Raw genomic sequence first — 53,239 nt, 5'->3', positions numbered from 1 at the left:
AGAAGAAGGTTTACCGCCTATGTGCCGAGCTCGATATCCTAAAGCCGCAGCGCCGGAAAAGACTTCACCATCCAAGACGATTGGCAAACAACAGAGAGGTCACTGGCTCAAACCAGCTCTGGGAAATGGACATTAAGTATGGCTACATTGCAGGCGAACATCGGTTCTTCTTCCTGATGAGTATTATTGATGTGTATGACCGCGCTATCGTTGACTATCACATCGGACTCTCTTGTGAAGGTCAGCATGCGGTACAAATACTACAACGTGCTTTGTGGAAGAGACAATTGTTTGAGAACTACCAAGCAGCATACGCGGCCGTGACAGAATACATTACGTTTTACAACCAGCGCCGAAATCACGGTAGCTTATATGATCTGTCACCGGAACAGTTCATGCGCGCAATTGCCAACAACGAAGTGCAGCCATTCGTCGTTAAGGTCTAAGCAATCCTACGAGCGAGTGAGATTAAGGGAGCAAGACTCTAATATTGAGGGGTTAAACCGATCTCATTTTCAGGAAGGTTCCGAAGTACAGCAGTAAGTCCATCCCATTGTGTCAAAAAATCCTGTATGGGAATTTGAACAATCCCAACAGCAGGATCACCAATCAGAATCTTACCCTTTACCAGGTCATATTCCCAAACCACAACGGCATGTGCCTGTTTTAAATAGGAAATAAATGGTATATATTGAGGCAGTTCTGACAGGTCAACCAGTCTCCCTAGTTGAACATGCAAGATGTCTCCTAAATTGCGCAAATTTTCAATAGCCGTACCATGTTGAGGGTTCGTAACTAGTATCTTACGTATATCTTTCAGATTAACCTGGACATGATAATAATCAGCCAAAGCCATAACACAAGCAGGAATACAATCGTGTACGGCACTCTGAAAATAAAATGGGTATTTATTGGACATCTCAATCATCCTACCAGAGTATAAAATTCAGTAAAGTAGATAATTCTATTTCCATTTCCTCCACTCATAAATGAACAAACACAATAATAAGATGAAGATACCTACGTATATAATTTCTAGGGGCAAGAGAAAAGGGGTATTAAAAATTGCGAAAGCACCACATAATGCAGAAAAAATATATAGGCTGAATAGTATCTTATAAGCTCTGCGCTTATATTTAGGTATAAGCGAATATTTCTTTACCATTAGTATGATCATTATAATTGACCACGCAACAATTACATAAGATATTATCCCAACCACCCCATAAGAAATAAAAGGGGGAGACCCCCCTTTTATTCAACTTTACAGACCTTTGACAATCAGACCTGTTGCGACTCCACCACCAATTCTGGTGATCCACGGAGAAGCCTCTGGGAATGCTGTGTCAAACGCTGCTGTTGCAACCCCAACAGCAATCCCCCCAAAATGTCCCAACTATTGAACCCAGCTACCATTGTTAACTCTTCATTACTGAGTTCAACCATATTATCCATTGAACATACTTCCATCATAGAAATATGAAGCCTATTCATACTACATGATTAAGTAAAAAATTCAATATTAAGTAATAAAATATTATTAAGTAAAAAACTATACAACGCGATTACTCAGCAAGATTGACCCAAAGTCGATACGAACTTAGACGGGGTAAGAAAAAGAAAATCTTGCTGGCTTTGTTATTAAGTCAATAGACCGCCATGCCGCTGGAGTGACACCGGCAGAAGGATGAAAATGGGTTTTTGTCGAATGACACCTTGATGGCAGGCGAGGGTAGGTAGTTCCATCCTGGTGCCATGAGCCCGCTCAATAGACTGACTACGAAGAACTGGTATATTATAGTATGTTGCTTCCTTTAGGGAAGCGCGCAGGATAGAATAATTTTTATGGTCGTTGCACCAGCCCTTCAATTATGTTATGAAAATTCATTTTAGACAGTTGTGCATATATAGATGCAATATGTGGTTGAACTCAATCTATACCACTTGACGGCACATTCACAATCAACGTTTTGTGGGTTGGTGACTAGTTTGTAAAATACAAAGTTACGATTTCGCTGTGTGAATTTAAAATGTACCATATAATGGGTTGCATACTATGTATTTAAATATTTAGGCTGTTCTCGTAAAGATTGTTGTTATTGACTGCACATAAGGGACTTACGAATCCCGCAACAGTTCAGGAAAGAAATCACGGTCCCTCAGTCGGGGGATTTAACACATGTTCCGCAAAGTCACTCGCCATGGGAACACCAGATTCAAGAATTTGTCTGGCGGCTTTCTGATAATCATATTTTGTTTCACGCAAATCCACTTCAGGACCAATCAACGCCCAACATGCTCCACGAGCCGCTATTTGAAGTCCAACACTTCCTGCATTGACTATTCGTTTCCCAAATACGGTACGATCAAACTGGATGTGCGTGTGACCGCAAACAATCACAGGTTCCCTAACAGATGAAATCATCGGTTCAATCTCATCTTGAGGCGTATCTTTTCGAATGGCTTCCTCATCACTTCTAGGCGAACCGTGAACGAATAAGACTTCACCTAATCCATCGATGCTTATTGTGACTTTTTCTTGTTGATTATTAAGAAAATCAATCTGTTGCTCCGTAAGTTGATCAGAACACCATTGATTTATCTCTGCGATCCAATTGTTAAGTCCTTGTTCAACTCCATAGCGTTCCCCAACCTCTCTGTCTGCGTTCCCCTTTATGAAATGGATATTCCCACTAAGGGACATTACCCGCTCCATAACCAACTTCGGTTGCGGTCCCCAAGCCAAGTCACCACCGAATACAATCGTATCGACACCACATTTTTCTGCATCCGACAATACAGCATCCAACGCTGAGGCATTACCATGAACGTCATAAATCGCCGCAACTCTCTTTGCCATGACCTAACCTCCTGCTCATCTTCAATTATGTCATTCGGAAATTCAGTTTTGGGCGCTATTGTAGAATTCTGCTTGTTTTGTTAGATAGATCCAGTCAACTTACACTGCTCGTAGGTATCCCACCGTAACGCCACATGCTCGCTTTGACATATTCCTCAATATGGACCGTTTCGCCTCGTATGGCGTTATTTCCTTGTACCGTTCTAAAAAACGGAACCAGAACAGATAGTTATCCAGATACTTGGTGGCAACGCCCTGAAACCGCTCTATCCACTTTTTTAGCCGTCTGTGGTAAGCGTTGACGTGCTGGACGTGGTAGATGCCCTTACGGACATACACACCTTTATGGACGGTAATGACTTCGTGGTGCAGTCCCATCATTTTTGCAAACGCCACATAATTCTTGGCTGAATCCTTACAAAGCAATGAACCTGGAGCAAGTCGTGTGCCCAACACGGCATCGATCTCCACGGCTGTAATGCGACCATTCCCTGCATTCTGCGAAACGATGTCTCCATTGCGATCCATTGCGACGAGTACACACACCTGTTCTTTGCTTATACCACGCTTCTTTGCCACGCCACCACGTTTCCTTGGTTTGCGAAAGGTCACACGCCTACGTCCTTTGTGAGACTCCAAAAAGAAGGTTTCGTCTGATTCTACGATGCCGTTCAGTGCGTCATGACCCAGCGAACGAAGGGCGTACAGCACCTTATGACGCCAGTAGAAAGCCGTGGAAACGTGGATATGAAGTCTGTTTGCAATTTTGGGCAACGTCATGCCGTCCAACATTTACTCTATGAACATGAGCCATTTGTCAGGATAATGAGTACCCGCCAGTGGGCTTGATGTCAGGTCATTAAAGGTCTTTCCGCAGTCTTTGCAGAGGTATCTTTGGCGAGAGCGGTATTTGCCGTTGCGTTTAACCGTCTTGCTTCCACAATGAAAACATGCCAATCCTGAACTGAATCGGCTGTCTCGAACTTCTTAGGAAACTTTGTCCACCTTGAGCCTCGGCTCAGGAAAAAGCGTATCCTTAATTGCTTCAAACAACTGTATTTTCTCGGCTTCGCTTAGGTCATCAAAGTCTTCGTAAACATGTAGCCAACTCACTCAAACCGCTCCTCGGGGCATTTTTCCAATATTATACACCGCGTCCCCAGAAGCAACAATTTATGCGAAAACAGCCAATATTTATAACTAAAAAAGGAACGAACAACATGGTTAGGTTAGTATATTTTTTAATGTTGTTACCCATTCCTGTCGCTGCCTTGGGATTATGGGGCATACATAGCGAGACGGCGGAAATCGATGGAGACTGGATGAGGTGAAGGAGTCCTAAATCGTATGAAAGGGTGAAGGGCTTATGCCGATACAAAAAAGTGGTTGGAACAGATTGCTTCTCGTTACCGGTTTCTTGATGTACCTCGGTGTCACATTGTGGCTATATCACGGCCTACTTCATACGCTTCTATTACCTACCGGAATGACGGAGATCAGCGTTCTATGGAATTATGCTGTGTTCGTCATACTGGTGAGCGTCCTGTTCCTCTTTCGTAACTTCATTCCCAATCGAGAAATACCGAAGTTACGAGCAACGTGGCAAAACTTTGGAATTTTGCTTGGGTCAATTGTTTTAACGTTCGGAGTGGCATACGTAGTATGGTTTCATATGGCGTCTTACATGGAATCCCTGATGCAGTCCAAGATTTTCCCTATGTTGTCCCTCGCTGCGAATGCGAGATTCATAAACGCTCTGCTCGGGATAGTCGTGGCGGCGATTTTTGTGAGTATTGCCGTATGGAAACTAAAGGGTTGGAGACTTCAATCCTTCTCTCTATCATGGGCCACTGGATTGTTGTCCTTGGTACTTGTGTTGGTCAGTACGCTCTTAGTTATCGTTCAAGATCGGTTGTTTTCAGTCAAAAACTTAGCGTTTCCGAATGGTAATCTTGTCGATGTGTTGGTTATTTTTGTGTCGCAGTTTTTTATCAATGGTTTGATGGAAGAAACTTATTTTAGAGGTTATATGTTTCCTCAACTGTTGGCGTGGGTTCGAAATCCATACTTGGCTGCATGGATCATGATAGGTTTCTTTGATGCTGCTCACATTCCTCAAAGCATCGTTGCTGGCCATGCCGTGCTTTCTTGGTGGCAATGGTTGTTATGTTGTATGTTTCCGTATATGCCTACTGGGTGGCTATTCTGGGCTATTTACTATCGTACGCGTTCTGTGCTGCCTGGGGCCTTGTTCCACACGTATATCACAAACTGGGCATTGGCTTTCCTGATAAACTGAAAATCGCTCTCGTTTGTCTACTTCTTTTGGCTCTCTGCGAAAAAAGCAAGTGCCTTTTTCAAAATATCATTTACCGCTTCCAGTTTCTATGTTTTCTTTTCTAACTCTTTTATTTCTGCAGTTTTTGGCTCCATACGTTGATATCCGCTACCTACAAATGCTAAGGACCCATGTTCGATGATTTGGCTTCTCCATGAGTGTGAACCTCGTAGCACAAATGGTCGCGCAGAAATAGCACTCGAAGACCAAGCGTTTATTCAGTGAGCGTCCAATAGCGTTACAGACAGAAAAACGAGGAGGGATAGTATGCACGACTTGTTTGTTGAGGACATTGGGAAAAAGCCGCACCTCCACTACTTTACCTTCATGGCGGTCCAGGAACTGGCTCATATGACTTCATTGTGTTTCAAAAGGAGTTATTGGCTGACAAGGTGCGGTTAATTGCAGTTGACCAACGAGGCGTCCTTCGTTCTCCTCAAATTAAGGACAACGATGAGTTTGGTTTGCATGACCTGGTGACTGATATTGAAGAAATCAGACAGTCGTTAGGAATTTCTAGTTGGTCAGTTCTTGGACATTCGTTTGGCGGATACTTGGGCGCATTGTACGCCAATCTTTATCCATCATCAGTAGACAAATTGATTTTTGAAAATGCGACATTCCATTTGGGACTGTCTGCAAGGTCTCTTTTACAAGGGGCAACCATGGAATACAGCAAGTTGGGGAAGCGAGACATGGCAAAAGCATGTTTGGATTTGGCATTTTCCTCCCCAAGCAAATCAGTTTCCGAATTATGGATTGAATTTACCGAGTTGACTAATGGACTAGATGAGCATAGGAACTCTCTATATGTTCATGCCATCGATAAGGATTTTTTTGAACAGCTTGTAGAGCAGTCTCCCTTATCGTCCGAAGAATGGAGCAAGGCAGGCACACATCAGCAAAAATTGTTTGAAGAAGGAAAAGTGTTTGATTCTCTTTTAGGGAGTATACCAACCCAATCCACGTTACTCCTTAAAGGCAGATTTGATTATGTCATGAGTTTGGACCAGATTCATGCTTACATAACAGGAAATCCAAAGACAGATGTCACCGTGTTCGACAATAGCGGGCATTTTCCACATGCAGAGGAACCACAAAAATTCGCTTCAGAAGTTATTCGTTACGTTCATGATGAGATGTAATTTCTTATTCACGAACGGGGCATTTACCGAAATGAGTGACTTTGGTAACAATTGGAGCATGGGATGTACCCAAACTGCGATCCTTTTATAAGAGATTGGGTTGGAAAGAAACCGATTGGAGTTCGGATAACTACTCAGTGTTCAAAAACGCGGGCTGTATGTTTTCAATTTGGTCGATTGACGAGTTGTCCAAGGACGCAGAAACAACGATTCCTAGTGACCCTGGGTTTTTCAGGGATGTTACATTGGTATAAACTTAAAAACACGTGAACAAGTGGATGTTGTGCTGTCAGAAGCGGAGGCAGCAGGAGCTCACGTTAATCGTCCTGCAAGCGATAGATTTTGGGGTGAAAGAAGTGGGTGTTTCGTAGATCCTGAGAACAACGCATGGGAAGTAGCGTATAATCCGAACGCTACATTTGACGAAAAGGGTGCAATGTTGAAATGAAGGGCTAAAGGAGGTGAATGGATTTGGAAAGTTCGTCTCCGAAATTGCCTCTAACGTATGAAGAAAAAGTCCATTTACGGGGATCAAGAACTAAATTAAAGGACATTGAACGAGCTTACCCAACAGAACTCGCCAATGTTTTGGGTTCGACTCTTGAAAGAGCCCAATTGCTTTGCCCTTGCATCATTTCAAACCAATCTAATTATTGGTCCGAGGGCTGGACAGTGGGTGCTGGACTTAGTGTACTATTCCTAGCAAATGATTTCCTTGCTGCGTTAAAGGGGCAAGGACTGAAGAAGTTGGATGCCACGGTTCTTGCATGAAAATTCATTACTGTTGGGGACCCGCAAGGTCACTATTGGTCAGATATACTGAACAGCGAATCTCATCAGCAAAATAGTATGATTTGTGGAATTAGTATGCCGTGTGTGTCGAGGAGGAATTGGGATCGAGAATTATGCATTACTGCATTGCGTACCTATTGGTGGACAAACTCCGCATCCAAAAACTGGACTATTCTTGGATGTGTTGTACCTGATATACATGGAATCATGGGGGTCCCCAAGGGTTTTACGCACTTTAAAGACCCGGACCCCATTGAGTAAGTCACATAAACTGCGTTCGGTTTTGCGATACGTATAGAGACTTCATGAAAGATCAGCCGTTTTACCTCGGTTATCGGAGCGGCGACGGCTATAGGATGTCAATCGAAGAAATGTACAATAAAGGTAATGGAAGAGCAGCTAAAGTCGAAGGGTGATACAGTGAAGTTTCGAATTACACGTGAGAACTACTGGTTTTCTTTTTTGGGGATTATGGTTGGCGAGTTTATATTCAGCGGTCTTTTTCGTAGAGGTCCTTGGTGGCTGGTTGTCATCATTGCCTTGTTATGGGTTGTGGCAGGCTGGTTTGTTGGTTCGTGGCTGTGGAATCGGCTCTTCCCGTGTTATCTCACTCTCACTGATACGGCTCTCTGGGTGGGAACAATTCACTATGCAATTGATTCAATAGAATCCATTTCAATGTCAATAAGGAAAAAGATAAGCATTGAGATTTATTTTAATTTTCCATTGAACCCTGTACGTATTAGACTCTGGAGGACGGAGCACGCTGCACTAAGGACTCAATTCAAACAGTGGGCAACCGTTCACGGGGTGACGTTTCAGGAACTTGCCTAAATGCATAACTATCCAACCTTCTGTGACAGAGGGATCTTCAGGTAATGGGCAGAAGAGTGCAGCACCGGTTGTATAGAGTTTGTCCTATGGATGATGGCGTAAATGAAGAGATAAGCTTGCCAAGAGACATGAAAGCGGGTGGTCGGATTTGAAAAACGTTATGGGTTCTATTGGGAGTTGTACTAGGCGTCGGTGGTTTTTGGTTCGCTACTTATACTCCTGGGTCGAGTGTAATAAAACCAAATAGCCCAACCAACATCGCAATATTGTTCAGTCAGGCAGTGAACGATAACAGCCTTTACAGCGTAAAGGAACTAATGACTCCGGAGACCAAGAATGGCTTTACCCCTGCTGAAATGAAGGCAATCAGAAAATATGTGAGGGTATGTACGAAGGCAGAAAGTGTTGGGGAAGGATTTAGAACTTACGAGGAAGTAACATTCGGAAAGCAAAGCATACCCATTACACTGTTGCTTGCCCCACCACTCACCACTACAAAAAGCCACATGTGGGCGATACAGGGAATAACGACAGGTGCGACAGGTGCATTCTCTTCTTAATGAACACTTTAGAGGCAATGTAGAATAAGGGCAACAACCGCTGATTGCATGGATATGCAGTGGTCGGGATTGCCCAGTTCCTGCGCTATGGGGCAGAAAGGTTTAATATGGATGAAATCGCATTCATTAATATATAACATGCTGCTGTGCCAGGGGGTGGAGGAGTTGCATAATCGATACATTACCACACTGGGAGTGGTTCTGATTGTTTCAAGTGGTTTTTTTGTTCCAGGTAGTTCAACGCAAACACCCCAAACCAAGCATGAAGCGATACCGTCATCTGCATCGATAAATCTACTGAACTTAAAGCCAGTTGGAAAGCCAACTGTAGCCGAAAAACGGGCGGTATTCAACCGAGTTTGGAAATTGTTTAGTGTGCACTATCCTAGCTTCTCCTTTAAGGTCGTAAACTGGAAGAAGGAGAAGACCATTTATGAGCCAAAAGCACTGCGTGCTAACACATGGAGCAAGTTTTTTGGAGAAATAAATGGGATGATACTCACCTTACATGATTATCACAGTGGTCTTGTCAATGCACCTTCTATTCCCTATTATTCTCCAGCAATCCTCACCCAATATGTAGACAACCAACTGGTTGTAGTAGCGGCTCCTCAGGCGTCAAAAATCCGACCTGGGATGGTTGTTTTAGGAACGAACGGGGTATCAATTAATAACTTCATGGACGGCATCGGTGTTCCGTCCACTCAGGTGCCTGATTTCTTTCGACCACTAGGATTTCAAATTAGAGATGTATTTATAGAGAACTCTGATAGACCAGAGGAAGTTACCGTATATAACCCGAAGAGCGGCAACGTATTATCTGAGACGTTGCCTGTATACGATCATTCGCATCTACAAGCAATATGGAATCAATATGGAATCATTTTGCTAAGCAACATCCGGTTGTAATGAGTCAATTTGGAAATTCTCCAGCATTCAATATTCGTAGCCTGGGTGGTGGGATTACATACTTAAAAATCTCTAGCATAGACAGCAATTTACGACAGCAACTTGAAAGTCACATGAATGAAATTGTCCACTCTAAGGGACTTATTATTGATTTGCGAAACAACGGCGGTGGCAATTCCGCTCCCGGAAGTTGGTTTGCGCAGCATTTCTATTCAAAACCGACGACGGCCCTAGAACGTCGACCAAGTGCGAATGTTCCTTGGATCCCAGAGATTCTGCAACCGTTATTACCTCGTATATCAGTTCCCACTGCGGTTCTAATCAACGGCGAAGATTGGTCATCCGCCGAGATGTTTATTGCACAGCTGGAAGCGGCACCGAATGTGAAGACATTTGGATCGAGAACTATGGGCGCTGACGGAAACCCAGTGTTTTATCCTGTGATGAATGGGGTAGAGGTTAAAATTTCTTCATGGCAGGAAAGGGTCACGAGTACAGGGTTACCAATAGAGCAATTTGGGATTACTCCTGAAAAAGAAGTTCAGGAATCATATACCGATTTTCTTAAAGAACTAAGTCTGTCCTACGATAATAAGGGATCAGCACAATATGATGATGTGCTTCAGAAGGCAAATGTTTGGGTCAGATCTAAGATTCAATCTTCTGACTGAATCGGGACTATAGTTGAATAAAGACTTGATTTTGCCCGTCTTTTACCCATGCCCACAATTCTGTTGTGCTTGTAGCGCGTAGGGATAGTTGCCGTCATGATGGACCAGTGTCGCGGTCCTCTAAGTCTTGCTAAACGTTCGTTGGTTGACTCAACGACGATTACGGGCCGGTGTTTGCACCGATTCACGACCAGATCTATTAAAAGTTTAGGTTGGGTTCATCCGATTGCTATTGCAGTAACGGGCAGTATGACAGAAGAACAACTCATATAGAATTTTGAGATTCAAATTAAAATCATTGAGAGGGACAATGTAGTAACGTGGTCCAACCCGTCTCGCGTTATCCGTTGTCTACATCCTTACATGGAGGACCTAATGACGCAGAATCAATCAAACAACGCGGAATTATTATTACAAATAATAGATAGTGACTGCCGACTTCCTACTGGCACGGACCCGTTGGCGTTCTGTCTGGCATTGGTCGAAAATTTTCGTTCAACTGACGCTCGCTTACGAGATAGACTGTCCTACTCTCTGTTGGCACGTTTGCTGACGGAATATCATGTCTTAAGCGTCCTGGACCGTCAGACGCTATTAAAGGTGGTACTGGATGACCAACACCTGTTCTATCGAATTGGTGAATCCGGAACCGATTCAGTCTTTATACGAGCCTTCTCCATTCTTGTTGTCCCGCTAATTCTTAATCCTGACATAGAACACCAGCAATTGAGTGCGGACCTCGTGCACGACACCATTCGCAGTGTGTTGTCCTATGCGCGAGAGGAACGCGACCGTCGCGGCTACATCGACGGTAAAGGTTGGGCTCATACCATTGCACATACCGCGGATGCACTAGACAGTTGCGCTCAGCACCCATTTGCCACCGAGAGCTAGCGGTTGGACGTGCTCCACCGTGTGGCAGATTTGGCAACAGTCGCAAATCCTATCTATTTCCAAGAAGACGACAGACTGGCGTTTACAGCAAGTCGAATCATCGAAAAGGGATGGGTCACCGCCAACGCATTGGAGGATTGGATGGGGCGGTTTATAAAGCCAGAAGGACCTGAACCGGACGACACCATCCGACTCACGAATTTGGAACACTTTCTTCGCAGCCTATATTTTCTTTTGAAGTGGAAACAAGTCGATAGTGGATTGATTGAAAAGGTCGATGAACGGTTGCGCGCGCTCAGTTGGTACGTCCAAGCGAACGTGCTCTAATTCATAGAGTAGGAGAGAAGGTTTTTGGACTAATCGAATTGGGTCGACTATTATGCATAAATAACCATTTTGTGTGAACAGCAGTTAGTGAACTCAAGGGCAGAAGCGTCGAATACCATTTATTATATTATAAGCAAAAGACCCTAAGGAGTTGATAAATGGGAGATCAGACCGATCGAGTTATTGGGACAAAGAGTTAAAATTTTTCCTATGGAAACTAAGCACACCGAAGAACTGTTTGCGGCGGGTGGTAGTCTCGATATATGGACGTATATGCCAATGATGGTGTAAACGTTCAGAGATATGGAACGACTTGTAAACGACGCATTAAAAGAACGAGAACAAGGGACTCAGTTTCCGTTCGTAATTTTTGATAAGGACGCCAGCAAGCTTGTTGGAAGTACTCGCTTTCTGGATATATCCGCCACGAATAGAAGCCTCGAAATAGGCTGGACGTGGCTGTCTCCAAGCGTTTGGAGAACAAAAGTGAATACAGAATGTAAATATCTGTTGTTCAAACACTGCTTTGAAACACTTGGCACAATCCGTGTTCAGCTAAAAACAGATTCTCGTAATCTTCGTTCACAAAAGGCTATTGAAAGGCTGGTTGGCGTCAAGGAAGGAGTAATTCGTAATAATCGGATTTTAAGCGATGGGTACCGTAGGCATTCCGTTTACTATAGCGTGATCGACGAAGAGTGGTTAGGGGTCAAAGAAAAACTGGAAGGTTTCTTGGACGAATGAAGTGACACCTCCGGAGTTAAACGTCTCAAAGATGGGACCTGTGCCATATAGGGCATGCCCTCATTATTCCGCACAAGGGCGTGAAACTACGAGAGTCCCTATCTCTCGGCTGGTGTATTATCACACGAAGCGCAAGCATTGTAGGCCTTACGCATTCGGGGGCGAAACCGCCATAGTCATCGAGAAGCCGGTGTGTATGATTATTCAAGTTCCTGTCGAACGAGGTCCTGCAGTTTCGGGCCGGTTTGCGACAGAATCATTCCCTGTGTAAGTACGGTACGGAACAAAGGGAGACAACTGATGGATGAACTCACAGACTATGACAAATTTGAGCAAGTTGTTACCAGGTTAGATCCTGGGTCCAGATTGCTCCATATGTGGATGTTGAAAGGCGGTATCTCAGCGCAAGTAAGCGCACTAGAGATCCTATGTTCTAATGGTAAAACAAAAAGGGTAGTCGTGCGCCAGTATGGAGACATGGATGTCAACCAAAACCCACAAGTTGCGTCCAACGAATTCAAACTTTTGCAGTTACTAAGGTCTGCGGGATTACCTACTCCGCAATCGTATTTTTTCGACGAATCGAGCGAGATCTTTCCCCAGCCATACGTAGTTATTGAATTTATGGAGGGGCAGAATGGAATCGACTACATACCACCCGATGTACCCACTATGATGTCTAAGTTAGCAGAGTGTCTTTCGAAAATTCACAAAGTCCAGTACCCAAAACAACATGAATCATTCCTACGTAAACAAATAGATGTGTTAGGAAAACTTCTTGCTGGGAGACCCGTAATCCTTGATGAAACCATGGAAGAAGGGCGAATTAGGGATACTTTGGAATTGTGTTGGACGAGTCTCCAGGAAAACCAAGAAGTTGTATTGCATGGAGACTTTTGGATAGGAAATACATTATGGAGAGAGGGCGAACTGGTTGCTGTAATCGATTGGGAAGATGCTGCTTTTGGCGATCCGCTTGCTGACCTCGCTAACGCACGACTCGAAGTTTTATGGGCATTTGGAACTGATGCCATGCATGAATTTACACGGCAGTATCAATTCAGAATGCCAAGTATTGATTTCACAAACCTTCCTTATTGGGATCTCTGCGCTGCTTTAAGACCCATCGCAAAGCTCTCAGACTGGGGCTTGGACGAGATGAGAGAAAAACAAATGCGTGATAGGCTAAGATGGTTCGTCTCACAAGCATTCCATACACTGTCCCTTTTGAACTAAAGGGGGCAAAAATTCAAGTTCCCTGAGTTCACCTGTTGTATGATTATACGGTGGTGTACACTTTCGGAATCTTGCGCATTTGGGCAGCATTCCTGTAATCAATCAAAATCGGGTTTGAGGCAATAAAAAACTCCTGATAGTGTTGATGTTGTCCAAACACACCACTCATCAGGATGTAGATCTACACCATGAGTATAACCCAGAATAGCAAGATTCGCAGGATTTCAGATTCAACCTTGGTTGTCGGTGCAGACATTGCCAAAAAGGTTCACGTGGCTCGCGCTGCTGATGTACGGGGCGTGGAGATCGGGAAGCCGCTGACGTTCGAGAACACCAGGCAGGGATTTGGAAGGCTTCTCACATGGATTCAATCGCTCATGATAGACCATAGCTGTGACAACATCGTGTTCGGCGTCGAGCCGACGGGGCACTATTGGATGAACTTGGCTCAATTCCTACGCCGAGAAGGGATTCAGGTTGTGCTGGTGAATCCGCACCACATCAACAAGAGAAAAAAGTTAGAGGATAACTCGCCTCTTGTGAAAGACGACAAAAAACATCGAGCCTAAAATCCCAACTTGTTTTTATACGGATTTACGGATTCTCATGAATTTTAGGGAGTGAACCTAGGAAAGCCAAACGGAGCATACAAAACAGGCTTGACAAGTGTTTTCCAGAATATACAGAGGTCAGATCTGTTCTAGAATTGGTCGGCCCTATCGAGAAGGGGATGGAAGAGGCCGTGAAAGGCTAACATCAAATCCTGATGACCATAAAAGAATAACACAGATGTACCTATCCAGAACAATACTGGGAAGGATGACCTATGATTTCGTAAATTGAATAAAAAGGCTGTCAAGATAATCAAGGAAGAGGGACCAGGACGATTCTCTTTTGGCTACCATTATTCTAGATTTACGAATTTTCTGACTACACTAAAATGATACTGTTCCAAAAAAATTATTTTGAATATATATTTCTAGAGAAATTTTGAATTTAATATAGAATATGTAAAATAAGTTGTTTTTTTCAACAGGGTCAGAGTACTGGACACTCTCTCCAGTGTTAAAGCGCAGGGGCTCCTTTCAAAAAGTTTCGTAAGAATGTCGACATTGAGCTTTCGGTATTCGGCATCACTGATTACCGGAATCATTTACGGAATCTTACGTAAACTTTTCTATCTTAATCTGACTATCAGCAGTATAAAACGCTAAAACGTGATTTCAGGTAGGAATTTGGGGTTCTAGTCTCTGTCATCTGATTTAACCAACAGGTATGTTCATTCATAGTAATTCTCCCATTGGAGGTGTCTGAATATGATAGGTGAAATCAGTTCAATCATATTGCTTACAAATGACGTCGAATCATTGGCGGAATTTTATCATCGAGTCCTCGGGTTCGAACTCAACTCCATGGTGAGTACCAAGGATTACAAGGAACTTGATGGAGAAAGTATTGCTATCAGCATTGCTGCTGCGCAATCCGAAGTGGTTGCTGGCTCCTCGCTGGCCATTGGGATAGACGTAAAAAATATGCCAAAGGCTATAGCTACTTTAGAAAAGGCGGGGGTTGAAATAACTCATCAGACTGACGGTCCATATGTCAGCATCCGGTCGTTTCGGGATCCCGCGGGGAATTTGGTGAGTCTCATTGAACGCCACTACTAAATATCAATGAACTCTTCCTCATTCGTGGTGTTTGGCGGTGATTTGGTCTATGGCTGACGTCATCAACGGTCTGCAAGGAGGGAATCGGAGCGGCTTGTCGCCCCGCTCTTAATGTGGCGGCTTACAAAGCTGTCATGGAGGTCTTCAAGGCTATATCCCAGAACGACAACGTCTCGGTACGCCTGTTGTCGAAGATGTGCATACGTTCGTCGATCACGCAGAAATGTACGTAAATTTCATCTAAAACGAAGGACAGTAATTTTTCTCGGCAGGGTCTATAATCAAGCTTATCATCTCTTTCCTTTCCGGGGGAGGTATGCAATCCTTGGCTGTTTGGGAAATAGCATTAAACGTGGATGGTCTTGATCGAGGGATATATCGCTTGTTTGAAAATAAAATCCTTAAAGTGAATACGGTTCCGGACCATTCTGTAATTCAACAAGTGGAAGGGTTTGAAATCAATCAGTCGATGGTTGATGTGCCTGACTGTCCTGTTTGCGGCGTTCCCAGCACATCTGGGGTGAGCGCATGACTTTAGTACGCAACCTTCTAATCGCTACCTATGCCGAATCTGCCGCAGGGATTCTGTATTCCCTTTCAATTACCTGGCTGGTTTATCTCATAACTCATAGTCCTTGGGCTCTTGGATTGTCCTTAGGTGTATATCTTGTGCCTAAGACATTCGGAGCCATGGTTGTCGGCCATGTTATGGACAACAAGTTTCGTCGCGTTTACATCATGGGCACGAATATTGTTCGTGCGCTTGTGGCTCTTGTGATTCCTATCGCGTGGGTGTTCTCTATTCGGACATTTTGGCTTATCCTCCTTGTGACGTTTTTTGAGGCCATCCTCGGATCTTACATCCATCTCGCCTACCAAGTCATGGCCAAGCATGGTGTCATATCGCGAGATTTGTTGCGGTTCAATGCGTTAATAGCATCTGGTACGGGGATCGTGGAAGTAGTGATACTTATTGCCATGAGTCTTTTTCTGCTGGGCCAGCCTTCAAACCGCCTCTTGCTGATAGTTTCCACTTTGATATGTATAAGCGCCATTGCCGTCGGACTCATTCCCGCCGAATCGTATCCCCAAGTTGCTGTGAATCCAGAAAGCATTTCTTGGCGCAATTTCAGAAAGGCCTTAGATTTTATAAAATCGGATTCCCGAGTTACGGTAATTTTGATTTCGGGGTTTGGTATTAATTTAGCGCTTGCACCGATTTTGTCGCAACTACCAGTGCTCGTGCGAATGCACTTTCATGCCCAATCGTCGTTTTATTCTATGCTGTTGGCCTGTATGTCGCTCGGAGTAGTAGTAGTCAGCTTGGTTATGGCCTATGCACGAGTGACTATTCGTCGACCCAAAGTCACTTTGAATCTGGTTTTGACCGTAGAACTTGTCTTCGCTGGCATCATCGCGGCTGCAGGGGATGTCCGATCCCGGTTTATCGAACTCGTCTTATTTGCTCTCCTTGGAGCGGCGCAGAGTACGATTAACACCTTTGAAATTAGTTTGTTGCAGATGATTATTCCGCACAGGCTGGTTGCGAGGGTTCTCTCGGTGATTGTGACCGTCAGTGGCACGGGGGCCGTCATCGGTCTCGCATTGGCCGCATGGGGCATGAATATTGTGGGCCTTGTTTGGACATTTCTTTTGTTTGCTTTGTTTGCGTTAATTGCGGTGGCAATGTCATTCTTCTGGCTCTTTCAACTGCGGCGCAACGAGGAAGTTAAACTTGGAGAGGATTAAAATGGATGTTCTGTTGAATGTTCCAGATACAACGGAATTTATGGTCATTGCTCAAAAGACTTTTTATCAGACCATTTGAGAAAAACTTAATTCACTATTCGTGGTTGTTAACCAGCGGTTCGGATGCCTTTGGACCTTTTCAAATACTAAATCCTGATGCTCGAGGCGTCCAATACGTCATTGGAAAAATGTTTTGTGAACGAAATGATAGATTTCAATGTCCCATTTTCTCTGAACTAAAGATGAGGACGCAGAAGCATGGGTGACGTCACAGAGAATGGATGGTGATAAGTTTGAAAGTGCACGTGAATAGAAAAGTTTGGATTCGATCTATAGCTGTCATTCTTTATTGTATGATCGCAATATGGGTGAACATTCGATTTCTTGGTGTGTTCCTGGGAAATGTGAATGTGGATAAATCAATTATCTGGAATTATGCGGTGGGTCTCTTTCTTTGCTTGATGGTTATTCTGATGACTCGTGGGCAACGGTCTCGTCCACTGCCAGTCTTTCCACACAAAATACGAGAGATAGGCTTTGCAGTTGCTATTTTACTCATTAATGCTGGAATACTGTTGTTAGTATGGACACATTTACACTTCATAATGAGAGCCATCGCGCTACTTGGCCATAAGTTGGGTCTCTCCAATCCTGAGGTCGTTTTAAAGTTGGGTAATGCCTTGTTCGTACTGCCCATATCCTTGTTTATTTTTTTCATGTGCTTTTGGCGGCTGAAAAGTAATCGAAAGACACTGGTCTCCATGACATGGAAAGATGGCATCATTGTTATCGTATTTCTTGGCTTGACGACGGCGATTGCTTTCCTAAGAAATCAAATATTTGGTCTTCCCAACACAAATTTGTTTCCCCCTCTTTCCTTGGCCAGTATTCTTGTTTTTGTTTTTCAGTTCTTCATTAATGGATGGCAAGAAGAAACTTTATATAGAGGTTATTTGGTCCCACTAATGCTTTCTTTTTTACAATCTCCTTTTCTCAGTCTTTGGTTTGCGAGTATCTTTTTTGATGCAAGTCACATTCCATTATGGATTTATGGAATTCATTTTAGCTCTATCGCTTGGTGGCAATATATCCTGTTCTGCATATTTCCTTTTCAACCGACGGGCTGGGTATTCGGAGTTCTGTATTATAGGACTCGCAGAGTGTTACCGGTTGCCCTTTACCATACTTACCTGTTATGGGGTTTTCCCTTTATTATGTGATCTGGTATTAGGCTGAACTAGTGGGCACAGCAAATCGAGACCCCTTATAAAACAAGAGTTTTCTGGAATTGTTGATACAATCTGATACATAGGATTATTGTCTTGACAAATAGTGGCGTTACTTCGTAGACTAAATAAAGTCTAAGCAAGGATATTCAGCAAAAATGACTGACATATCTACTCCTTATTTGCATAGACTGGATTAACCATTGAGTGATATCGGTGATGGAGCTCACCAGAAAGCCTCTACAAGAGGATGATGGCTCCTGCAAAAGCTAAATGCTTTTGCAGGAGCCTGTTTGTTTTTATCCAACTTCCACGCAGATTTTCTAGGGAAGGTTTTTAGGATTGAGGTTTATGAAGAGAGGGGGACATGTCATGAAATTAGGAGCGATTGTAACAGGTGCGATTATTGGAGGGGTATTGCGGTTTTGTCTCAGTGTCTGGATTCCAACGCCAGAAGGGTTTCCGCTCGGAATATTGTTCATTAACTTGTCTGGCTCCTTGCTTCTAGGAGCTTTTCAGGCTTATGTCGCCCAGAAATCGTTGCCGGAGTGGCTCATTCTCGGCTTGAGTACGGGATGTATAGGTACATATACGACATTTTCTTCCTATTGTTTAGGTGTTCAACAATTAGCCATTCACCATTTGGGATGGGCTGTCTTTTACGCGCTAGGAAGTTTGATAGCAGGACCTCTCACAGCCTTTTTCGGTGAATGGATGGTAAACCTCAGTGTGCGCAAGTTGCATGCCGTGAAGGAGTTGTCGGTATGAATGCCATGATGTTATTGCTGGTCAGTATCGGATCGGCCTTAGGAGCTTTGGCGCGTTATTGGGTAGGTAAGCGAACCATCAGTCTTGGAACAGATGTTTTTCCCTGGAATACATGGCTGTTGAATAGTACAGGAACATTTTTGCTGGGGATTTTTTTTCAAGAATTTAGTGTCCTTCATCATTGGATTGCTCTTTGGATATTGCTTGGTGAGGGATTTTGTGGGGGCTTTACTACTTTTTCAACATTATCTGTGGAAGTTGTCCGATTGATGAGGAGGAAGCGAATGCTTGCTCTCGTTTATTTGAGCAGTTCGCTCAGTTGTGGATGGTTGCTAGCCTGGCTGACTCATTGGTGGCTGTGACAACCCCTCCAATCGTTGTACAATGAAGGGAAATGAATTTGCAGGTGAAGAGGAGAAACTGCGATGAGGGCATTGATGATCGTTCCAGCCTTCAATGAAGGAAGCAATATTGAAAAAGTGCTGATTTCATTAAAAAAGGAACAGCCGTTTCATTCCATTGTAGTCATCAATGATGGTTCCATAGATGATACCGCTGAGCGCGCTGCCTTGATGGGAGTAGAGGTGCTTTCTCATCCATGTAATTTAGGGTACGGCGCAGCTTTGCAGACGGGATATCGATACGCTGCTCGCCACTCGTATGATTGCGTGGTGCAGATAGACGCAGATGGACAACATAGTCCGCAAGATGTTACGACGCTTCTGGCCGCTCTCTCTGAAGGGGACGCCGATATCGTGATTGGCTCTCGTTACAAAGGGGATGCCAGTTTTCAGCCTGGTCTAGCCAAAGGTTTTGTCATTCGGTTTTTTCGAAAAATCATCTTCTGGATTGGCAAACAATATGTGTCTGATCCAACTTCTGGTTTACGGGCGCTGAATCGGGCCGCTTTTTCTTATTACAGTCAATCCGCACAGTTTCCAGCGGATTATCCAGATGCCGATTTTTTAATCGATGCTTGCTTAAGAGGTTGGAAAATCAAAGAAGTGGGGATAAGCAATCAAAAAAGAACTTCTGGAAGAAGTATGCATTCAGGTCTCCGTCCCTTTGTCTATCTTTTGAAAGTCAGTATGAGTATTATGGTCAATCTTCTCGTTTATCTATTGGATGTCAAGCAGTCTGTGCAGTCTGTGAGTGACTGTTCAGAATCGAAATCAAAGTGAGGAGAAATCCAAGAATTCATGGTTCGAGAACGCATTTCTAACCTACATCGTTTCGCAGTCTACTATGGGCGAGGATCACTGCAGGATTTAGCTGAGTACGATATGGTGATTCTGGAACCCGCTCACTATCAAGAAGAAGAAATTCAATATCTTAAAAGCAGACAGACACTGGTGATGGCCTATGCAAGCGTTATCGAGGTGCCTGAGTATCACCCGCTCTATCCTTTACTGAGAGAGGATGACTTTCTTCGTAAAAAGGGTGAAAAAATAGTGCAGCCAGTTTATGGAGGATTTTATGCCGATCTCGCTTCTCCCCATTGGCAGACCCTTCTCCACCGTCATATTGGTCAGTTGTTGGTTCATGCTCATTACGATGGTGTTTTTTTAGATACTATCGGTAATGTGGAGTGGCCGGAACTGCCAGATAAAACAAATCAATTGAATGCTGCCATGCAAATTGTCGCAAGTTTACGCAAATGGTTTCCACAGCACGGAATTTTGCAAAATAATGGATTAGAGACACTGGTTAACCATACGGCTCCGTTTCTGGACGCCATTATTTGGGAAAACGTTCCGCTCGGTGACTCGGCAAGTGCAGCTTGGATAGAAATCGTCAATCAACGGCTGCGCAACCTTCAACAAAAATACGCTGTACGTACTTTGCTGCTTTTTGACAGACTGGAACAGATGACGCGACAAGAAATATTGCGGCGGCGTCAGTTTGCTGATTTAAATCAATATCCAGTCTACTTCGCAGAGACTTATTTTCAGGGAAAAGTTACTCCCGTAAACCGTCATATATAACCCAAAAGCGTTTTTTAACGCATTCTTTTTGCAATCACAAATAAATAAGGTGAAAAAAATCGATTAGGATAATTTTCTAATCCTAGGGTGGTCGTCAACGAACGAAGACCAAGAAATAGTTTTCTGCGTAGAGAGTGTTTCACTAATTCAGCATTGTCTGGATTGAAATAGAGAAAGCAGGATTTATAGTATCCACTAAAAACAATTTCAAAATTGTTGGATTCTTTGATAGGTGCTTGCAAGGCTTGCAGATTCATCGCCTTTGGATTGTGGATGGCTAACAATGACGGATTCAATATACGGTAGAGAAGAAAATTAAAATAGCGAATATTGGGAACTTCTATGACCAACCATCCCTGAGGCGCTACCAATTGCATATGTCGTTCTATGACCTCTTGAGTATTTTGAAAATGTTCTACAAAACCAAACGATGCAACGACATCGTATTGACGTTTAGGAGTATACGAAAAAAAATCCTCACCTGAGAGTTCCTCTGGGACAATGCCATGATGCTTTAAAAGCTTTCCCACCTGTTCAATATTCGAGTAGTCGATTCCTGAAACGCGGTAACCAAATTGGTTAGCAAAATAGACGAGATTAGTGCCTGGTGCACAGCCGATTTCGAAGTAACTTGCGTTCTTTGGCAGGTAATGTTGGAATATATCCGAAAATATATGCTTTTGAAAATCACTCCTAGTTTCTTGTTGCCAATAAGCATCCCAAAACTTCTTCTCAGACAAGCGTTCCATGACTTTGACTCCTCTTTTGCAGTCTGGTTCTCTATATTGAGTGTGGGAAACACCTTCGCTGAATGCTTGTATTTATCCATAAGTGAGATACACTTGAAATGAAAATAGCCCTGTATTTGGAGGCGTGGGCCCATCGTTGACTACGGCTCGTTCTTTAATCAGCTTTTTCATCTATTTCATTTTGCCATTGCATTAGTTGTTTTTTTTCTATTGTTTCCTCGCTGGCTGTTTCGACAAGTTGATGGCTCCAGAAGTGACCGGTTTTGGTCTTCTTATCTGCGCATGAATTGTCTATTGATGATTATGGGTTATGTATTAGTAGTTTTCAAAATTTTTGCCGGCATCAGCGTGTTGGCTTGTCTGTTTGGAATCCTGGTATTTCGTTTGCGCCGGGCACCTCACAGGACACGTTTAGCGGCCCTTGGTGGAGCGTTTTTTTACAGCAGCTTGGAAAGTCAAAGTTGGTGGGTTCACCTAAGACAAAAGTTGAGAAAACGCTGGGCAATAATTTATCGTGATTTGCGTCGTTGGCATTTTAGCCATCGGACAATAGAACTTTTTGCTTTTTGGGTCGTTTTTGTCCTGTCCGTCTATATTCGCTCTTATGATGCATTGGTCCATGCGGCACCTAGTATGTCAGATGGGTACACCACATTGACATGGGCCAAATATATTGACATGAACCAATTATTTCATGATGGAATTTATCCTCAAGGTTTTTATATATACATTGCTCTTATCGGTAAATTAGCACTTGTGAATTTATTATATATTTTGAAGTATAGTGGGGCTTTTAACAACAGCCTTGTGGTTTGGAGTATCTACTACACTCTAAAAAATTTAACAGGCAAGGCCAATGGCGCGCTTGTTGGCATGGCTCTGTATGGCGTTTTTGGATATCTAATCTTGCAAGACGATTGGAGTCGCGTAGGAGCCAGTCTTTCGCAAGAATTCAGTTTTGTTTTTGCCTTGCCAGTGCTAGTCTTTGCCTATAAATATTTAAAGAGTGGCAGACCAGAAGAAGGATATACCGTTTTCTTTGGTCTATCGGCAGCCGGTTTAACACATCCATTTGGTTATGCACTGGCACTTCTTTGTGCCGGATCGCCACTTTTGGCTGAATGGCTGGTTCAACATTTGCGTTGGAATCGAAAAATGACATGGATGACTGGTGCCATATTGGCTTCTTTATTTGTCACTTTATGGCCGCTTGCTGTGGGTCGATTGCTAGGCCATGCAGTGAATGCTGCTTCGGTTACTTTCATTCATGCTCATCAGGCGATTCCATTTCCTCAACTCACTTGGCTGGATATCCTAGGAGCCGCATGCAGCTTGTTTCTCTGTGTGATAGGTGTCCTTCATGTATTGCGAGGCGACTCTCTCACTTTATCCATAGCTTTGGCAGGTCTACTCATGTTTACACTTTATGAATGGTTGGCTCCTCTTTCCCAGAGCGTCGCGTTGTCGTCACGGGCGATTGATATGTGGGCCATTATAGAAGCGCTGGTCATAGGATACACAGTCTATCTGCTTCTTTCGTTTTTTCCCGTTCGGGCGTGGTGGCAATGGACACAGGCGGTGGGCATTTATGCGCTGTTCCAAGGAGCTGTTGCTTTCTGCGGTGTCAATCCAATTATTCCTTATAAATTGTTGTCCAATCACAATGTCGAACAGTATTTACAAATAGTCAAACAGCAAACAAATGGAAGCTATTTGTTGGTAGCTCCTGATCAATATTATTCTCTGGTGCTCGATACAGGTTATTTGATGCATGTCAACGCGTTTGTGCATGAATTTAATCCAAAGGCAAGGATACCGTTGACAGCGTATGGAGCCGGGAAACCTTCCTTAGCCATTCCGCATGACGTGTATATCATTTATCCAAAACATCTGTACGAAATTAATTCAAGTCTGAGTATTTATCCAATTGAGAAAAAGATATATCAGCAGGATGAACTCGCATACCGGAATCTGGCTCATTGGTTGCGACAGTATCAAAGTGCGGGTCATTCTTTACAAATTGAATATGATGGACCTAATACTACGGTTTATCTGATTTATAACAATAAATAAATACCATAAAATTAAAAACGCAATATGTTATTTAAAGTAAATTAAAATAGAATGGAACTATGTCTATCATTTTGCTCGAAGATACCTTATAGTGTATGGTTAGAATAAAAGATAAAAACCATAGAAAAGATATATTTTTGCAAGCTGTACACGGTAGGTGGTGTATGGGGTGAATGATGTACTGCGGCTTACGGTGTTCTGTCTAGGATTCATTTTTGCCTTGACGAACGGTTATTTGCTCATAAAACGAAAATTAACAGAGCGTTTTAGCATTTTGTGGTTGTTTATTTTCGTGTTGATTATGCTCATTTCTATTTTTCCAACGGTCCTCAATCAAGTAGCATACCTTCTTGGTGTCACTTATCCGCCCTCCTTATTGTATCTAATGGCTATTTTAGGCATGCTGTCCATCATGATTTATCAGTCCATTCAACTTACTGTACTTGACCAAAAAGTGCGTACCATGAGTCAGACGCTTGCCATCCTGGAAAATGAATTAACAGCTTTACGGCATCAGGGATGGGAGTTAAGGCCCGAGACAGCGGCAACTGAAGAAGGTGTGCAGTGAGATTGAACATGGATTTTTCGCATCTTACTATGACATTATTTTGGTTCATTCTTCTAATTGTTTTTATAATCATTGTCATCCTGGGCAGTTTGCTCTTTAGGCAGGTCCGCTGGCGAAAACATTACGAAACAGAAATGAATCGTATGGAACGAATGGCACAAGAAATTCGTCCAACGGCGAGAATAGAAGAAAATCTGGCTGCCGTGTTACGGATTCTTTCCAGTATGCATGAAGCGCCTAATTATGCAGCATATGTTCTCGACAAGCGGAGCCAACGATATATACTCAAAGCAACATTGCACCCATTTGACAAGTTTTCTAATACAGGTCCATCCTATAGCGGCTTGGCTGTCGACAGTCGAGAAAAGTATTTGCCGCCTATGGTTTTGGAAGCGGATGCCACCCGTGCATCAGTTCAGGTTATATATGAAGGTGAAGTTCCCTTGCTCTCTATGCAGACGGAGGGGAAATTGGTTCTTTTTCGCATTGGTCCAGTATATCGAGTGGCTAAGCCAATCCGAATGGAGATGCGAAAATTTCTTCATCAATATAGTAAGTTAATCGAAGATGTAGTCGCTTTGGAAACAGCCCGTCTCCAACAGGAAATTGCGAGTTTGGGGGAAGATGCTGTTAAAAAGGTGGCCAGACTTTCAACGGACGAATCGTCCGCTTTGGAACTTATTGTGCAATCTTTTACAGGATTTTCAGGCTATTGCGGTGGCGCATTTTTTCGCGCTGCAGAGAATGAAGAGCAAGCGGTAATCGCTGTAGGGGCTTTGCGGGGCTTGAGATCAAGACTCAAGCAGGACCAGGAACTTCAGGATATGCTGAAGACATGGATAGAAGGCCGCCCTTATTGCTTCATAGGACGCCAATCACAAGAATTTTATCAATTACCGGGGTATCTTACAGTTAGCGATGTAGGTGCCGTGTTGATCGTGCAGATTCCTCAGCAGGGTATCTTGCTCATTTGTTTTGGGGCAGATCTGGACAACAAAAATGCCCTGCGCCCTAATGAGAGCCAAATTCAGTTACTTGTCGATCAAATGGTACAAATTTCTAGTTTTTCTTCTCTTCATCGTAGACTGGGGCGTTCTTATTCCTATATGCTGTGGAATCTTTCCAATATGGTAGATGACTTTAATCCTTACACGGTGGGTTATTCTGAAATGATGGCGCGCTATTCGTTGGTCGTCGGAAAGCGAATGGGTATGACAGAAGAAGAACTGCGGGATTTAGCGCTAGCGGCACATTTGAGCAATATTGGCGTGATCGGACTCAATATGGAGCTGCTCAGTAAAGAAGGTGTCTTTAATGATGCGGAATATGAGTCCATTAAATTGCATGTTCAAATAGGAGCTTCCATGATTCTGATTGCTTCTGGAAATGAGCGCGCTGCTCAATACGTACTCTATCATCATGAACGTATAGATGGGTTAGGCTTTCCGGAAGGATTAAAAGGGGAGGACATCCCGCTAGGGGCAAGAATTATTCATGTTATACAAGTCTTTCTCGCCAAAATTAATGGAAGAGCATGGAGAACTCCCCTTTCTTTTGAAAAAGCGCTAGAAACTTTACAACAAGCAGCAGGGACACAGTTGGATGGCCGTGTGGTCAACGCGTTTGTAGACTGGTGGAAAGAGCGTGCGCAAATGCCGGAAGTAAACAATCGCACGCTAGCTCCCTGCTATGAGTTGTGTTGTACGCCCAAGCATATCTGTCAGGCTTGTCCGGTCTACCAGTCTGCAGCACCGCGTTGCTGGGAAGTTGGCAATCATCTTTGTAAAGCGCATGGACGGGAATGCAAAACTTGTTTTGTGCGTACAGAATTTCTCTATCGCAATAAAGAATTCGTCCATTAAATGTCGGTCTTGGCGATCACGCTGCAGTTTCCTGTGTAAGCTAGGTGGAATAGGAAGGAGGCTCCCCCTGATGGAGGATAAAATCTCAGTTTTGTTAGTTACAGAGGGTACTTATCCATTCAGTCAGGGTGGGGTTAGCCAGTGGTGCGACATTCTGATGAAACGTCTCACAGCAGTTGATTATAAAGTGTTCAGTATTGTCATGGACCCGTTTGTGACTCAAAAATTTGATATTGGTGAACGGAATGAATTGATTCGTGTGCCGCTTTGGGGAACAGAAGAACCGAGTGAACATCTGGATACTCCCTTTAGTTCTACTTATCTGGCTAAGCAAAGAACAACCGATGAAGTCATACAGCAGATGTTTATTCCGCTATTTTTGGATTTAGTCGGCGAATTGCTTACCGAAGAAAAAAACAGCTATGTTTTTGCTGAAACGATTGTCGCATTGTACGATTTTTTTGTGCAGTACGATTACAAAGTTTGTTTTAAATCAGAATTGACTTGGCGTGCTTATCGGAGTTATTTGCTGGAGTTGGAAAAAGAAGCTCAATTTTTTCGTGCCGAACCGGATATTTATTGTACCTTGCAAAGTTTGGGATGGATTTATCGCTTTTTCAATATCATCAACACGCCAGTTCCCAAAACCACAATTACCCACGCTTCTGCTGCTTCTTTTTGTGGCTTACCTTGCGTGGTTTCAAAATTAAAATATGGAACACCCTTTCTGCTTACAGAACATGGAATATATTTGCGTGAACAATATCTGTCCCTCTCCAAGCGTGGGTATCCATCGTTTCTGAATACTTTTTTAATCCGCATGATTCAATCAGTGACCGATTTATGTTATGAATTCGCGGATCAAATTTCACCAGTTTGTGCTTACAACATGCGCTGGGAAAAGCGTTTGACAGATAGACACGAACGGATTCAAGTCATTTACAACGGTGTCGACCATACTCTGTTTTCCAATATGCAGGATGTAGCGCATGATAGTCCAACGGTAATTACGGTTGCGCGCGTGGATCCTATTAAAGATTTGCAGTCTTTGCAAAGGGCTGCGCTTATAGTCAAACAACACATTCCAAATGTGCAATTTTTGATTTATGGTTCCATCAGTGTGCCTGAGTACTACGATGAATGCTTGGCGTTGAATGAGAAACTGGGTCTGCAGGAAACAGTCCATTTTCTTGGTCATACCTCGGATATAGTCAAAGCTTACGAAAGCGGTGACATTGTCGTACAAACCAGTGTTTCCGAGGCGTTTCCCTATTCCATTGTGGAAGCCATGTTTGCAGGCAAGCCGATAGTCTCTACAGATGTTGGCGGTATCTCTGAGGCTTTGGGCGATCACGGTATATTGGTTACACCCGGAGATGTGCAGGGACTGGCGGAAGGTATCATTCGTTTGCTGGAGCAGCCTCAATTGGCTAGCGAGATGGCGAATGAGGCAAGGCAGCGAGCCATGAGCATGTTTACACTGGAAAAAAATCTAGAACAATATTTGAAATCCTATATCAAGCTGGCTCTAGTACGCCAAGTTGCGGAAACTCAGACTGCGGAATGGAGAGAAAATGTTCCGTCAATTGAACCATTCATTGAACCTGAAAATCAATATGATGAGGGTAGGATTAGAACTGAACAACTGTTGGCAGAACGTGGTTATGCGTTAAAAGATATTGGACATATACAATTGGCCATTGAGCATTTTGAGAAGGCCATTCAACTGACTCGCCATCCGTCGATCATTTCCATACTTTGGACAGAAATCTCACTTTTATATATGAGCCTGGGTGATACAGTTCAAGCACAACGAGCGTTGATGGAGTCTCAGCGAATAGAGGAGCGACTTCATCGCCGGCGCCAGCTTCAGGCGGCAGAACGTGCTTATGCACTGCGCGATTTGAAAATGTATCCGCAAGCTATCAAACTGTTGGAGCAAGCGCTGAAAGAAGATCCGAATCAATTAGCGGCACCTATATTTTTGTTGGATTTAGTTGAATTATATTCTTCCGTTGGGCAAGAGGAGAAAGCGAAAGAGTATTTGCGTAAATTTGAGATGATTCAATACATCATGGATTTCGCAGGTTAAAAAGACAGCTGGAATCGTACTGTGAAAGCGAGAGAATATTATGGAGAGTTTATGGTCAGAAATTGAATCCTATCTCAAATTTTGGACAGAAGAGAGTGAACGTAGGCCGCATATCACATTTGCATATCCCTTTTCAATGGAGATGCCGAAGGAACAACAGATTCAGGAAATGAGGGTTACGTTGCAGCCAGTCAAAGAGGCATTTGACTCTAGCCTTCAAACTTCCACGACAGTATCTTCTGCTTCGGCAAACACCGTCGAAAAAACACAAGAAGAAAAGTTTTCCCTGCCTGCTTCCATGCCCAAAACTACGTTTCTGCCGAGTGAAGTAGTAGAACAGCATGAAAATCTGAAAATGCGTTATATCGTCGGTAAAAAGGCGGGGAGTGATCTGTTTACACGTTTTGGGAAACGTATCATTGCTCGAGGTGAAACGATTACCAAAGAGATAGTCGAAGAAGCGGATCGGGAAGGGAAACTGGTGGAATTGATTTTAAATATGGTTATTGATGAGCTGGATAAGACATGAGCTTTCCTCCAGATAAGATCAATCCTTCGTTCGATTTATATGAAAAATTGCTGTTGGAAGTACTGGAACGGCACATTCAACCAGAAAATGAATGGGAAATTGCAGCCATATTAGAGTCTTTTGGATGGACAGATAAAAGGGTTGAGCAAGAACTGGGCTTACATGATGTTTTTCAGCTTGCCCGTATTCTCTGGCCCATGACGCATCGCAATATTGCCACTGCAGCTAACAGCTATCGCCAGCAGACGTCTTATGTGAAACGCTGGATAAGCGTTATCAAGCGTTTTATACGAGGAACTTTTTTTGCCTTGCCTATGTTGATTGGCATTGCTTCCATGCTATTTTTTCGCTTTTCTCTGTGGTCTTATGAACAAGCGTCTGTCAAGACGGCAACCGCTATTGCAATAGGCACGGTACTGAGTTTCTTGACAGCAGGCGGCTTTATGCAGACAATTTCTCGTCGGGGCTTTTTCTATCTTCTTCAGGGTTACTATCGAATGGCAGGCATCATATCGCTGCGTATTGTTCGAGCTAGCCTGTTTTTTTCGTTAGCAGTCAGTGTTGCTTTAGCCCTGTTCAATGTACTGTTTCCCATACTTCCGTGGCACATGTTTGTCATTACAATTTCCTTTTACATGGCTTTAAACGCTATTTGGATGGCTGTAACCTCCCTGTATCTACTTCAACAAGAACTGGTTTTTTCCGGCCTGTTGATATTAGGGATAGGGTTTGTCTATATTGGGTTTCATTATTTTCGTCTAAATATATTAATTTCCCAGTTATTGGCCATTGTAGCTATTTCGATAATAGGGGCTCTACTTGTCACCTATTTTTTTCGTCGTGCCGTTGCTCGCGGGGAGCGGGGGATTAATCCTTCTCTACCGAAGACGACGGTGACAGTCTATTCTGTAGCACCTTATTTTCTCTATGGATTTTTATATTATTTACTGCTATTTATGGATAGATTAATGGCTTGGACAGCAACGGGGCAATCGCTGCTTCCGCTGGCAATTTGGTTTCGGGGAGATTACGAAGTAGCTCTTGACTTTGCGCTCATTATGCTTGTTGTTCCGATGGGATTGATGGAAGTAAGTGTCTATCGTTTAATTGTCGAGGCAATTGAAAGTCAACAACAATACACTCTTTCGATGGCTGAGGAATTGAGCAACATCATCAGGCGCAAATATTTGCGCAGTCTGTTGCTCATGCTCGGAGTTTCGCTGATAAGCGCGTGTACAGATTATGTAGTCTTTCGCTTTGTGTTGGCTGAATATATTGTGCATTCATTGCATGAGCCCATCTTTACAGGCTATACCATAAAAGTATTTCTCTTTGCGCTGATTGGCTATACCTTGCTGTCAATCGCTTTAATGAATGCAATTTTAATGTTTTCTCTATCTCGGCCTGACGGTGTGATTCGTCCCTTGCTATGGTCCATTGCTTTAGACGCGCTAATCGGTTTTCTGTTCAGTCGCTGGTTTGGTTATCCTGACGCGGTCTTTGGATTGATGGCAGGGGCGCTGTTATTTTCCACTTTAACGACGATAAATGTTTTTCGTATCCTGACGAACGTTGATTATCATCTCTATTTACTTTCCTAAATCCTGCCCTCCCAACAATTTCAGGCAAGTGCCGTGGACCCTTGTCTATTTCGACTCAGTATGTCTTGAACATACGCTGTGGAGACATAGGAAGGTGTCTGCACATGTTGCTCGGAATGGTAGGTGTGAGTGCCTCTGTAGGTTTTTTGGGTGCTGGTTTAACCACGCTGGAGCAAGAGGATTTTGTGGCAGGTCATCCTCAAAAATCTAGATGGTTGGGATGGCGAAACAAGTTAGCCGTGATTTCGCTATGGTTTTGCCTTTTGGGAGGATCGACGGCTGAAAAAATCATTACAGAAGAAAATTTTTTCCATTTTACTTGGCTGGGTTCAGTCATACTCATAAGCATGGGTTTGTGGATTTTAATAGAGATTGATCGCAATTTCATACAAGACATCCATGATGAAAAGGTATCCGTTCTGATTCATGAAAAAATGATGCTGGCACTTGCCTTTTCACTCGAAAATCTATCCATTGGGCTCAGTCTTGGATTTTTGCATGAGTTTATCAGTTGGGCTGTGATAGCAGGCTTTTTATTAGCGTTATTTTTAGTCTCGGGCTCTAGGATGTTCCAATCGAGCAGAAAACCATCAGCAACTCATTCTGAACATTCCACAATATTTTTCAACAGGTGGATGAGAATAGCGATTTCCATTGCCGTTTCCTCGCTCTATTTGGGATTAGGCATCTACCATCTATTTTGAACCATCCAGGTTATGGGGCGTTCTGTCGTTTTTGAAAAAAGAAGCGCAATCCCAATCCAATAGATAAAATGGCTGCCGTCATCAGGCTTTGCAAGGTTGTTTGCGGGGCATCATCAAGTGACAAAATCCATGCATGGATAACGGGTGTTTCCATGCATAGCGCTGCAGCTGCCCAGGCCATCATGCCAGCACCCAGAGGGAGTATCCACTGCTGTTTTTCCGCCTGTTGAGAAAGGAAATAGGCAACCAGAAAAAAGATAGGTAATGTGATAGCGGTTGTAAAAAGCAATCCTATGCGATTTCCTTTTGTCATCATGCCAAGCCATAAGATATTATCCAGATTTCCGATTGCCGTAAAACTGAAGATTTTTAGCGTTGTAGGAATGCTATACCATGGTCGGCGGGCAGAAATGCGGCTCAAGGTCTGGATGCTCATCCAACTCAACAAGAGAATCGCCAAAAAGCGGAATACAACCGCCTGTAGCAAATAATCAATACTGCTGACCATTGCAATTTGCCATAAACTAAGTAAAATTCCAGTTTGAATCAGAGCGTTGCGCCGTTCTTGCGGCATAAATCCGGTAGGTAATAGAATTCCAGCCAATAAGGCGTTGTCTATACTTGTGATGAGCGAGACCAAAAACAGCTGCAATGTGGAAGACATGATTCACCTCAAAACCAAAAAAGTACCCCTACTGTCTGTCAACGAAAAGAGAACAGTAGGGGCCATTAGCCAGTTCATTCCGGCAGTTCACGGTGAGCTCCATCACCGGATTCAATTGTCCAATTCTTATGAGTGAATGGAGCAGAACATGACAAACCTTGGACTTTCTGTTAAGACGAAATTCTTTTTGTAACCGGATCGGCAAAAAATCAGAGAATGCGCTATACATACCAACCAGTCGGTAGGTATAATATGTGCTAGCGATGTTCGTGCCGGCTGCTATACAAAATGTGACCGCGCACGTTTATACTAGTCATGAACGCACGGAGGAGGGGCGCCTATGTGGTATATCATTCAGGGAATTGTGTTTGTCCTCGTTTTTGGGACAGCGCTTTACCTGTTTGGCACAGCTGTCAGACAACGTTACTTGTATTTGAAATTGGCAGCGCCTGACCCCACACGTTTTGACAAACCGGGGCAAAGATTGAAAAGCTTCGTAGTCAATGTGTTGGGACAACGGAAGGTTTTAGCCGAACCGTCCGGGTTAGGACATTTTTTTATCTTTTGGGGCTTTCTATTTCTAGTATTTGGCGATCTCGATTTTATTGTTTATCACATCCTTCGTTTTCATCTGCCTTGGGCAACTTCTCCTGTCTATCTGTTTATTGAGGAGATGTTCTCTTGGTTTGTGCTGGTGGCCATCATTGTGGCGGCTATTCGCCGCTATGTGTTGCGTCCCATGCGCGTGGAGCAGACTTTCGAAGGCGGCTTTATTCTCTTTTTGATTGGGACAATTGTTGTCACTTACTTTATTGCCACAGGTGCGGATATGGCCTTGGCGGGAAGTTACGGTGGATGGTATTCGCCGGGTGTTTCGCTGATCGCGCGTTGGTTGGCGCCTCTTTCAAAGAGTGGGTTGCTGGCAATTAGCGAAATTTGTTTTTGGCTGCATATTCTTGCAATCTCCACATTTCTCTATTTTATTCCTCGTTCGAAACATATGCATATGATTGGCGCACTCTTTAACTGGTACTTCAAGAAGTACGAGCCTGCTGGCAAGCTTCGCAAGCTCGATTTGGAAGACGAGTCTATTGAGGAATTTGGTGTAGGACAAATACAGCAATTTACCTGGAAACAGTTATTAGACGGCTATGCCTGTACGGAGTGTGGGCGTTGTCACATCAATTGTCCAGCAACCTTGTCAGGAAAACCGCTCTCTCCTAAGCATCTGATTTTGAAGATGAAAGAGGCTATTGTTGCTGAAGGTCCTCAGTTATTGCAACAAAAAGCGGCTGGAGCAGAAACTCTCAGTACACATCCGGTTTTTGAAGGAGTATTTACTGACGAGGAAGTTTGGGCTTGCACAACTTGCCGTGCTTGTGAAGAAGCCTGTCCGGTAGCGAACGAACATGTTCAAGACATTATCGATCTGCGTAGGTATTTGGTGTTGACAGAAGGAAAAACATCGCCGGAAGTTACCAAGGTTTTTAGTAATTTGGAGAGACAGTCCAATGAATGGGGTATTAGTAAACGTGAACGTGCGGCTTGGGTCGGAGACTTGCCTGTCAAAACCATGGAGGAAGTGGAAGGGAAGGCCGAGTATCTGTTTTTTGTCGGTACAGCCGCTTCTTATGATCAGCGCAATCAGAAAATTGCCCAAGCGTTTGCGCGTATTCTTCTGGCGGCAGGCGTCGATTTTGCGATTCTCGGTACAGAAGAAGAAAGTGATGGCGATTCTGCACGCCGTTTAGGCAACGAGTTTTTATATCAGGAGTTTGTGCAGCGCAACATTGAAATTTTCCAAACATACGGCGTGAAAAAAATTATTACGACCGATCCGCATGCGTTTAATACTTTCAAAAACGAATACCCTGATTTTGGGTTTGAGGCGGAAGTCTATCATAGTACGCAATTTGCGGCAAAATTGATTCAAGAAGGAAAACTGAAGCCAACCCACCGGATCGAAAAGAGAATTACCTATCATGATTCCTGCTATTTGGGTCGATATAATGACATCTATGATGCGCCTCGTTTTATCCTGGAAGCTATTCCGGGGCTGGAGCTTGTAGAAATGGAGCGTAGTCGGAACAAGAGCATGTGCTGTGGCGCTGGCGGCGGTGGTATGTTTAAAGAAGAGGGCGGTGCTTCCCGTATCAATGTAATGCGGGCTAAACAGGCTCTGGATACTGGGGCTGAAGTGGTTGGCACAGCCTGTCCATATTGCATGACCATGCTGATTGATGGTACAAAAGCGAATGGGGCAGAGGAAAGATTGGAAACGTTTGATGTCATCGAACTGCTCGCACAGTCCATTGCTTGAGGAATAAGGGATGAGGGGCATAAAAGTGGGTTTATCCAAAACTCTCAGCTTCTCTGTTACGCATGGAGTATATTTTCATGGGAATTTTGAAATGAATAAGCAACTATCGGAGCTGTCCAACGATTCTTGGGCAGCTTCCCGATTGTCTGCAGAAGTTTGCAAATCATGTTGTGTCCATTTGAAAATGACCAGGCTTTCCCTTTGGTTCTTGTCGCTATCTCGGCTATCATAATGACAGAAAGTGAAAAGAGCGGGAATTTTGCTTGCTGAAAACCATCATCAGTCTAACAGGAGGCGGACGAGATGAGAAAATCGGTGATTGTCAGCGCGGCACGCACACCGTTTGGCAAATTTCAAGGTGCTTTGTCCAATATGAAAGCGGTTGAGTTAGGTGGTATAGCCATTCGCTCCGCACTTGAAAGAGCGAATCTACCGGCCGGTCAGGTGGATTCGGTTATTATGGGAATGGTACTACAGGGCGGTGCTGGACAAATTCCTGCTCGACAGGCTGCGAGACTGGCTGGATTGCCGTGGGAAGTGCCAAGCTTAACCATTAATAAAGTTTGTGCGTCCGGTTTGCGAGCAGTCACGTTAGCAGACGCGCTGATTCGCGCGGGTGATATTGAGGTAGCTGTGGCGGGAGGAATGGAGAGTATGTCCAATGCTCCCTACGCGTTACCTGCGGCGCGAGGCGGCAATAAAATGGGCGATGTACCTCTTGTCGATTTGATGGTTCATGATGGATTAACATGCGCTTTTCATCAAGTTCATATGGCGGTTCATGGCAGTGATGTGGCGGCAGAGCTGGGTATTACACGTGAAGAACAAGATCGGTTTGCCCTGTTGAGCCACGAGAAAGCAATAGCCGCAGCAAGAGAAGGAAGGTTGCGGGATGAGATAGTTCCCGTATCAGTGCCCACACGCAAAGGAGACTTGCTGGTGGAGGCTGACGAATGTCCGCGAAGTGATACGTCGCTTGAAAAACTGGCAGCTTTACCCCCGGTGTTTCAGGAAAATGGTTCGATCACGGCAGGAAACGCACCGGGAGTGAACGATGGAGCGGGAGCGCTTGTGCTCATGTCTGAAGAACGAGCCGCGTTACTAGGTCATAAACCTCTGGCGTTCATCCATGGATATGCAGAAGCAGCACTTGAAGCAAAATATATTGCCCTGACTCCAGCGCTCGCGATATCTCGACTTTTGGATAAAACGGGTTATCGCCTAAAAGACATTGATTTATTTGAGGTCAACGAAGCGTTTGCTGCGGTTGCTTTAGCTACGGGCAACAAACTGGCTTGGGATACTGAAAAAGTCAATGTGAATGGCGGAGCCATCGCTTTTGGACATCCTATTGGAGCAAGTGGAGCGCGTATATTGATGACTTTAATCTATGAGCTGCGTCGTCGTGGCGGTGGTCTCGGCATAGCGGCAATTTGCAGTGGGGCGGCACAGGGGGATGCAGTATTGGTGGAAGTGCCGCGAAATTAAGCTTGCCTGAGTTACAAAGAAGATGTAAGAAAGTTCAAGTTCATCATTTGAGACAATGGGGAGTGTTATCGACTAATGGCAGAGATACGTAAAGTGATGGTTATAGGTGCAGGTCAAATGGGGAGTGGTATTGCACAGGTAGCTGCAGAGGCGGGACTTCAAGTTGTTTTGAATGATATTCAAGACGAATTTATCCAACGTGGTTTGGCTGTCATACGTAAGAATTTGCAACGCGCAGTAGATAAAGGGCGCATGGGACAGGAAGAAATGGCTGCTGTGTTGGGACGGATTGAAACGAGTTGCCAGCTTGATGCAGGTTCTGACGCAGATATAGCGATTGAAGCAGCCACAGAAAATATGGATATCAAATTGGGGATATTTCGCAAATTGGATGAGTTGATGAAGGGTGACGCTATCTTAGCTTCCAATACATCCTCTTTGCCAATAACAGAGATTGCTGCTGTCACTCGTCGTCCTGAACAAGTCATTGGTATGCATTTTATGAATCCAGTACCTGTGATGAAATTGGTGGAAGTTATTCGCGGTTTAGCCACGAGTGATGCGGTTTATACAGCAGTGCATGAATTGGCAGAGAAAATGGGTAAAACGGCAGTGGAGGTCAACGATTTCCCGGGTTTTGTCTCCAACCGTGTTCTATTGCCTATGATTAACGAAGCGATTTACTGTGTCTATGAAGGAGTGGCTACACCGGAAGCGATAGACGAAGTGATGAAACTTGGCATGAATCATCCGATGGGACCGCTTACCTTAGCTGATTTTATAGGACTTGACACGTGTTTGGCAATTATGGAAGTGCTCTATGAAGGTTTTCGTGATTCCAAATATCGCCCTTGTCCCTTGTTGCGCAAGTATGTGAAAGCAGGGTGGCTTGGGAAAAAATCAGGTCGTGGTTTTTACGTGTATAACAATTAAAGCTCTTGTAAGCACTGAAAATATACAATTGACAAGTGAGGGAAATGTGAATGTCTGAAGAGTACGTAAAGCTTGTGGTTGAAGGTACGACAGCAAAATTAATCTTGCAGCGTCCGAAGCAGTTGAATGCTCTCAATCAAGAAGTTATCCGTCAATTGGACGCTCATTTAACTCAACTGGAGAAACAAAAAGATGTGCGTTCCGTCATTCTTTGTGGAGAAGGCAGAGCTTTTGCGGCTGGCGCAGATATTGCCGAGATGGTTGATATAGATAGCCTCCAAGCTGCTGAATTTTCACGTCTTGGTCAAAAGGTGTTTGCCAAACTTGAGGCACTTCCTCAACCTACCATTGCGCTCATTCAAGGTTACGCTTTAGGTGGTGGACTGGAGGTGGCCCTGGCTTGCGATATTCGTATTGCGGCAGAAGGTGCTAAATTGGGGCAGCCGGAAGTGAGTATTGGTGTATTGCCTGGATTTGGTGGAAGTCAACGGTTACCACGAATCATAGGTCAGGGACGAGCCTTGCATATGCTTTTGACCGGTGAACCAATTGATGCTCAAACGGCATTGGCTTATGGACTCGTTACGGCTGTGGTCAAAGAAGAAGAATTGATGGAAGAGGGCATTAAGCTTGCCAACAAGTTTGCCAAGTTGCCTGCTAAAGCTCTCCATTTTATCAAGAGAGCGGTTTATGAAGGGGCAGAGACCGATCTCGAACGAGGTACCGCTCAGGAAGCAGCCTTTTTTGCTCTTGCTTTCTCAACAAATGATCGCAAAGAGGGTATGCAGGCTTTTCTCGAACGCCGTAAACCGGAATTTCGTGGAGAATAAATTAGTTATGCATCTTTAAAATAAATCATGAAATTCGGGAAGATACGAAGAAACCTGGATAAAGGTGTCGATGGGTCATGAATTTCGAATTCACATCTGAACAACAAGAAATTCGTAAAATGGTGCGCGATTTTGCCCGAGAGGTCATTCTGCCCAAAGCGGCCGAGATTGACGAAAAAGACGAATTTCCAAGAGAAATCATACGACAGATGGGCAATCTCGGAATGATGGGTCTGCCTATTCCAGAAGAATGGGGTGGGGTAGGCGCTGATTTTGTCTCTTATATTTTGGCTATTGAAGAGATTTCTTACGCGTGTGCAGCTATTGGCGTCATACTCGCTGTTCATACTTCAGTGGGTACATTTCCGATTCTATACTTTGGCACAGAAGAACAAAAACAAAAGTATATTCCCAAATTGGCACAGGGGGAATGGATTGGCGCCTTTGCCCTGACGGAACCTGGAGCCGGATCGGACGCATCTTCCATTCGTACACGTGCCGTGCGTGATGGGGATTCGTATGTGCTGAATGGCAGCAAAATGTTTATTACCAATGGCGGCGAGGCGGATGTCTACTGTGTTTTTGCGGTGACCAGGCCAGAAAAAGGAAGTCGTGGTATCACAGCATTTTTGGTAGAGAAAGATACTCCGGGTTTTCGCATAGGCCGCAAAGAGCGGAAAATGGGGTTACATGGCTCTTCTACTGTAGAATTGCTATTTGAGGATGCTCGTGTACCTGTCGCCAATCGTCTGGGAGAAGAAGGCGCAGGCTTTAGTATTGCCATGCGCTTGCTCGATACAGGTCGAATTGGGATTGCCGCCCAAGCTCAGGGCATAGCACGGGCAGCGTTTGATGCAGCGAATCAGTACGTCCGCGGTCGCAAGCAGTTTAACCAGTCGCTTTTTGACTTTCAAGCCGTACAGTTTATGTTGGCAGATATGGCGACCAAAATTGAGGCATCGCATTGGCTGATTTACAATGCGGCCAATCGTAAAATGCGCAATTTGCCATGTGCGAAAGAGGCCTCCATGGCAAAAGTATTCGCTTCAGACGCCGCCATGCAAATCACGACGGATGCAGTCCAATTGTTTGGAGGGTACGGATATATAGCGGACTATCATGTTGAGCGGCTGATGCGCGATGCCAAAGTCACACAGATTTATGAAGGAACGAACCAAATTCAACGCATTGTCATAGCCCGTCATATTTAAATCAAGAGAATCCCGCGTAAAGGTTTCTTCATCGGGTTCTAAAGCCTTCTGCCCGACATGTGTTTGCACAAGATAACAGAGAGGATGAAAGATACTTATGAAATTTACTTTGGACAAGGAACATGAACAGCTTCGCCAGTTAGTTCGTGAATTTGCTGAGAATGAGGTTAAGCCAGGGGTGGCAGAACGGGACGAGAAGGAGTATTTTGACCGAACAATCTTTGATAAGATGGCTCAGTTGGGGATTACAGGAATTCCTTGGCCAGAAGAATACGGCGGCGCAGGCATGGATTATCTCGGCTACGTGATTGCTGTAGAAGAATTATCACGTGTGGATGCCTCTGCAGGGGTTGTGCTTTCAGCACACACATCATTGGCCGGTTATCCGATATATCGGTTTGGGACAGAAGAGCAGAAACAGAAATATTTGAAACCTATGGCGTTAGGTGAAAAGCTCGGGGCGTATGGTCTGACGGAACCGGGGAGCGGATCGGACGCTGGTGGAATGCGTACTACAGCGGTTCGCGATGGGGATAGCTATATCTTGAATGGCAACAAAGTATTTATCACAAACGGTGACGCTGCGGAGACTTACGTTGTCTTTGCTTCGACCGATCGCGCTCAAAAAACACGTGGTGTGACTGCCTTTATTGTCGAAAAGGGGACACCTGGATTTCGCATTGGCAAACATGAGAAGAAGATGGGTATTCGCGGTTCAACAACGGTCGAGCTGATCTTTGAAGATTGTCGCGTCCCGCTGGCCAATCGTCTTGGTGAAGAAGGATTTGGCTTTAAAATCGCCATGATGACACTGGATGGTGGGAGAAACGGAATTGCTGCGCAAGCGGTTGGCATTGCCCAAGGAGCGTTTGAAGCAGCGCGCGACTATGCGCAATCCCGTGAGCAGTTTGGCGCTCCAATTGCCAATTTGCAGGCGATTCAGTTTAAGCTAGCAGATATGGCCACCAAAATTGAAGCAGCGCGTTTGCTAACCTATCAAGCAGCATGGCTGGAATCAGAAGGGTTGCCCTATGGACAGGCGTCTGCAATGAGTAAAGTGTTTGCTTCCGATGTAGCCATGGAAGTGACCACAGAGGCTGTGCAAATTTTTGGTGGTTATGGATTTATTCGTGAATATCCAGTAGAACGCATGATGCGGGATGCTAAAATTACTCAGATTTATGAAGGCACAAACGAAATTCAACGATTGGTTATTGCTCGTCATGTTTTAAACAGTCAGCACTGACAGATGTTGTTATCCATCGTCACCCTTAGAAAGGAGAATGAGCGTGCATCCCCTCGTGGAAAAACTTTGTCAGGGCGACATCCGCGCAGCAGCTCGCGCACTGACTGTGGTCGAGTCTGATGATGAAAATCGTCGGCAGTTGCTGGAAAGTCTCTATCCCATGACGGGACGCGCTCATATTATTGGGTTTACAGGTCCGCCGGGAGCAGGAAAAAGCACACTCGTAGATGCTATGATAGGATTTTTGCGCCAACGTTCATTGAAAGTCGGTGTGTTGGCGGTTGATCCGTCTAGTCCATTCAGTGGCGGGGCGTTGCTCGGCGATCGTATTCGTATGATCCGACATAGCGAAGATTCAGGTGTATTTATTCGCAGTGTAGGCACACGCGGAGATTTAGGTGGACTGTCTGCAGCTACGGGCGATATGGTTCATGTTCTGGATGCCTTTGGCTGTGACGTGATTTTTTTAGAGACCGTGGGAGTAGGTCAATCAGAATTGGACGTGTTAACTCGCGCTGATTCTGTTGTGTTGGTCTTGACACCTGGCACGGGTGACCATATTCAGGCGGCTAAAGCAGGAATTATGGAAATTGCCGATATCTTTGTGGTCAACAAAGACGATTTGCCGGGAAGCGACACTTTGATTCGAGAAATTCAATGGATGTTGCATGAGAAAAGGCAATTTCGTGAAAATTGGCAGCCTCCTGTACTGCGTACTCAAGCGGTTGCCGAGCAAGGAATCGAAGAGCTTTGGCAGACGCTCGTTGGTCATCGCCAACATTTAGCTTCTAGCGGTTTTGGCGAAAAGCGTCGTTGTCGACGGTTGGAAGTGGACGTAGAACGCTTGTTACAGCTCAAATTTCGCAACTATTTACAGTATCAGGTGTTTTCTTCGCAAAAGTGGAGAGAATTGTTGCAATCTAATGTTCGCGATCCTTACCAAGCTGCAGAGATGATTCAAGAGCATTTTCCTAGATTGGCTCTGTAAACCTATTGGCGATTATGTTATAATCCACACATTTGAAGTGTAGATGGAGACGGGCAGCCCGCGCTGGTTAAATGGCGCGGCTATGCCCTTTGCCCTTGAGGAGGGAACGAGCGTTGGCGACGCTGCTGAGCAAGGGGAAAGAGGAAATCCAGCAAATGCCGCTCGTGGAGTTGGCATACGAAATTCTCAAAGAGCGCAAGGAACCTCTGTATTTCCGTGAAATCATGCGTCAAATTCAAGAATTGCGCGGTATGACGGATGAAGAAGTCAATGAGGTCATTGCGCGTCTTTACACAGAAATCAATATTGATGGTCGCTTTACTTGCATCGGCCAAAATATTTGGGGTCTGATTCGTTGGTATCCTGTGGATAAAGTTGGCGGTAGCAGCGGCAACAAGAAATTTGTTCGTCGCAGCGGCGATGCCTTTAGCGATGAAGACGAAGAAGATGTTTACGAAGATGAGGAAGAAGTACTTGAAGAAGTTGAAGAAGATGGCGATTTGTTTGACACTGTCGTAGAAGATGGTGAGGACGAAGTTTTGCCGGATGATGATCTCGATGATACAGAAGAAGTTGAGGATGAAGTAGAAGAGCCATTTGAAGAAGAACCTCTTCTCGAAGACGATGAAGACGAAGAGGATGAGGAAGACTGATTCTTCATGTTGCCTAACGAGATCGCCCTAAACGAAAGGCATATTCGTTAGAATGCGCGGCAAACAAGGTGCGTTCTGGTGGAGCAAAGAACCAGGACGCACACTTTTTGGTGTCAGGTGCTCATGTGTAAACAGGATGGACAATCTTTGGGAGGATATAGCATGGAAACGAAATTTATCTTTGTTACAGGCGGCGTGGTTTCTGGCCTGGGCAAAGGAATAACAGCAGCATCGCTGGGTAGATTGCTGAAAAATCGAGGTTTGTCCGTAACTATACAAAAATTTGACCCCTATATTAATGTTGACCCTGGTACCATGTCTCCCTATCAACATGGAGAAGTATTTGTCACCGAAGATGGGGCAGAAACCGATCTTGACCTGGGACATTATGAACGATTTATTGATATCAACTTGACTCATGCCAATAACGTAACAAGCGGAAAAATTTACTGGTCTGTAATCACCAAAGAGCGTCGGGGTGATTACTTGGGTGGCACAGTGCAAGTGATTCCGCATGTTACGAATGAGATAAAAGAACGTATTATGAAAGCTGCTACACCGGGAACGGATATTGTTATCACCGAAATTGGCGGAACTGTGGGGGATATTGAATCGCTCCCATTTCTAGAAGCGATTAGGGAAATGAAGAGAGAAGTTGGAAGACAAAATACCCTATACCTGCATGTCACGCTAATCCCCTATTTGCGAATGGCCAGTGAAGTGAAGACGAAGCCAACTCAGCACAGTGTTGCAGAACTGCGTTCCATTGGCATCACGCCAAACGTCATTGTCTGCCGAACAGAAGTGCCGTTGTCACTCGATGTCAAAAAGAAAATCGCTCTATTCTGCGATACGGATGAAGAATCGGTCATTGAAAATCGCGATGCGGAAAATCTTTATGAAGTTCCCTTACTGATGCAGCAAGAGGGCCTTGACAGCATTGTTCTTCGTCACTTTGGGATTGAAGCTCCTGAACCCGACATGAGTGAATGGCAACAGATGGTGGAAAAAATCTCTAATCTTCATCGACTTGTGAAAATTGCTGTGGTAGGAAAATATGTAGCTTTGCCTGACGCATATGCGAGTGTACAGGCAGCACTTCAGCATGGTGGATACGCTCATGACGCCCAGGTGCAGGTGGTCTGGGTTCAATCTGAAGATGTGACGGAAGAGAATGTTGAGCAACTGCTGGGTGACGTAGACGGTATATTGGTACCAGGAGGATTTGGCGACCGCGGTATCGAAGGAAAAATTGTCGCAGCTCAATTTGCGCGTGAACGGAATATACCTTATTTCGGGATATGCTTGGGTATGCAGATAGCTGTAATTGAGTTTGCGCGTCATGCAGCCGGACTGGAAGCTGCGCACAGCAGCGAAATTCAGCCCTCTACACCTTATCCTGTCATTGATTTGCTTCCGGAGCAGAAAGAAGTTGAGGAGAAGGGCGGAACCATGCGCCTAGGCGCCTATCCTTGCAAATTGGTCGCTGATACGCATTCCTACCGCGCGTATGGTGGAGAATGGGCCAGTGAACGGCATCGTCATCGCTACGAATTTAACAACGCCTACCGCGAGATATTGGAAAAGGCGGGACTGGTCGTGGCAGGAACATCTCCGGACGGACGATTAGTCGAAATTATCGAGATACCGAGTCATCGTTGGTTTGTAGGAGTTCAATTTCATCCAGAATTTACATCGCGGCCCAACCGTGCCCAACCGCTATTCCGTGATTTTATAGGAGCAGCGTTGGCGTACGGGGAGGAGCGCTGAGGAGAGGGTCCTCTTTGTCACATAAAGTATTGGTAGTGGACGATCAATTTGGGATTCGCGTATTGCTCCAAGAGGTTTTGGAACGAGAAGGATATCAGACATTTTTGGCTCACAATGGGACTACGGCACTGGATATTGTTGAGGAAGAGAATCCTGACTTGGTACTTCTTGATATGAAAATACCGGGAATGGACGGCTTGGAAATCCTACGTAACTTGCGTAAACGAGATCGACAAACAAAGGTCATTATGATGACAGCTTACGGAGAACTTGATTTGATTCAAGAAGCGATGGAAATGGGAGCATTGTCACATTTCACCAAACCGTTTGACATTGATGAATTGCGGCATGCAGTAAACGCCCAATTGCGGGGGTGACTCACTTGGAAGAGAATACCTGGGAAAGTGTCATTCGCTTGCGAATGGGCGAGCACGATGCCCATTATGGGGGCCGACTTGTTGATGGTGCACGGATGTTGGCGCTCTTTGGGGATGTGGCTACTGAACTTTTAATACGCCATGATGGGGACGAAGGGTTGTTTGTCGCATACGATTGCGTGGAGTTTCGGGCGCCTGTTTATGCGGGTGATTATATTGAGGCGCGCGGTCGTATTACAAAGATAGGCAAGACCTCCCGTAAGATGGAGTTTACGGCGCTAAAAGTGATTGAAGCAAATATCGATTCACTTTGTCCGTCGGCAGCGCGGCCGCTTTCACCGCCGCAAATCGTGACTTACGCTACAGGAACTTGTGTCGTGCCGCTTGACAAGCAAAGAAATCGTTCATAATGGCGGCGCCAAGGCAATGCGGGGTAAAGTAGTCACACCAGCATCACCCCGCTATTCTAGCGACGCTCTTTCTCCTTTATGTGAAGAAAACATAGAGGAGAGGGCGTTTTTTTATCCATGGATTGAAGTCGAATGGTAGGAGGGTTTTGGTTGCAACCATTAATCATAACGGCAGCTATGGTTGGAGCGGAAGTTACGCGGGAAGATCAACCTCATTTACCGATTACTGCTGAGGAAATTGCCACAGCGGCCGCCGCGTGTCGGGATGCTGGAGCGAGTATTGTGCATTTACATGTTCGCAATGAAGACGGAACGCCTACGCAGAGCAGAGAGAAATTTGCTGAAGCCATAGAAGCGATTCGAGCCAAGACTGATGTGATTATTCAAGTTTCTACCGGTGGCGCTGTAGGTATGACAGCTGATGAACGTTTACAGCCGGTTTCACTTCGGCCAGAAATGGCAACACTGACCTGTGGAACGGTTAATTTTGGGCAGCAAGTGTTTATGAATGCTCCAGCAGATCTGATTCGTTTTGCTCAAGAATTGCAGATGTACAATGTTCGCCCAGAATTTGAAATTTTTGATGCTGGAATGATTCAAAATGCTATGCAGCTAGCGAAAGCGGGCTTAGTTACGCCTCCTTTTCATTTTGATTTTGTGCTGGGTGTACCGGGTGCTCTACCTGCAAGTGCCAAAAACCTCCTGTTCTTGACTGAATTGTTGCCGGCAGGAGCGAGTTGGAGCGTAGCAGGTATGGGACGCCATCAATTGTCATTGGGGGCGTTAGCCATAGTTCTTGGTGGACATGTACGAGTTGGTTTTGAAGATAACATTTATTATCGCAAAGGCGAGTTGGCGGAGAGCAATGCACAATTGGTAGAGCGTATGGCGCGCATTGCTGCGGAGTTGGAGCGTCCCTTGGCAACGCCAGACGAGGCGAGGCAAATACTTGGTATTGCCATGCGTTAATCTCTGATGAATGGATGGCTATTTTTTACCATCGGTGAAAGCTTGATTGCCTGCGGTAGGAGGGCGAATTCGTGGAATTTTGGCTTGATTCAGTCAACGAGTGGGAAGTGAGGACAGCCGCGTCGTGGGGTGTTCTTTCCGCGCTCTCGCTCAATCCTGTCAAACTTCAGCAAATGGGTATGCGGGCGACTGACCTATGGCAATCGTTGTCTGGACAATTCGTTGGGAAATGGGTTGTTTCTACCACTCATCTGGATGCAGAAAGTATTTTGGAAGAGATGTTACCGCTGAGTGAACAAATTCCACAATTATTGGTCAAGCTCCCTATGTCGTTAGAAGGACTTAAAGCTGTTGAGCGTTTTTGCCAGCTGGGTGTGGAAACAGAAGTTACGCTGGTTTACAGTGAAGCACAAGCGTTGCTTGCTGCCCGAGCTGGTGCGACCTATGTCTCTGTATTGCTCGGTCGTATGGAGGATATAGGAATGGACGGGGTTCGTTTGTTAGGCAGTATTACAGAACTTTTCCAGAAACAACAACTTCATGCACGCGTATTGGCCAGCAGTGTTCGGCATCCACGCCACGTTATCCATGCTGTGGCGGCAGGTGCTAAGGCTGTTCTCTGTTCTTTTGAAGTACTGCAAAAAATGGCTTATCACCCTTTGACAGAGGGAGAAATAGAAAGATTTTTGATAGAGTGGAGTACAGTCAGTAAAATATGATGGAGGTTGATAATGTGAGTGATAGTTACTTGCAAAATTTATTTGCAGATCGAATAGGTGGCAAAAATTTTGGGAAAGACACGGTGATTTACAAGTTTGAGCGCATCAAGAGAGCGAAGGCGGCAGCTCTGGAGGCGCATCCGGAGCGAGCGATGATTGACATGGGTGTAGGTGAACCGGATGAACCAGCGCATCGTGAAATTATACAGGCGCTTTATGAGGCGGCGCAAAATCCGGCGAACCGCTTTTATGCTGACAACGGAATTGAACAATATAAAGAGGCAGCTGCAGACTATTTACAACGTGTGTACGGTGTGACCGGATTGAATCCCCACACTCAAATCAACCACAGTATCGGTTCGAAGCCTGCGCTTGCAATGCTTCCTATGGCGTTTATCAATCCTGGCGATGTGGTGCTGCAAACAGTTCCTGGTTATCCAGTCATGGCTACAATTGCGACATGGCTTGGCGGAGGAAGTTACAATATGCCGATTGGCCCGGAAAATGATTTTTTGCCCAATCTGGAAAGTGTGCCACTCGACGTTAGAAAAAAAGCAAAAATGCTCTATTTAAACTATCCAAACAATCCTACCGGAGCTGTTGCGTCCAGAGAATTTTTTGAACGAGTCGTATCGTTTGCGCGTGAAAATGAATTGGTGGTCGTGCACGACAATGCCTACGGTGCGCTTACGTTTGACGGGCAACAACCGCTCTCATTCTTGAGTGTTCCGGGTGCAATTGATGTGGGCGTAGAAGTGCACTCCATGTCCAAAGCATTTAACATGACAGGTTGGCGCCTCGGTTTTGTGGCCGGCAACGAACAAATTGTCAAAGCTTTTGCTACTGTGAAAGATAACCAGGATTCCGGACAATTTCGCGCCATTCAGGTAGCATCTGCTCAAGCGTTGAAACATCCAGAATGGACAGAAGCTACAGCGGCGAAATACTCACGTCGACATGATAAATTGGTCAAAGTTTTACAGTCACTTGGATTTCCCGCCAAGAAGCCGAAAGGTTCATTTTTCTTGTACGTTCAGGCACCAAAAGGGTTAGAAGACGGAAGAACGTTTGAAAATGCAGCTGCTTTTTCAGAATTTCTCATTAAGGAATACTCTATTTCCACAGTTCCATGGGACGATCACGGTCACTTTGTGAGATTTTCTGTTACTTACGAAGCAGCAGATGAAGCAACAGAGGATGCGGTGATGGAAGAGCTTGTTCGTCGTATGTCCTCTGCTCGCTTTATTTTCTAAATGAGAGAAAGACTGAATGTTTTCTGATTTGCTATGTATGGGAAATCATTACAAAAGAAAAAATGGGTAGAATAACATTGTTTTCTTGCATTATCAACCGTATACTGACGCTATGAAAAATGACAAACATCTTTCAACCAATCGTCCCAGTGTAACGGCAGCCGTGATGGTTGCAACTTTTTTGACTGCGATGGACAGTACAGTGGTAAGTACGGCTATGCCCACTATTATCAGTGATTTGGGCGGTATTCGTCTCATCAGTTGGGTATTTGCAGTCTATCTACTGACTTCCGCAGTGACTACACCCATTTGGGGTAAACTGTCTGATTTGTGGGGCCGCAAATGGATGTTTACCATTGGCACGTTGCTCTTTATGGTTGGGTCTATGCTCTCTGGTGCTTCGCACACCATGACCCAACTCATTATTTTTCGAGCGTTCCAAGGCATAGGCGCAGGCGCGGTACTGCCTATCACTCTCACGATTGTCGGAGATCTTTATCCATACGAACAGCGGGCCAAAATGCAAGGACTTTTTAGTGCAATATGGGGGATTGCTGGAGTCCTGGGACCGCTTGTGGGAGGTTTTTTTGTCGACGTTTTGAGTTGGCGATGGATTTTTTATATCAATCTTCCAATAGGCGTCATTTCCATTGTTCTGCTCATTTTGTTTTTGCATGAACCGTTTGAACGTAAAAAGCGAAAGATTGATTTCCTTGGTGCTGTGGTTTTCAGTATGGCAATTACGGCATTTCTTTACTCATTATTGGCAGGGGGGCAAACCTTTGCTTGGTCGTCAATGGTCATTGTGGGTCTGTTTATTTTTTCAGCGATATGGCTGGCGCTTTTTGTATTCCTGGAATGGCGCAGCAGTGAACCCATGGTTCCTCTCAAACTGTTTAGCCATCGCACGATTCTAGTCTCGAATATTGCTAGTTTTTTTATTAGCGCTGTCTTGATTGGGTTGACTAGTTATCTGCCATTTTGGATACAAGGCTTACTTGGTCACAGTGCAACCAACGCCGGTTTGACATTGACACCGATGTCGATTGGCTGGCCCATTGGCGCGACATTAGGTGGAAGATTGCTTATCTCTCTTGGTCCTAAAAAAACTTCTGGCATTGGCGTACTGGCACTTTTGGCAGGAGGTATTTGGCTGGCAACAGCTTCACTGGCAACTCCGCAATGGGTTTTGATTGCGATTATGCTGATCATGGGGTTTGGTTTTGGATTTGCTACCACTGCTTATACCGTAGTTGTGCAGTCTTCTGTAGGTTGGTCCATGCGCGGATCAGCCACAGCTTCAAATCAATTTGTTCGAACGTTGGGTCAGACTGTTGGCATTGCAGTGTTTGGTTCCTGGTTTAATCAAAAAATTCTATTATATACAAAGTTGCATCCGACACTCGGAGGAAAGTATGCCAATAGCGCCCTGAACGCTTTGCTCAATCCGGCTACAGCAGTGCGGCTTCCCAGTCATATAGCAGACTTCTTTCGTCACGCGCTGGTGTATGGGTTGCACTCGGTCTATCTGATTATGCTGTGGGTTGTCATATTGAGTTTAATCGCTACTGTATGGGTGCCCAATCGTCGACCGGAAATTATGGCGGAAGAATAAATATATACAATTCGCCGACAATAAATTTTGAAAATATAAATCAAACTAAAAAGAAATTTATTTTATGGATTTCTTTTCGAATATTCCTTTTGACACGACCCAGGGGAAGTCACTATACTATAGGTACGTGTGATGCAGTGACGGTGAAACTGCTCCCTCTACAATATTCTGCTCTCTGGGTCATTTTCTTTTTCTGATTGCCTTCCTTCCATGTATGGCTCCAAAAATCAATGAAAATACATTTTGGCATTGCGGCTGTTTTTTAAAGGTGCGTATGCTGTTTCCATTGCTTCTTTCCAACATTGGAAACGTAAACAGTGCGTCGTGCGTATGAAGAGGTGCATGAATTCTATGGAGAGAGAACTCGCGCTGGAGATTGTTCGGGTTACAGAAATGGCTGCGCTTGAATGCGCGCGATGGATGGGGCGCGGTCGGAAAAATGAGGCAGATGCGGCAGCTACCAATGCTATGCGTGCCATGTTTGATACTATTCAGATGGATGGAACAGTTGTAATTGGTGAAGGCGAAATGGATGAAGCTCCTATGCTTTACATTGGTGAACGTCTGGGTACGGGCACACCGCCGGAATTAGATGTAGCGGTTGATCCTTTGGAAGGTACCAATATTGTCGCTAAAGGACAATGGAACGCTATGGCTGTGGTTGCTGTAGCTCCAAAAGGAACTCTTTTACACGCTCCTGATATGTACATGGACAAAATTGCAGTTGGACCCAGAGCTAGAGGAAAAGTGCATTTGGATGCTTCGGTCAAAGAGAATTTGAACGCCGTCGCAAAAGCAACCAATAAAGATATTTCTGATGTAGTCGTAGTAATTATGGATCGTCCTCGACACGAAAAATTGATAGAAGAAGTGCGAGATGCAGGCGCAAGAATCAAGCTTATCCAGGATGGAGACGTAGCAGCTGCACTCAATACAGCTTTTGAAGGTACAGGTGTGGATATGTTACTTGGAATGGGTGGTGCACCTGAAGGTGTTTTAGCTGCTGCGGCCCTGAAATGTCTGGGTGGAGATTTTATGGGACGTCTGATGCCGGAAAATAAAGAGCAGGAAGAACGCTGTCATAAAATGGGTGTCCACGATGTTCGGAAGACTTTGATGTTAGATGATTTAGTCAGTGGAGATGATGCGATTTTTGCCGCTTCCGGAGTGACGGATGGTGAGTTGTTGCGGGGTGTACGATTTTTAACACGAGATCGGGCAAGTACTCATTCGGTTGTCATGCGGGCGCGTACAGGCACTGTAAGGTTTATTGATGCTGTGCACGATTTAAGCAGGAAGCCGATTTTCCCTACCATTCATCATTGAATAAAGAAATCATTTCTTTGCGGAAGTAAGAATAGCATCAGATAACCAAGCTTTCAACCATTGTGAAAGTAAATGAGATTTGAAGCAAGGAAGAATGAATGAAGCAAGCTATAATTGGATGGATAAGGGGTTACCCCCTTGAAAGAATGTGAGGGAATGGCTTGGATATAAGAGAACTGGAAGAAAAGAAACTTACTGAACTGTATAAGTTTGCTAAGGAGTTTCAAATTCCTTATTATGGAAATATGAAAAAACGAGAATTGATTTTTGCGATTCTCAAAGCGCAAGCGGAAAAAGATGGACTGATGTTTGCTGAAGGCGTTCTTGAAATAATGCAGGATGGTTATGGTTTCTTAAGGCCTATTGGTTATTTGCCTTCATCAGAAGACATATACGTAGCAGCGTCACAAATTCGGCGTTTTGACCTGCGCACAGGAGATTTGGTTTCAGGTAAAGTGCGTGCCCCCAAAGAGAGTGAACGTTATTTTGGATTACTTCACGTGGAGGCTGTCAATGGCTTCAGTCCTGAACAAGCTGCTGAAAGACTTCATTTTGCTGCGCTGACGCCCCTTTTCCCCAAAACTCGGATACAATTGGAAACTACTCCTGACCATATTGCAACGAGAGTCATTGACTTGTTTGCTCCTGTTGGATTCGGCCAACGCGGTCTAATTGTTGCACCTCCCAAAGCTGGTAAAACACTGCTTCTTAAAGAAATTGCCCATAGCATCTCTACAAATTATCCAAATGCACATTTGTTTGTCTTGCTCATTGATGAACGGCCTGAAGAAGTTACCGATATGCAGCGTTCCGTGAAAGGTGAAGTCGTAGCATCTACGTTTGACGAGGTTCCGGAAAATCATATTAAAGTAGCAGAATTGGTTCTTGAAAGAGCTATTCGATTGGTCGAGCATAAACAGGATGTTGTCATTTTGTTGGACAGTATTACTCGCTTGGCACGAGCTTACAATCTTGTCGTACCTCCCAGTGGTCGAACATTATCTGGTGGAATAGATCCAGCAGCCTTCCATCGACCCAAACGTTTTTTTGGCGCAGCCCGAAATGTGGAAGAAGGAGGAAGTTTGACTATTCTTGCCACAGCTTTGGTGGAAACGGGATCGCGTATGGACGATGTCATTTATGAAGAATTTAAAGGCACAGGAAATTTGGAACTCCATCTGGATAGGAAATTAGCAGAAAAACGTGTGTTTCCTGCCTTTGACATTCGTCGCTCCGGAACTCGTCGTGAAGAAATGCTCATACCGAAAACTGAGCTTGAAAAAGTATGGGCTATTCGTAAGTCTATGGGAGATAATCAAGATTTCACAGAAATGTTCTTGCGTAAATTCAGGCATTATAAGACGAATGATGACTTTTTGGATTCCCTATCGTTACAACGGGAAAAGAGAGCACCTGCAGTGAAGAACAATGACCAAGAACAGCCGCAATCTCAATCTGGTGGGCAAACCTCCCATTCAACGCCAGCCACTTCTACTGTTGCACCTGTGAGTTCTTAAGATTTGGATGCTGTATTTTCATCAATCATTTGGGTAGGATGAATATATGAGTTTATAATGATGGAATGAAGAAGTGGGTTATTTTGTGAATAACCAGAAAACAGTTGACATTAGTTGCGCATTTACGCGAAACAAGATTGGTTAAGAACTGTGAGGCACAGAAAATCATGTCTACGAAATTACCCAAGCTTCTCTATGCAAATAGTCATGGAGAAGTGATGGAGCATCCAGAGTTTCTTGCTGTTGGACGTACAGCGGATTGGATAACGACAATTGAATCGGAAGAATGGATTCCCTTGCCGGAAGGTGCGGAGTTATCCTGGCTACCCGGCACTTATGCGGTTGGACGTCATCCAAAGACGGACGAGATGTTGCGTCTACCGAACGATGTCTTTGCGGTAGGGGCACTTTTGCCACAAGGTTATACTCGGTTACTGCTACCTGGCTATAGCAAAAGAAAAAATGAACAAGTTACTCTCCCTCTTTTTGGTTATACAGCAGTAGGGTGGATGGATGGACAGTTCTATGTAGCTGCCCATCCAACAGATGATCCAACTGAATGGAATCCTGCGACTATAAATGAAAAAGAGTTGCATCAACTGGTTGAAGATACTCTTGTACAATATCCGGAAAATCGATTGTTTCAGCATTTGTCTCACTGTGCCCTCGAATATGGATGTATGACGGCGCGCAATACATTTTTATCCAAATCTGAGGGAGCCGTACCTGCTTCCATGGTTTGCAATGCCGCATGTGTAGGGTGTATTTCTGAGCAACCGGATGACTCTCCTTTTCCGGCTCCGCAAACGCGTTTACAATTTCGCCCTACAGCCGAAGAAATGGCTCAGGTTATGCTTGTTCATATTCAGAAAAATCCAGATGCAATTGTTTCTTTTGGACAGGGCTGTGAAGGTGAACCTTCTACGCGATTCATGGATATCGCAAATGCTATTCGCAAGCTAAGACAAAAAACAAACAATGGATATATCAATATAAATACAAATGCTGGTTTCGTAAGAGGAATACAGAAAATTGTCGATGCCGGCCTCGACTTAATGCGAGTTTCTATCATTAGTGCAATTCCGGAACATTATCAGGCCTATTATTTGCCGCGTAATTACAGTTTGGATGATGTTGCCACTTCGTTGTGTTATGCATCTGAACAGGGTGTCTATACGTCTATTAACTATTTGGTATTTCCAGGCATCTCTGACCGCGAAGAAGAAGTGGAAGCGATGATTCAGTTTTTGCGACGTACAAAAGTTAAACTAGTACAAATGCGCAACTTAAACATCGATCCAGATTATTATTTGCAACGCATTCCTGAACCAGGGGGGGGATGGCTGGGTATGCTTGGTATGATGGAAGCATTGCGGTCAGAGTGCCCTGGTCTGGAGATAGGCTCTTTTACACACCGCCCACCTCAACGGCGAATATTGCAACACTAAAATTGTAAAATTTCTGCTTAAAAACGAGTAAGGTTTCTCAGTAAACAAATTTCAATTTTCAAATCAAGGTGCCACTGCTGACTCGCTCATGAAAGCCTGCCTTGGGTGGAATGATAACTTCATCATAATAGGGTGGCTTTCCAGCGTAGTTGGGTTGACTTGTCACCTTTGTGACTTCGTCATAATAAGGCGGTTTGGTGGCGTAATTAGGTTGCATGGCGTGTGCCAAAAGTGGTCCTCCAAATGAAAGAAATCCTAATGTAGCGCCAGCGATGGTCCAGAGTGTTTTGTGTTTCATGGTATCATTCTCTCCTTTGATAAAGTGTGGTCGATAGTAGGTGGTTCGACCTGAGATAAGCGTAAAAAAGATGAAGCTTTCTAACAATTATTAGGAGTGAAAAATGATTTCTCTTTGTATGATTTCTTGAAATATTTTAATGCTTGTGTGTAACGAAGTATCAGCGCTTATGCAAGTTTTATTCGTTCTTTGATCCTTTGAATTATCCATCTGTACCGTTTGGTAAGTATGTCATTTTTTCAAACCTTGAAATGACCGTGTCAACTCACGTAAAAATCTTACCGAAGAGAGATGGCTAACTCATTTAAAAATCTAACCCAT

At 44.4% G+C, this 53,239-nt stretch carries 49 protein-coding genes, 4 pseudogenes and 2 riboswitches; of the genes and pseudogenes, 46 read left to right on the top strand and 7 right to left on the bottom strand.

Features of this window, described 5'->3' with window-relative positions; all coding sequences use genetic code 11:
* Positions 1–446 (top strand): DDE-type integrase/transposase/recombinase (locus tag BUA75_RS15695; RefSeq protein WP_165612018.1); only part of this gene is annotated, 446 nt, incomplete at its 5' end.
* Positions 447–484: 38 nt separating this feature from the next.
* Here BUA75_RS15695 and BUA75_RS12730 read toward each other — a convergent pair.
* The 4 genes and pseudogenes from BUA75_RS12730 to BUA75_RS12715 form a co-directional block, all read right to left on the bottom strand.
* Entirely contained in the window at positions 485–919 is a 435-nt protein-coding gene (locus BUA75_RS12730; protein WP_072874976.1) for a cysteine peptidase family C39 domain-containing protein, read from the bottom strand.
* A 362-nt stretch (positions 920–1,281) separates the two neighbouring features.
* A complete protein-coding gene (locus BUA75_RS15955) occupies positions 1,282–1,455 on the bottom strand; it encodes a hypothetical protein (RefSeq protein ID WP_165612017.1) in 174 nt (57 codons plus the stop codon).
* A 694-nt stretch (positions 1,456–2,149) separates the two neighbouring features.
* The gene (locus BUA75_RS12720) at positions 2,150–2,860 is read right to left on the bottom strand and encodes a metallophosphoesterase family protein (RefSeq protein ID WP_072874974.1); all 711 of its coding nucleotides are present in this window, start codon (positions 2,858–2,860) and stop codon (positions 2,150–2,152) included.
* 99 nt (positions 2,861–2,959) lie between these two features.
* Positions 2,960–3,973 (bottom strand): annotated as a pseudogene (locus BUA75_RS12715) (IS1595 family transposase).
* Between the two features lie 253 nt (positions 3,974–4,226).
* On the opposite strand from BUA75_RS12715, the gene BUA75_RS12710 reads away from it, so the two are divergent.
* The 20 genes and pseudogenes from BUA75_RS12710 to BUA75_RS12610 all read left to right on the top strand — a co-directional run bounded on the left by BUA75_RS12710 (position 4,227) and on the right by BUA75_RS12610 (position 20,705).
* Positions 4,227–5,159, top strand: coding sequence for a CPBP family glutamic-type intramembrane protease (locus BUA75_RS12710; RefSeq protein ID WP_072874973.1), 933 nt, complete (start codon positions 4,227–4,229; stop codon positions 5,157–5,159).
* A gap of 359 nt (positions 5,160–5,518) precedes the next feature.
* Positions 5,519–6,343: pseudogene (locus tag BUA75_RS12705) on the top strand (alpha/beta fold hydrolase); the annotation flags it as partial.
* Between the two features lie 274 nt (positions 6,344–6,617).
* Positions 6,618–6,791, top strand: a complete 174-nt coding sequence (locus BUA75_RS16590) for a VOC family protein (RefSeq protein WP_423219877.1) — start codon at positions 6,618–6,620, stop codon at positions 6,789–6,791.
* A 23-nt stretch (positions 6,792–6,814) separates the two neighbouring features.
* The gene (locus BUA75_RS12695; RefSeq protein ID WP_072874972.1) at positions 6,815–7,114 is read left to right on the top strand and encodes a hypothetical protein; all 300 of its coding nucleotides are present in this window, start codon (positions 6,815–6,817) and stop codon (positions 7,112–7,114) included.
* A 408-nt stretch (positions 7,115–7,522) separates the two neighbouring features.
* On the top strand, positions 7,523–7,969 hold the full coding sequence (locus BUA75_RS12690) for a hypothetical protein (protein WP_072874971.1): 447 nt from the start codon (positions 7,523–7,525) through the stop codon (positions 7,967–7,969).
* Positions 7,970–8,577: 608 nt separating this feature from the next.
* Complete coding sequence (locus BUA75_RS12680; protein WP_129583640.1) at positions 8,578–9,438, top strand: S41 family peptidase; 861 nt, start codon at positions 8,578–8,580, stop codon at positions 9,436–9,438.
* Positions 9,393–10,109 (top strand): S41 family peptidase, encoded by a 717-nt coding sequence (locus BUA75_RS12675; RefSeq protein WP_083574335.1) that lies wholly within the window; start codon positions 9,393–9,395, stop codon positions 10,107–10,109. The genes BUA75_RS12680 and BUA75_RS12675 overlap by 46 nt, the downstream gene beginning before the upstream one ends.
* 618 nt (positions 10,110–10,727) lie before the next feature.
* Positions 10,728–10,815, top strand: a pseudogene (locus tag BUA75_RS16585) (DUF2785 domain-containing protein); the annotation flags it as partial.
* Positions 10,788–11,330 (top strand): annotated as a pseudogene (locus BUA75_RS16580) (DUF2785 domain-containing protein). The pseudogenes BUA75_RS16585 and BUA75_RS16580, both read left to right, overlap by 28 nt.
* A 303-nt stretch (positions 11,331–11,633) precedes the next feature.
* Positions 11,634–12,074, top strand: coding sequence for a GNAT family N-acetyltransferase (locus BUA75_RS12660; protein ID WP_341350434.1), 441 nt, complete (start codon positions 11,634–11,636; stop codon positions 12,072–12,074).
* A gap of 300 nt (positions 12,075–12,374) precedes the next feature.
* Complete coding sequence (locus tag BUA75_RS12655; RefSeq protein WP_072874965.1) at positions 12,375–13,310, top strand: phosphotransferase family protein; 936 nt, start codon at positions 12,375–12,377, stop codon at positions 13,308–13,310.
* Positions 13,311–13,498: 188 nt separating this feature from the next.
* The gene (locus BUA75_RS12650; RefSeq protein ID WP_072874964.1) at positions 13,499–13,879 is read left to right on the top strand and encodes an IS110 family transposase; all 381 of its coding nucleotides are present in this window, start codon (positions 13,499–13,501) and stop codon (positions 13,877–13,879) included.
* 747 nt (positions 13,880–14,626) lie between these two features.
* Positions 14,627–14,977 carry a VOC family protein gene (locus tag BUA75_RS12645; protein WP_072874963.1) on the top strand — a complete coding sequence of 117 codons (351 nt, stop codon included), beginning with the start codon at positions 14,627–14,629 and terminating at the stop codon, positions 14,975–14,977.
* Between the two features lie 325 nt (positions 14,978–15,302).
* Positions 15,303–15,509: a hypothetical protein gene (locus BUA75_RS12640; RefSeq protein ID WP_072874962.1), complete on the top strand. Its 207-nt coding sequence runs from the start codon at positions 15,303–15,305 to the stop codon at positions 15,507–15,509.
* The gene (locus BUA75_RS12635; protein ID WP_072874961.1) at positions 15,506–16,726 is read left to right on the top strand and encodes an MFS transporter; all 1,221 of its coding nucleotides are present in this window, start codon (positions 15,506–15,508) and stop codon (positions 16,724–16,726) included. Before BUA75_RS12640 ends, BUA75_RS12635 begins: the two co-directional genes overlap by 4 nt.
* 299 nt (positions 16,727–17,025) lie before the next feature.
* Positions 17,026–17,946, top strand: coding sequence for a CPBP family intramembrane glutamic endopeptidase (locus BUA75_RS12630; RefSeq protein WP_207549763.1), 921 nt, complete (start codon positions 17,026–17,028; stop codon positions 17,944–17,946).
* Positions 17,947–18,158: 212 nt separating this feature from the next.
* Positions 18,159–18,222, top strand: a riboswitch (Fluoride riboswitch).
* 102 nt (positions 18,223–18,324) lie between these two features.
* Positions 18,325–18,720, top strand: coding sequence for a fluoride efflux transporter FluC (locus BUA75_RS12625; protein ID WP_165612016.1), 396 nt, complete (start codon positions 18,325–18,327; stop codon positions 18,718–18,720).
* Positions 18,717–19,082 carry a fluoride efflux transporter FluC gene (locus BUA75_RS12620; RefSeq protein ID WP_238413583.1) on the top strand — a complete coding sequence of 122 codons (366 nt, stop codon included), beginning with the start codon at positions 18,717–18,719 and terminating at the stop codon, positions 19,080–19,082. Before BUA75_RS12625 ends, BUA75_RS12620 begins: the two co-directional genes overlap by 4 nt.
* 63 nt (positions 19,083–19,145) lie before the next feature.
* Positions 19,146–19,901: a glycosyltransferase family 2 protein gene (locus tag BUA75_RS12615; protein WP_072874958.1), complete on the top strand. Its 756-nt coding sequence runs from the start codon at positions 19,146–19,148 to the stop codon at positions 19,899–19,901.
* 18 nt (positions 19,902–19,919) lie between these two features.
* Positions 19,920–20,705, top strand: a complete 786-nt coding sequence (locus BUA75_RS12610; protein WP_072874957.1) for an endo alpha-1,4 polygalactosaminidase — start codon at positions 19,920–19,922, stop codon at positions 20,703–20,705.
* A gap of 14 nt (positions 20,706–20,719) precedes the next feature.
* On the opposite strand, the gene BUA75_RS12605 is transcribed toward BUA75_RS12610, so the two are convergent.
* Positions 20,720–21,454, bottom strand: coding sequence for a class I SAM-dependent methyltransferase (locus BUA75_RS12605; RefSeq protein WP_072874956.1), 735 nt, complete (start codon positions 21,452–21,454; stop codon positions 20,720–20,722).
* 303 nt (positions 21,455–21,757) lie between these two features.
* Between BUA75_RS12605 and BUA75_RS12600 the strand changes: the two genes are divergently transcribed.
* The 7 genes from BUA75_RS12600 to BUA75_RS12570 all read left to right on the top strand — a co-directional run bounded on the left by BUA75_RS12600 (position 21,758) and on the right by BUA75_RS12570 (position 30,883).
* Positions 21,758–23,527, top strand: a complete 1,770-nt coding sequence (locus BUA75_RS12600) for a hypothetical protein (protein ID WP_207549762.1) — start codon at positions 21,758–21,760, stop codon at positions 23,525–23,527.
* A gap of 169 nt (positions 23,528–23,696) precedes the next feature.
* The gene (locus tag BUA75_RS12595) at positions 23,697–24,095 is read left to right on the top strand and encodes a DUF2304 domain-containing protein (RefSeq protein ID WP_072874954.1); all 399 of its coding nucleotides are present in this window, start codon (positions 23,697–23,699) and stop codon (positions 24,093–24,095) included.
* Between the two features lie 134 nt (positions 24,096–24,229).
* Entirely contained in the window at positions 24,230–25,957 is a 1,728-nt protein-coding gene (locus BUA75_RS12590) for an HD-GYP domain-containing protein (RefSeq protein ID WP_207549761.1), read from the top strand.
* 70 nt (positions 25,958–26,027) lie between these two features.
* A complete protein-coding gene (gene pelF / locus BUA75_RS12585; RefSeq protein ID WP_072874952.1) occupies positions 26,028–28,049 on the top strand; it encodes a GT4 family glycosyltransferase PelF in 2,022 nt (673 codons plus the stop codon).
* Between the two features lie 40 nt (positions 28,050–28,089).
* Positions 28,090–28,578, top strand: coding sequence for a hypothetical protein (locus BUA75_RS12580; protein ID WP_072874951.1), 489 nt, complete (start codon positions 28,090–28,092; stop codon positions 28,576–28,578).
* Positions 28,575–30,179: a hypothetical protein gene (locus BUA75_RS12575; protein ID WP_072874950.1), complete on the top strand. Its 1,605-nt coding sequence runs from the start codon at positions 28,575–28,577 to the stop codon at positions 30,177–30,179. The genes BUA75_RS12580 and BUA75_RS12575 overlap by 4 nt, the downstream gene beginning before the upstream one ends.
* Positions 30,180–30,283: 104 nt before the next feature.
* Entirely contained in the window at positions 30,284–30,883 is a 600-nt protein-coding gene (locus tag BUA75_RS12570) for an MntP/YtaF family protein (protein WP_072874949.1), read from the top strand.
* Positions 30,884–30,893: 10 nt separating this feature from the next.
* Here the strand turns inward: BUA75_RS12570 and BUA75_RS12565 are convergent, their stop codons facing one another.
* Positions 30,894–31,547, bottom strand: coding sequence for a hypothetical protein (locus BUA75_RS12565; protein WP_072874948.1), 654 nt, complete (start codon positions 31,545–31,547; stop codon positions 30,894–30,896).
* A 49-nt stretch (positions 31,548–31,596) separates the two neighbouring features.
* Positions 31,597–31,663: riboswitch (Fluoride riboswitch) on the bottom strand.
* A 224-nt stretch (positions 31,664–31,887) separates the two neighbouring features.
* Between BUA75_RS12565 and BUA75_RS12560 the strand changes: the two genes are divergently transcribed.
* The 18 genes from BUA75_RS12560 to BUA75_RS12475 all read left to right on the top strand — a co-directional run bounded on the left by BUA75_RS12560 (position 31,888) and on the right by BUA75_RS12475 (position 52,620).
* Positions 31,888–33,867 carry a heterodisulfide reductase-related iron-sulfur binding cluster gene (locus tag BUA75_RS12560; protein ID WP_072874947.1) on the top strand — a complete coding sequence of 660 codons (1,980 nt, stop codon included), beginning with the start codon at positions 31,888–31,890 and terminating at the stop codon, positions 33,865–33,867.
* 303 nt (positions 33,868–34,170) lie between these two features.
* Positions 34,171–35,355 carry an acetyl-CoA C-acetyltransferase gene (locus BUA75_RS12555; protein ID WP_072874946.1) on the top strand — a complete coding sequence of 395 codons (1,185 nt, stop codon included), beginning with the start codon at positions 34,171–34,173 and terminating at the stop codon, positions 35,353–35,355.
* Between the two features lie 75 nt (positions 35,356–35,430).
* Complete coding sequence (locus tag BUA75_RS12550; RefSeq protein ID WP_072874945.1) at positions 35,431–36,288, top strand: 3-hydroxybutyryl-CoA dehydrogenase; 858 nt, start codon at positions 35,431–35,433, stop codon at positions 36,286–36,288.
* Between the two features lie 50 nt (positions 36,289–36,338).
* The gene (locus BUA75_RS12545) at positions 36,339–37,118 is read left to right on the top strand and encodes an enoyl-CoA hydratase/isomerase family protein (protein ID WP_072874944.1); all 780 of its coding nucleotides are present in this window, start codon (positions 36,339–36,341) and stop codon (positions 37,116–37,118) included.
* A gap of 77 nt (positions 37,119–37,195) precedes the next feature.
* Complete coding sequence (locus BUA75_RS12540) at positions 37,196–38,329, top strand: acyl-CoA dehydrogenase (RefSeq protein WP_072874943.1); 1,134 nt, start codon at positions 37,196–37,198, stop codon at positions 38,327–38,329.
* 97 nt (positions 38,330–38,426) lie between these two features.
* The gene (locus BUA75_RS12535; protein WP_072874942.1) at positions 38,427–39,575 is read left to right on the top strand and encodes an acyl-CoA dehydrogenase; all 1,149 of its coding nucleotides are present in this window, start codon (positions 38,427–38,429) and stop codon (positions 39,573–39,575) included.
* Between the two features lie 37 nt (positions 39,576–39,612).
* Positions 39,613–40,563 carry a methylmalonyl Co-A mutase-associated GTPase MeaB gene (meaB, locus tag BUA75_RS12530; RefSeq protein ID WP_242650326.1) on the top strand — a complete coding sequence of 317 codons (951 nt, stop codon included), beginning with the start codon at positions 39,613–39,615 and terminating at the stop codon, positions 40,561–40,563.
* A 113-nt stretch (positions 40,564–40,676) separates the two neighbouring features.
* Positions 40,677–41,216: a DNA-directed RNA polymerase subunit delta gene (rpoE, locus tag BUA75_RS12525; protein WP_072874940.1), complete on the top strand. Its 540-nt coding sequence runs from the start codon at positions 40,677–40,679 to the stop codon at positions 41,214–41,216.
* Positions 41,217–41,378: 162 nt separating this feature from the next.
* The gene (gene pyrG / locus BUA75_RS12520) at positions 41,379–42,986 is read left to right on the top strand and encodes a CTP synthase (RefSeq protein WP_072874939.1); all 1,608 of its coding nucleotides are present in this window, start codon (positions 41,379–41,381) and stop codon (positions 42,984–42,986) included.
* Positions 42,987–43,000: 14 nt separating this feature from the next.
* A complete protein-coding gene (locus BUA75_RS12515; RefSeq protein WP_072874938.1) occupies positions 43,001–43,363 on the top strand; it encodes a response regulator in 363 nt (120 codons plus the stop codon).
* A 5-nt stretch (positions 43,364–43,368) separates the two neighbouring features.
* Complete coding sequence (kal, locus tag BUA75_RS12510; RefSeq protein WP_242650325.1) at positions 43,369–43,773, top strand: 3-aminobutyryl-CoA ammonia lyase; 405 nt, start codon at positions 43,369–43,371, stop codon at positions 43,771–43,773.
* A gap of 150 nt (positions 43,774–43,923) precedes the next feature.
* Complete coding sequence (kce, locus tag BUA75_RS12505; RefSeq protein WP_072874937.1) at positions 43,924–44,742, top strand: 3-keto-5-aminohexanoate cleavage enzyme; 819 nt, start codon at positions 43,924–43,926, stop codon at positions 44,740–44,742.
* A gap of 71 nt (positions 44,743–44,813) precedes the next feature.
* Complete coding sequence (locus BUA75_RS12500) at positions 44,814–45,461, top strand: transaldolase family protein (RefSeq protein ID WP_072874936.1); 648 nt, start codon at positions 44,814–44,816, stop codon at positions 45,459–45,461.
* Positions 45,461–46,714 carry an LL-diaminopimelate aminotransferase gene (locus BUA75_RS12495; protein ID WP_072874978.1) on the top strand — a complete coding sequence of 418 codons (1,254 nt, stop codon included), beginning with the start codon at positions 45,461–45,463 and terminating at the stop codon, positions 46,712–46,714. Before BUA75_RS12500 ends, BUA75_RS12495 begins: the two co-directional genes overlap by 1 nt.
* 85 nt (positions 46,715–46,799) lie before the next feature.
* Positions 46,800–48,329 carry an MDR family MFS transporter gene (locus tag BUA75_RS12490; RefSeq protein WP_242650324.1) on the top strand — a complete coding sequence of 510 codons (1,530 nt, stop codon included), beginning with the start codon at positions 46,800–46,802 and terminating at the stop codon, positions 48,327–48,329.
* A 351-nt stretch (positions 48,330–48,680) separates the two neighbouring features.
* Positions 48,681–49,655, top strand: coding sequence for a class II fructose-bisphosphatase (gene glpX, locus BUA75_RS12485; RefSeq protein WP_072874935.1), 975 nt, complete (start codon positions 48,681–48,683; stop codon positions 49,653–49,655).
* Positions 49,656–49,816: 161 nt separating this feature from the next.
* On the top strand, positions 49,817–51,172 hold the full coding sequence (rho, locus tag BUA75_RS12480; RefSeq protein WP_072874934.1) for a transcription termination factor Rho: 1,356 nt from the start codon (positions 49,817–49,819) through the stop codon (positions 51,170–51,172).
* Positions 51,173–51,339: 167 nt separating this feature from the next.
* Positions 51,340–52,620, top strand: coding sequence for a radical SAM family protein (locus BUA75_RS12475; protein WP_072874933.1), 1,281 nt, complete (start codon positions 51,340–51,342; stop codon positions 52,618–52,620).
* Positions 52,621–52,678: 58 nt separating this feature from the next.
* Here the strand turns inward: BUA75_RS12475 and BUA75_RS12470 are convergent, their stop codons facing one another.
* Complete coding sequence (locus tag BUA75_RS12470) at positions 52,679–52,918, bottom strand: hypothetical protein (RefSeq protein WP_072874932.1); 240 nt, start codon at positions 52,916–52,918, stop codon at positions 52,679–52,681.
* Positions 52,919–53,239: the final 321 nt, after the last annotated feature.

The organism is Alicyclobacillus tolerans (genome assembly GCF_900142255.1).
In the GTDB taxonomy this organism is placed as follows: Bacteria; Bacillota; Bacilli; order Alicyclobacillales; family Alicyclobacillaceae; genus Alicyclobacillus_I; species Alicyclobacillus_I tolerans.
This window is presented reverse-complemented; position numbering and strand designations above follow the sequence as displayed.

Excerpts from the sequence above, each read along its gene's own strand:
- BUA75_RS12660 (WP_341350434.1), top strand. The coding sequence starts at position 11,634 with ATGGAACGACTTGTAAACGACGCATTAAAAGAACGAGAACAAGGGACT.
- BUA75_RS12650 (WP_072874964.1), top strand. The coding sequence starts at position 13,499 with ATGAGTATAACCCAGAATAGCAAGATTCGCAGGATTTCAGATTCAACC.
- BUA75_RS12620 (WP_238413583.1), top strand. The coding sequence starts at position 18,717 with ATGAATGCCATGATGTTATTGCTGGTCAGTATCGGATCGGCCTTAGGA.
- BUA75_RS12675 (WP_083574335.1), top strand. The coding sequence starts at position 9,393 with ATGGAATCAATATGGAATCATTTTGCTAAGCAACATCCGGTTGTAATG.
- BUA75_RS12655 (WP_072874965.1), top strand. The coding sequence starts at position 12,375 with ATGGATGAACTCACAGACTATGACAAATTTGAGCAAGTTGTTACCAGG.
- BUA75_RS12470 (WP_072874932.1), bottom strand. The coding sequence starts at position 52,918 with ATGAAACACAAAACACTCTGGACCATCGCTGGCGCTACATTAGGATTT.
- BUA75_RS12615 (WP_072874958.1), top strand. The coding sequence starts at position 19,146 with ATGAGGGCATTGATGATCGTTCCAGCCTTCAATGAAGGAAGCAATATT.
- BUA75_RS12575 (WP_072874950.1), top strand. The coding sequence starts at position 28,575 with ATGAGCTTTCCTCCAGATAAGATCAATCCTTCGTTCGATTTATATGAA.
- BUA75_RS12570 (WP_072874949.1), top strand. The coding sequence starts at position 30,284 with ATGTTGCTCGGAATGGTAGGTGTGAGTGCCTCTGTAGGTTTTTTGGGT.
- BUA75_RS12550 (WP_072874945.1), top strand. The coding sequence starts at position 35,431 with ATGGCAGAGATACGTAAAGTGATGGTTATAGGTGCAGGTCAAATGGGG.
- BUA75_RS12645 (WP_072874963.1), top strand. The coding sequence starts at position 14,627 with ATGATAGGTGAAATCAGTTCAATCATATTGCTTACAAATGACGTCGAA.
- BUA75_RS12590 (WP_207549761.1), top strand. The coding sequence starts at position 24,230 with ATGAATCGTATGGAACGAATGGCACAAGAAATTCGTCCAACGGCGAGA.
- BUA75_RS12600 (WP_207549762.1), top strand. The coding sequence starts at position 21,758 with ATGGGTTATGTATTAGTAGTTTTCAAAATTTTTGCCGGCATCAGCGTG.
- BUA75_RS12565 (WP_072874948.1), bottom strand. The coding sequence starts at position 31,547 with ATGTCTTCCACATTGCAGCTGTTTTTGGTCTCGCTCATCACAAGTATA.
- BUA75_RS12730 (WP_072874976.1), bottom strand. The coding sequence starts at position 919 with ATGTCCAATAAATACCCATTTTATTTTCAGAGTGCCGTACACGATTGT.
- BUA75_RS12680 (WP_129583640.1), top strand. The coding sequence starts at position 8,578 with ATGGATATGCAGTGGTCGGGATTGCCCAGTTCCTGCGCTATGGGGCAG.
- BUA75_RS12535 (WP_072874942.1), top strand. The coding sequence starts at position 38,427 with ATGAAATTTACTTTGGACAAGGAACATGAACAGCTTCGCCAGTTAGTT.
- BUA75_RS12475 (WP_072874933.1), top strand. The coding sequence starts at position 51,340 with ATGTCTACGAAATTACCCAAGCTTCTCTATGCAAATAGTCATGGAGAA.
- BUA75_RS12720 (WP_072874974.1), bottom strand. The coding sequence starts at position 2,860 with ATGGCAAAGAGAGTTGCGGCGATTTATGACGTTCATGGTAATGCCTCA.
- pyrG (WP_072874939.1), top strand. The coding sequence starts at position 41,379 with ATGGAAACGAAATTTATCTTTGTTACAGGCGGCGTGGTTTCTGGCCTG.
- BUA75_RS12690 (WP_072874971.1), top strand. The coding sequence starts at position 7,523 with ATGGAAGAGCAGCTAAAGTCGAAGGGTGATACAGTGAAGTTTCGAATT.
- BUA75_RS12635 (WP_072874961.1), top strand. The coding sequence starts at position 15,506 with ATGACTTTAGTACGCAACCTTCTAATCGCTACCTATGCCGAATCTGCC.
- BUA75_RS12555 (WP_072874946.1), top strand. The coding sequence starts at position 34,171 with ATGAGAAAATCGGTGATTGTCAGCGCGGCACGCACACCGTTTGGCAAA.
- meaB (WP_242650326.1), top strand. The coding sequence starts at position 39,613 with ATGAGCGTGCATCCCCTCGTGGAAAAACTTTGTCAGGGCGACATCCGC.
- BUA75_RS12540 (WP_072874943.1), top strand. The coding sequence starts at position 37,196 with ATGAATTTCGAATTCACATCTGAACAACAAGAAATTCGTAAAATGGTG.
- pelF (WP_072874952.1), top strand. The coding sequence starts at position 26,028 with ATGGAGGATAAAATCTCAGTTTTGTTAGTTACAGAGGGTACTTATCCA.
- glpX (WP_072874935.1), top strand. The coding sequence starts at position 48,681 with ATGGAGAGAGAACTCGCGCTGGAGATTGTTCGGGTTACAGAAATGGCT.
- BUA75_RS12710 (WP_072874973.1), top strand. The coding sequence starts at position 4,227 with ATGCCGATACAAAAAAGTGGTTGGAACAGATTGCTTCTCGTTACCGGT.
- BUA75_RS12625 (WP_165612016.1), top strand. The coding sequence starts at position 18,325 with ATGAAATTAGGAGCGATTGTAACAGGTGCGATTATTGGAGGGGTATTG.
- BUA75_RS12610 (WP_072874957.1), top strand. The coding sequence starts at position 19,920 with ATGGTTCGAGAACGCATTTCTAACCTACATCGTTTCGCAGTCTACTAT.
- BUA75_RS12605 (WP_072874956.1), bottom strand. The coding sequence starts at position 21,454 with ATGGAACGCTTGTCTGAGAAGAAGTTTTGGGATGCTTATTGGCAACAA.
- BUA75_RS15955 (WP_165612017.1), bottom strand. The coding sequence starts at position 1,455 with ATGGATAATATGGTTGAACTCAGTAATGAAGAGTTAACAATGGTAGCT.
- BUA75_RS12545 (WP_072874944.1), top strand. The coding sequence starts at position 36,339 with ATGTCTGAAGAGTACGTAAAGCTTGTGGTTGAAGGTACGACAGCAAAA.
- BUA75_RS12560 (WP_072874947.1), top strand. The coding sequence starts at position 31,888 with ATGTGGTATATCATTCAGGGAATTGTGTTTGTCCTCGTTTTTGGGACA.
- BUA75_RS12495 (WP_072874978.1), top strand. The coding sequence starts at position 45,461 with ATGGAGGTTGATAATGTGAGTGATAGTTACTTGCAAAATTTATTTGCA.
- BUA75_RS12580 (WP_072874951.1), top strand. The coding sequence starts at position 28,090 with ATGGAGAGTTTATGGTCAGAAATTGAATCCTATCTCAAATTTTGGACA.